At 41.0% G+C, this 57671-nt stretch carries 52 protein-coding genes and 1 pseudogene (2 of these 53 only partly in view); 28 read left to right on the plus strand and 25 right to left on the minus strand.

Annotated elements, in window-relative coordinates; all coding sequences use genetic code 11:
- Positions 1-22: pseudogene (locus B5G52_RS02285) on the minus strand (ATP-binding protein); it reaches 1903 nt to the left of the window's first position.
- 118 nt (positions 23-140) lie between these two features.
- Positions 141-629, minus strand: coding sequence for a GNAT family N-acetyltransferase (locus B5G52_RS02290; protein ID WP_087531081.1), 489 nt, complete (start codon positions 627-629; stop codon positions 141-143).
- A gap of 106 nt (positions 630-735) precedes the next feature.
- Here B5G52_RS02290 and B5G52_RS02295 point away from each other — a divergent pair, with 106 nt between their 5' ends.
- From B5G52_RS02295 to B5G52_RS02320, 6 genes are all read left to right on the plus strand, one after another.
- Positions 736-1311, plus strand: a complete 576-nt coding sequence (locus B5G52_RS02295; RefSeq protein WP_087531082.1) for a glutathione peroxidase — start codon at positions 736-738, stop codon at positions 1309-1311.
- Positions 1312-1397: 86 nt separating this feature from the next.
- Positions 1398-1679, plus strand: a complete 282-nt coding sequence (locus B5G52_RS02300) for a peptidylprolyl isomerase (RefSeq protein ID WP_087531083.1) — start codon at positions 1398-1400, stop codon at positions 1677-1679.
- Positions 1680-1746: 67 nt separating this feature from the next.
- A complete protein-coding gene (locus B5G52_RS02305; protein ID WP_087531084.1) occupies positions 1747-2325 on the plus strand; it encodes a glutathione S-transferase family protein in 579 nt (192 codons plus the stop codon).
- A 16-nt stretch (positions 2326-2341) separates the two neighbouring features.
- Entirely contained in the window at positions 2342-2692 is a 351-nt protein-coding gene (locus B5G52_RS02310; RefSeq protein ID WP_087531085.1) for a DUF2750 domain-containing protein, read from the plus strand.
- Positions 2693-2779: 87 nt separating this feature from the next.
- Complete coding sequence (locus B5G52_RS02315; RefSeq protein ID WP_087531086.1) at positions 2780-3460, plus strand: hypothetical protein; 681 nt, start codon at positions 2780-2782, stop codon at positions 3458-3460.
- A gap of 85 nt (positions 3461-3545) precedes the next feature.
- Entirely contained in the window at positions 3546-6116 is a 2571-nt protein-coding gene (locus tag B5G52_RS02320) for a M1 family metallopeptidase (RefSeq protein WP_087531087.1), read from the plus strand.
- A gap of 93 nt (positions 6117-6209) precedes the next feature.
- Here the strand turns inward: B5G52_RS02320 and B5G52_RS02325 are convergent, their stop codons facing one another.
- Together B5G52_RS02325 and B5G52_RS02330 are read right to left on the minus strand one after the other, a co-directional pair.
- Positions 6210-6575, minus strand: coding sequence for a hypothetical protein (locus B5G52_RS02325; RefSeq protein WP_087531088.1), 366 nt, complete (start codon positions 6573-6575; stop codon positions 6210-6212).
- Between the two features lie 59 nt (positions 6576-6634).
- On the minus strand, positions 6635-7498 hold the full coding sequence (locus B5G52_RS02330; RefSeq protein ID WP_087531089.1) for a hypothetical protein: 864 nt from the start codon (positions 7496-7498) through the stop codon (positions 6635-6637).
- Between the two features lie 142 nt (positions 7499-7640).
- On the opposite strand from B5G52_RS02330, the gene B5G52_RS02335 reads away from it, so the two are divergent.
- From B5G52_RS02335 to yjjG, 3 genes are read left to right on the plus strand one after another with little or no spacing between them, the layout of a single operon-like run.
- Entirely contained in the window at positions 7641-8540 is a 900-nt protein-coding gene (locus tag B5G52_RS02335) for a phosphoribulokinase (protein ID WP_087531090.1), read from the plus strand.
- Positions 8541-8598: 58 nt separating this feature from the next.
- Positions 8599-9153 (plus strand): inosine/xanthosine triphosphatase, encoded by a 555-nt coding sequence (gene yjjX / locus B5G52_RS02340; protein WP_087531091.1) that lies wholly within the window; start codon positions 8599-8601, stop codon positions 9151-9153.
- Entirely contained in the window at positions 9154-9828 is a 675-nt protein-coding gene (yjjG, locus tag B5G52_RS02345) for a pyrimidine 5'-nucleotidase (protein ID WP_087531092.1), read from the plus strand. It begins immediately after the preceding gene.
- Between the two features lie 97 nt (positions 9829-9925).
- On the opposite strand, the gene lpxC is transcribed toward yjjG, so the two are convergent.
- From lpxC to mraZ, 16 genes are all read right to left on the minus strand, one after another.
- Positions 9926-10837 carry a UDP-3-O-acyl-N-acetylglucosamine deacetylase gene (gene lpxC / locus B5G52_RS02350; RefSeq protein ID WP_087531093.1) on the minus strand — a complete coding sequence of 304 codons (912 nt, stop codon included), beginning with the start codon at positions 10835-10837 and terminating at the stop codon, positions 9926-9928.
- Positions 10838-10942: 105 nt separating this feature from the next.
- Positions 10943-12184, minus strand: coding sequence for a cell division protein FtsZ (ftsZ, locus tag B5G52_RS02355; RefSeq protein WP_087531094.1), 1242 nt, complete (start codon positions 12182-12184; stop codon positions 10943-10945).
- Positions 12185-12205: 21 nt separating this feature from the next.
- Complete coding sequence (ftsA, locus tag B5G52_RS02360) at positions 12206-13438, minus strand: cell division protein FtsA (protein WP_087531095.1); 1233 nt, start codon at positions 13436-13438, stop codon at positions 12206-12208.
- Positions 13435-14214: a cell division protein FtsQ/DivIB gene (locus tag B5G52_RS02365; RefSeq protein ID WP_087531096.1), complete on the minus strand. Its 780-nt coding sequence runs from the start codon at positions 14212-14214 to the stop codon at positions 13435-13437. Before B5G52_RS02365 ends, ftsA begins: the two co-directional genes overlap by 4 nt.
- 1 nt (position 14215) lies before the next feature.
- On the minus strand, positions 14216-15136 hold the full coding sequence (locus tag B5G52_RS02370) for a D-alanine--D-alanine ligase (RefSeq protein WP_087531097.1): 921 nt from the start codon (positions 15134-15136) through the stop codon (positions 14216-14218).
- Positions 15133-16542: a UDP-N-acetylmuramate--L-alanine ligase gene (gene murC, locus B5G52_RS02375; RefSeq protein ID WP_217896156.1), complete on the minus strand. Its 1410-nt coding sequence runs from the start codon at positions 16540-16542 to the stop codon at positions 15133-15135. The genes B5G52_RS02370 and murC overlap by 4 nt, the downstream gene beginning before the upstream one ends.
- Before the next feature lie 53 nt (positions 16543-16595).
- On the minus strand, positions 16596-17678 hold the full coding sequence (gene murG, locus B5G52_RS02380; RefSeq protein WP_087531099.1) for an undecaprenyldiphospho-muramoylpentapeptide beta-N-acetylglucosaminyltransferase: 1083 nt from the start codon (positions 17676-17678) through the stop codon (positions 16596-16598).
- Positions 17675-18850: a cell division protein FtsW gene (gene ftsW / locus B5G52_RS02385; protein ID WP_087531100.1), complete on the minus strand. Its 1176-nt coding sequence runs from the start codon at positions 18848-18850 to the stop codon at positions 17675-17677. Before ftsW ends, murG begins: the two co-directional genes overlap by 4 nt.
- Positions 18847-20172: a UDP-N-acetylmuramoyl-L-alanine--D-glutamate ligase gene (gene murD / locus B5G52_RS02390; protein ID WP_087531101.1), complete on the minus strand. Its 1326-nt coding sequence runs from the start codon at positions 20170-20172 to the stop codon at positions 18847-18849. The genes ftsW and murD overlap by 4 nt, the downstream gene beginning before the upstream one ends.
- Positions 20173-21255: a phospho-N-acetylmuramoyl-pentapeptide-transferase gene (mraY, locus tag B5G52_RS02395; protein WP_087531102.1), complete on the minus strand. Its 1083-nt coding sequence runs from the start codon at positions 21253-21255 to the stop codon at positions 20173-20175. It lies immediately after the preceding gene.
- Positions 21249-22637, minus strand: coding sequence for a UDP-N-acetylmuramoyl-tripeptide--D-alanyl-D-alanine ligase (murF, locus tag B5G52_RS02400; RefSeq protein ID WP_087531103.1), 1389 nt, complete (start codon positions 22635-22637; stop codon positions 21249-21251). The genes mraY and murF overlap by 7 nt, the downstream gene beginning before the upstream one ends.
- Positions 22634-24112 (minus strand): UDP-N-acetylmuramoyl-L-alanyl-D-glutamate--2,6-diaminopimelate ligase, encoded by a 1479-nt coding sequence (gene murE / locus B5G52_RS02405; RefSeq protein ID WP_176372486.1) that lies wholly within the window; start codon positions 24110-24112, stop codon positions 22634-22636. The genes murF and murE overlap by 4 nt, the downstream gene beginning before the upstream one ends.
- Positions 24105-25922: a penicillin-binding transpeptidase domain-containing protein gene (locus tag B5G52_RS02410; protein WP_087531105.1), complete on the minus strand. Its 1818-nt coding sequence runs from the start codon at positions 25920-25922 to the stop codon at positions 24105-24107. Before B5G52_RS02410 ends, murE begins: the two co-directional genes overlap by 8 nt.
- Positions 25919-26245 (minus strand): cell division protein FtsL, encoded by a 327-nt coding sequence (gene ftsL / locus B5G52_RS02415; RefSeq protein ID WP_087531106.1) that lies wholly within the window; start codon positions 26243-26245, stop codon positions 25919-25921. The genes B5G52_RS02410 and ftsL overlap by 4 nt, the downstream gene beginning before the upstream one ends.
- Positions 26242-27180 carry a 16S rRNA (cytosine(1402)-N(4))-methyltransferase RsmH gene (rsmH, locus tag B5G52_RS02420; RefSeq protein WP_087531107.1) on the minus strand — a complete coding sequence of 313 codons (939 nt, stop codon included), beginning with the start codon at positions 27178-27180 and terminating at the stop codon, positions 26242-26244. The genes ftsL and rsmH overlap by 4 nt, the downstream gene beginning before the upstream one ends.
- Positions 27181-27210: 30 nt before the next feature.
- Positions 27211-27669, minus strand: a complete 459-nt coding sequence (mraZ, locus tag B5G52_RS02425; RefSeq protein WP_087531108.1) for a division/cell wall cluster transcriptional repressor MraZ — start codon at positions 27667-27669, stop codon at positions 27211-27213.
- A 493-nt stretch (positions 27670-28162) separates the two neighbouring features.
- Here mraZ and B5G52_RS02430 point away from each other — a divergent pair, with 493 nt between their 5' ends.
- The 4 genes from B5G52_RS02430 (at position 28163) to B5G52_RS02445 (ending at position 32616) form a co-directional block, all read left to right on the plus strand.
- Entirely contained in the window at positions 28163-28498 is a 336-nt protein-coding gene (locus B5G52_RS02430) for a DUF883 domain-containing protein (protein WP_087531109.1), read from the plus strand.
- A gap of 7 nt (positions 28499-28505) precedes the next feature.
- Positions 28506-28952, plus strand: a complete 447-nt coding sequence (locus B5G52_RS02435) for a hypothetical protein (protein WP_087531110.1) — start codon at positions 28506-28508, stop codon at positions 28950-28952.
- Between the two features lie 21 nt (positions 28953-28973).
- Complete coding sequence (locus B5G52_RS02440; protein WP_087531111.1) at positions 28974-29231, plus strand: hypothetical protein; 258 nt, start codon at positions 28974-28976, stop codon at positions 29229-29231.
- A 295-nt stretch (positions 29232-29526) separates the two neighbouring features.
- Positions 29527-32616, plus strand: a complete 3090-nt coding sequence (locus tag B5G52_RS02445; protein ID WP_087531112.1) for an EAL domain-containing protein — start codon at positions 29527-29529, stop codon at positions 32614-32616.
- 10 nt (positions 32617-32626) lie between these two features.
- On the opposite strand, the gene B5G52_RS02450 is transcribed toward B5G52_RS02445, so the two are convergent.
- Complete coding sequence (locus tag B5G52_RS02450) at positions 32627-33601, minus strand: YihY/virulence factor BrkB family protein (RefSeq protein WP_087531113.1); 975 nt, start codon at positions 33599-33601, stop codon at positions 32627-32629.
- 125 nt (positions 33602-33726) lie between these two features.
- Between B5G52_RS02450 and B5G52_RS02455 the strand changes: the two genes are divergently transcribed.
- Entirely contained in the window at positions 33727-34839 is a 1113-nt protein-coding gene (locus B5G52_RS02455; RefSeq protein ID WP_087531114.1) for a mechanosensitive ion channel family protein, read from the plus strand.
- A 57-nt stretch (positions 34840-34896) separates the two neighbouring features.
- On the opposite strand, the gene B5G52_RS02460 is transcribed toward B5G52_RS02455, so the two are convergent.
- Entirely contained in the window at positions 34897-37326 is a 2430-nt protein-coding gene (locus B5G52_RS02460) for a zinc-dependent metalloprotease (protein ID WP_087531115.1), read from the minus strand.
- A 162-nt stretch (positions 37327-37488) separates the two neighbouring features.
- Between B5G52_RS02460 and B5G52_RS02465 the strand changes: the two genes are divergently transcribed.
- The 6 genes from B5G52_RS02465 to B5G52_RS02495 all read left to right on the plus strand — a co-directional run bounded on the left by B5G52_RS02465 (position 37489) and on the right by B5G52_RS02495 (position 44621).
- Positions 37489-38457 carry a class 1 fructose-bisphosphatase gene (locus B5G52_RS02465; protein WP_087531116.1) on the plus strand — a complete coding sequence of 323 codons (969 nt, stop codon included), beginning with the start codon at positions 37489-37491 and terminating at the stop codon, positions 38455-38457.
- Between the two features lie 520 nt (positions 38458-38977).
- Positions 38978-39598, plus strand: a complete 621-nt coding sequence (gene gmk, locus B5G52_RS02470) for a guanylate kinase (protein ID WP_087531117.1) — start codon at positions 38978-38980, stop codon at positions 39596-39598.
- A gap of 104 nt (positions 39599-39702) precedes the next feature.
- Positions 39703-39978 carry a DNA-directed RNA polymerase subunit omega gene (gene rpoZ, locus B5G52_RS02475; protein WP_058560306.1) on the plus strand — a complete coding sequence of 92 codons (276 nt, stop codon included), beginning with the start codon at positions 39703-39705 and terminating at the stop codon, positions 39976-39978.
- 128 nt (positions 39979-40106) lie between these two features.
- Positions 40107-42212 (plus strand): bifunctional GTP diphosphokinase/guanosine-3',5'-bis pyrophosphate 3'-pyrophosphohydrolase, encoded by a 2106-nt coding sequence (spoT, locus tag B5G52_RS02480; RefSeq protein ID WP_087531118.1) that lies wholly within the window; start codon positions 40107-40109, stop codon positions 42210-42212.
- Positions 42213-42222: 10 nt separating this feature from the next.
- Positions 42223-42615 (plus strand): RidA family protein, encoded by a 393-nt coding sequence (locus tag B5G52_RS02485; protein ID WP_087531119.1) that lies wholly within the window; start codon positions 42223-42225, stop codon positions 42613-42615.
- Between the two features lie 401 nt (positions 42616-43016).
- Positions 43017-44621: a DUF342 domain-containing protein gene (locus B5G52_RS02495; protein WP_087531121.1), complete on the plus strand. Its 1605-nt coding sequence runs from the start codon at positions 43017-43019 to the stop codon at positions 44619-44621.
- Positions 44622-44671: 50 nt separating this feature from the next.
- On the opposite strand, the gene asnA is transcribed toward B5G52_RS02495, so the two are convergent.
- A complete protein-coding gene (gene asnA / locus B5G52_RS02500) occupies positions 44672-45667 on the minus strand; it encodes an aspartate--ammonia ligase (RefSeq protein ID WP_087531122.1) in 996 nt (331 codons plus the stop codon).
- Between the two features lie 189 nt (positions 45668-45856).
- On the opposite strand from asnA, the gene asnC reads away from it, so the two are divergent.
- The 3 genes from asnC to recG are packed head-to-tail and all read left to right on the plus strand — an operon-like array spanning position 45857 to position 49186.
- Positions 45857-46315: a transcriptional regulator AsnC gene (gene asnC / locus B5G52_RS02505; RefSeq protein ID WP_087531123.1), complete on the plus strand. Its 459-nt coding sequence runs from the start codon at positions 45857-45859 to the stop codon at positions 46313-46315.
- A gap of 42 nt (positions 46316-46357) precedes the next feature.
- Entirely contained in the window at positions 46358-47044 is a 687-nt protein-coding gene (gene trmH / locus B5G52_RS02510; RefSeq protein WP_087531124.1) for a tRNA (guanosine(18)-2'-O)-methyltransferase TrmH, read from the plus strand.
- 60 nt (positions 47045-47104) lie between these two features.
- Positions 47105-49186 (plus strand): ATP-dependent DNA helicase RecG, encoded by a 2082-nt coding sequence (gene recG, locus B5G52_RS02515; protein ID WP_087531125.1) that lies wholly within the window; start codon positions 47105-47107, stop codon positions 49184-49186.
- A 94-nt stretch (positions 49187-49280) separates the two neighbouring features.
- Here recG and B5G52_RS02520 read toward each other — a convergent pair whose 3' ends face one another.
- Complete coding sequence (locus B5G52_RS02520) at positions 49281-50198, minus strand: porin (RefSeq protein WP_087531126.1); 918 nt, start codon at positions 50196-50198, stop codon at positions 49281-49283.
- A gap of 601 nt (positions 50199-50799) precedes the next feature.
- On the opposite strand from B5G52_RS02520, the gene B5G52_RS02525 reads away from it, so the two are divergent.
- The 4 genes from B5G52_RS02525 to B5G52_RS02540 are packed head-to-tail and all read left to right on the plus strand — an operon-like array spanning position 50800 to position 56500.
- A complete protein-coding gene (locus B5G52_RS02525; RefSeq protein ID WP_087531127.1) occupies positions 50800-52905 on the plus strand; it encodes a TonB-dependent siderophore receptor in 2106 nt (701 codons plus the stop codon).
- A gap of 9 nt (positions 52906-52914) precedes the next feature.
- The gene (locus B5G52_RS02530) at positions 52915-53634 is read left to right on the plus strand and encodes an ABC transporter ATP-binding protein (RefSeq protein WP_087531128.1); all 720 of its coding nucleotides are present in this window, start codon (positions 52915-52917) and stop codon (positions 53632-53634) included.
- The gene (locus tag B5G52_RS02535; protein WP_087531129.1) at positions 53634-55034 is read left to right on the plus strand and encodes a DUF3526 domain-containing protein; all 1401 of its coding nucleotides are present in this window, start codon (positions 53634-53636) and stop codon (positions 55032-55034) included. Before B5G52_RS02530 ends, B5G52_RS02535 begins: the two co-directional genes overlap by 1 nt.
- Positions 55031-56500: a DUF3526 domain-containing protein gene (locus B5G52_RS02540; RefSeq protein ID WP_087531130.1), complete on the plus strand. Its 1470-nt coding sequence runs from the start codon at positions 55031-55033 to the stop codon at positions 56498-56500. Before B5G52_RS02535 ends, B5G52_RS02540 begins: the two co-directional genes overlap by 4 nt.
- Positions 56501-56589: 89 nt before the next feature.
- Here B5G52_RS02540 and B5G52_RS02545 read toward each other — a convergent pair whose 3' ends face one another.
- Positions 56590-57447, minus strand: coding sequence for a LysR family transcriptional regulator (locus tag B5G52_RS02545; protein WP_087531131.1), 858 nt, complete (start codon positions 57445-57447; stop codon positions 56590-56592).
- A 91-nt stretch (positions 57448-57538) separates the two neighbouring features.
- Between B5G52_RS02545 and B5G52_RS02550 the strand changes: the two genes are divergently transcribed.
- Positions 57539-57671 carry the 5' end (the start) of a DUF413 domain-containing protein gene (locus B5G52_RS02550; RefSeq protein ID WP_087531132.1) on the plus strand. It continues 242 nt past the right edge of the window, so 133 of the gene's 375 nt are visible here — the first part of the coding sequence; the start codon lies at positions 57539-57541; its stop codon lies beyond the right edge, outside the window.

Genomic DNA, 57671 nt, shown 5'->3' on the forward strand with positions numbered 1-57671 from the left:
CAAGTAACACTTTGACTCGCATTGCTAATACACTACTGCTATCAACGATTAAAATTTTTCGCACAAGTTAACCACACTCTAAAAAATGACCTTAGCAAAGCGTAGTATAAATTTTCATAATTAGCACAAGTAAGGTATGTTTAATCTAAGTGTTTACCCAGTATAGTTAAGCTATAAAGGTTACCGTCCATAACAGCCACATTAGGAAGTTCGCCCCAGTGCGAAAAGGCAAACTTTTCAAATAACTTTATACTTGGTGTATTGTGGCTAAATATAAATGCTAGTAGCACCTTAATATCCAAACGTTTTGCTTGTTGCTCGGCAAACTTTAGTAGCTTTTTACCTAAACCTTGGCTTTGTGCAGTCGAGGTAATGTAAATGCTAATTTCAACTGTACCGTCGTATGCTGGGCGCCCATAAAAAGACTTATAACTTAGCCATGCAACAATCTTCTCATTTTGCTGATAAACATAGATCGGCCGTTTTTCTGTGTGACTATCAAACCAAGCTTGTTTATCAGCAACACTCACAGGCTGAGTATCAGCAGTGACCATACGCCCAGCAATAGTTTCGTTATAAATAGCAACAATGGCAGGTAAGTCGTTTTTATCGGCTAATCGAGTAATCATAAAGTTTTAGTAGTTGTTGATCAGTAAATTGCATAGTAACGTATCAATGAAAATGACACTACTGCAAATGGCACTAACTAGCCATACCATATAAAGGAATAGTCAGATGTTGAAAAAATTAATTCTGTGTGGCGCTATTTTAAGTAGCGGCTTTTCAGCCCATGCAGAACAGATAAATGAATCAAACAGCACAAGCGCACAAAGTTGTGATGACTTTACTAACGTTGCTATACGTAAGTTACGTTCAAAAGAGTCAATAAACCTATGTCAATTCAAAGGCAAACCTTTGCTTATCGTCAATACTGCCAGCAACTGCGGTTTCACTTCTCAGTTTGAAGGTTTAGAAGCGCTTTATCAAAAATACCAAGATCAAGGGTTAGTGATATTAGGTTTTCCCTCTGACGACTTTTTCCAAGAAGAAGACGATGAAAAAGAAACAGCAAAAGTTTGCTATGTAAATTATGGCGTGACTTTTCCCATGTTCGCAACCAGCGAGGTACGTGGCAGTGATGCAAACCCTATTTTTAAACACTTAAACGAGCAAACCAGCTCACCAAATTGGAATTTTTATAAGTATATCGTCTCAGCAGATCGCAGCACTGTACAACGCTTTAATAGTAAAACTAAGCCTAACTCTGAAAAGCTAACTAAAGCGATAGAGCAAGCAATTTCAAAGATTTAAATTTATACTGGTACTATCGGTCTTAATTAGACTAGAATAGAAATAAATTTGATTAAAAAAACACCACAATGTAAACGGGAGATTTTATGACAGTGGCAAGCGCACGACACATCTTAGTAGACAGCGAAGCTGAATGTTTAGATTTAAAAGCAAAAATAGAACAAGGAGAGGAATTTGCTGAACTCGCTAAAGCACATTCAAATTGTCCATCAGGTCAAGACGGCGGCGCACTTGGCGAGTTTGGTCCTGGTATGATGGTTCCTGAGTTTGATAAGGTTGTTTTCTCTGCGCCTATCAACCAAGTACAAGGCCCTGTGCAAACCCAGTTTGGTTACCATTTATTAGAAGTAACCAGCCGTACAGAATAACGTTAGCTTTATAGCTAAACAAAAGAAAGCCGCCTCTGCGGCTTTCTTTTTACCCTAAGGAAAGCACATGAAACTATTAGGCTCAACAACCTCGCCCTTTGTTCGTCGCATTCGTATTTGGGCACTGTTAAATCAATGCAGTCTTGAGTTTATCAACTTAGATATTTTTTCAGACACTGATCGTCAGCTAATGATACAAAATAATCCAGCCCGAAAAATTCCAGTGTTAATCACTAAGCAGCAAACGTTGGCGGATTCAAATAACATCATCCGCTTTTTACTCGAACAACACAGTCAAACTCGTCTGAATTGGCAACAAGAGCACCTATTAACAATCATTAATGCATGCAATGATTCACTGATTGAGCTATTACTTTGTCAGCGTTCAGGATTCGATACGCAGGATGATAAATTATTTTTTAATCTACAATATGAACGCATTGCTGAAACATTAAGCTATTTAAATAACCATTTTGCCGATGCAGAATTTAAAAGCTGTGAATACCTGTGCATCAGTTTATACTGCTTACTTGATTGGATTTGCTTCCGCGAGTTAACAGATCTCACAGGACATACTGAGTTAATGAAGTTTTATCATTCATTTGCTCAGCAACAAGCAGTACAACAAACCGATCCTCGAATTTAATATTAAGGGTACACACATGAGCGAAATAGAAATTGAATCGGAACTAGTTAGTTTTGTAGAAAAAGTACGTCAAAGTGAGCAAGTTTGGGCGCTTGGTGCGCAAGACGGTGGCTTTGTTGTTTGCGAATCGAACCAGTTTGAAAGCACGGATGTATTACTTCTGTGGGAAAGTGAAGCTGCTGCAAAAGCCCAGTGTAAAGAAGAGTGGGCTGATTATGCTCCTGCAGAAATAAACCTTGATGAGTTTTTAGATGAATGGATTGAAGATCTAAAAGAAGACGATGCCTTGATTGGACTAAACTGGAATGACGATCAAGTGTGTGTTGAAATCGAACCTGTAGGCCTTGCTCGCGCTTTAAGTGAGTAAATTTAAGTACATACTGAAAACGCTAGTTTATTTGCTTTGTAAAATTTGCTATAAACTAGCGTAAATCTATAGTCTCAAGGTATTACGTTGAAATCCCATCTAGGTCGACGCCCATTTTCAGCGATGGAATTACATACACTCTCCCATGGCTATATTTATGGCGATCAACGCTTACCCCGAGAACAAGCCAAACACTGGCACTTTTGGTTACCATTAATTGCATATTATTCTGGTGCTTATAGCGACGAAATTGGTCATTTAGAGCTAAATAACATTGTTACTTACAATGGTATTGCCTGCTTTGACTTTCATACTCATGGAAAAATAAAACCCCGCTTAATCCCTATTCATCAGGCATTATTTGATGCTGGCTTGAATGAATACATTGCTTTACTTAAACAGCAAAACCACACCCGTCTACTGTTTGACTTACCTTCAAAGTCAGGCCGCTACAGTGAAAAAGTACGCATTTGGTTTTCAGGCGAAGGTGAACGCGCTGGGTATTTACAAAAGTGCGATATTCCTAATGTTGATCAATTAGGAATGAAAACCGCAATCAGCAGTTTACGACTCAACTTTGAGCAACAAATCCGTATTTTTGCAATTCAAGCAAACTCTAAAGATGCCTTTAATTATTTAATGGGCTTTATTGAGTACCCTGAACAAGCATTTACAGATACCGCACTACTTAACCAAGTTATTCAACAGATACGTAATATCAACCCGCACATACATTGGCAGCGATTTACAGCTCGCCACAGCGCCTGACAAACTTTGTTACCAACCGGCTCATTACTCAGCCCTTAAAAACTGCTAGGATGTAAATTCTAACAAGAACAGTTCAGGGACTCTTATGTTTATAAAAAGCTTACTCACTCTTAGTGTGGCTATCGCTGTAAATTCAGCTCATGCCAATGAATACGTCATCGAAAAAATCGCCAAACCAAGTTCTCAGCAGGTTTCATTGACCCTAGATCCTGCCCAAGATTCCTTCAGTGGTGAAACAGAAATAGCACTAGAAGTACTTAAACCAACTAAATACATTGAACTCAATGGCGTTGATTATGCAGCGCAAATGGCACAACTTTTAGGCGCAGAGAATTGTGACTTAAGTACACAAATGCTAAAGACAGGCAAGGTGAAGTTCGTATGTGCAGAGCAAATTCAACCGGGTAAATACACCCTAAAAATTGATTTTACCGCACCATATAACCGAAACAGCGTAGGCTTATACAAAACCATAGATCAAGGCACTCCCTATTTATTTACTCAATTTGAAATGAGTGATGCACGTCGCGCATTTCCGGTATTTGATGAGCCTAGTTATAAAATTCCATTTCAGCTGACCATTACAGCACCGAGTTCACAAAAAGTGTATGCCAATACGCCTGAACTAAAAACCACTATAAATGGCGATATGACGACGCATTTTTTTGATAAAACACCGCCAATTCCATCATACCTTGTTGCTATGGCTGTAGGACCATTTGAAGAGCGTGAAGTCAAAGGCATGCCAATTCCTGGGCGCATTATTACCCCGCAAGGTAAAATTCATTTAGGCGAGTATGCCGAGCAAAATATGCCACGCGTCTTAGCTGCACTTGAAGAGTATTTTGGTAGTCCGTACGTTTATAAGAAATTGGATTCAGTTGCAGTCCCTGAATTCCCGTTTGGAGCAATGGAAAACTCAGGTCTTGTTACTTACCGTGAAGACATTTTATTAGTAGATCTCGCAACTGCAACGCGCAGTAAAAAGCAGCGCAACATATCTATTATAGCTCACGAGCTTGCGCACCAATGGTATGGTAACCTAGTGACCATGAAATGGTGGAATGACTTATGGTTAAATGAAGCATTTGCAAGTTGGATGGCGGCTAAAATCACTGCACAGTTAAACCCTGAATTTGAATCTCATCTAGATTTACCACAAAACCAAGTAATGGCCCTAGATGCCCGGTTAAGCACTAAACCAATTCGTAAACCAATCAAAACTGAAGCCGATATTATGGACGGCTTAGGCCTTGCATACAGTAAAGGCAGCTCCGTACTTGCGATGGTTGAAAACTGGATTGGCGAAAAAGCTTTTCAACAAGGCATTCAGGCTTACTTAAAAAAGTTCTCTTATAAAAATGCTGAAGCAGCCGATTTATGGCAAGCCTTAGGTGAAGCGTCTAACAAAGATGTTGCAAGTGTATTAAAGTCATTCATTGAGCAATCATCGTTTCCACTTATTAAAGTAAGTCAGCAAGGTAAAACGGTTACTATCAAGCAAAGCCGATTTACTAATGCAGGCGTTGATGCACCAGCACAATTATGGAATGTACCTGTTGCAATCAAATATGGCGCAGGTGATAAAGTAAAGACTGCCAGTGTATTGCTCAGCAAAGATACCCAAAAGATCGAACTAGACTTTACCCCTGAATGGATTTATCCAGATCAAGGTGCACTGGGTTATTACCGCTGGGTGATGGATGACAAGCAGTTTGCATCATTAATCGACAATGCGGCCGAGCAACTCACCGTGCGTGAGCGCTTAGCGCTATTATCAGCAGCTGATGCACTATTAGATGCAGGTGTGATTTCAGCAGGCCAGTTAATGCAAACGCTTGAAACATTTGTAAGTGACAAACACCCTCGGGTTGCAAGTACCGCACTGGGCTATTTAGCAGCTCAAAAACGCACTTTTGACGATGTGAGCAACCAAGATCTATGGCCTGCGTTTATTCGTAAAAGTATCACTCCTGCTGCTAAGCAATATGGGCTAACAGCGCAAATGGATGAAGACGCTGCAATTGCTCAACTACGCTCTCAAGTTGTTTCACGCCTTGGTTTTGATGGTGACGATCAAAATGTTATAAACACAGCGAAAGCACAAACACAATTATATTTAAACAATCCTGAAAAAGTAGATCCTTACTTAGCTTCAACCTATTTAAACTTGGCGGCATTTCATGGTGATAAAAACCTTTTAGATGCGTACATCAACACGTTTAAAACCACAAAAGACCCACAAGTACGAACTAAAATGCTTGCTGCGATGAGCTATTTTGGTACCCCTGAGCTGCAAACTAAAGTGCTTAATTACAGCTTAACTGACGACGTAACAGCATCAGACATGCGTACGATTATGTCGGGGCAAATGTATACAAAACCACGTGAAGCTTTATTTATTGATTGGGTTTATGCAAATTACGACGAAGTAGCAGCTAACCTGCCTCCTTTCTTTGTACCAAACCTACCTTACTTTACCACCTCAGGCTGCAGTGCAACTAGCTTAGCGAAGACCCAAGCTTTCTTTAACGATAAGATTGCGGATGTACCAGGTTATGCGCGAACATTAAGTAAGTTAGAAGAAAGCGTCACTAACTGTATTTCACTTAAAGAGCGTGAACTTGAATCAGTTAATAGCTTTTTAAAGCGTTAATTCATATAGATTTAAGTTAACTAAAACGGCAAGCCAATGGCTTGCCGTTTTTATATTGCTCTGAGTAAAAAATTATTTAATACAGATTTTAAATTAGCCATTTATAATTTTCACTAGTAGAGTAATAAACTCTTTTGCTGCTTCTTCTGTCGTTATTTTAAAACCAATACCGTAGTGAATAGGGTTTGCACTTTTATAAATACGCGTCGGAAAGCGAGTCATTTCACTGCTATGGAAAAAGCCTGAAATTCGACTAACGCCATCAAAAGCATTGAAGTCATCACTAAATACTTCAAGCGCTGGACGTAATACCAACTTTGCTTGCCCACCTTCAATATGCAAATAAATCGCTTCTTTTGATTTTGGCAGCATATATTCAGAAATATTTTTAATTTTAAAGTTACTGCGACAATCTAGTGCGACGAGTTGTTCGTTGATTTGTTCTGGTGTTGCTACCATAAGGTTACTTTGCTCTTATTAGGTTGTTAGCTGTAATTCAATTACAGTAAATAAATTTGCTATTTACGACAAACAAATGCCAATTGTTCATTGTTGTAACTTAGTCTTGTAATTTGTGCGCTGCAATAAGGTGTTAAATCAAGCCATTGAGATACATTCTCAGGTGCACTTAAACTGCGTTGGTAAATACGGTTGTTTAGTGCGTAAATAACCGTATTATCGTTTTTAAAGGTGTAATCTTGGACACCATCCGGTAAGCGAAACAAATCCGTGACCATTTGCGAATTAGGCGCATAGCTTGCCAACCAATTTTCTGCATTTTTAGTATAGGTGAACGTAAACGCAGCCAGTGAAGCATTAAAGGTTAAAGTACGGCCTATATTTTGCGCAACAACCTGTCCTTTAGCTGCTGCAACTTTAGTGTATTGTAATGTATGCGGCTCACCTAAAATAAACATCACAAGGTCATTATCAATTCCCCAAGCGTGGTAGCCTACAGGTTCAATCCATTCGAATATACGACTCGGCGGCAACTCAGTATTTAATGGGTATTGCCATAACTTTTGTTTACCATCGGCCTCAACCACAATCGCAGAAAGTGCATCGCCTTTAGGCGTTAAAGTCGCGGAGTATTCACTAACAGGGCTATTTGTGAGGTTATATGTTTGCTGATCATCAAAACTATAAAATGCTAAATCAGTCTGGCTGTGCCCTAATGTCTGTACTTCTTGGGTAAAATAAATACCTTTATTTGTTAGCTGGGGCTGATTATTATAACTATCGTCCGATGTAATGCGGCTTACTTGTAAGCCATATTCTGTATTTGGTTTCGCTAATAGTATTTCACTCTTTGGCATAGCACTGTGCGCTATAAACGGCAATAATAATGCTGTGCAGGCAATTCCATGTCGATATAAAGTCAATTTAAACAATCTCTTTAATTATTTTTATCGCTACATAATAGCGCTATTTGAAGAGGATTCACAAACTTGTTAATGATCTGCCCCTTGACCTACCCCCATGCTTGCCCTTATAACTAGTGTGCTACTTAAAACGAGAGTAACTATGTCAGCTAAACATCCAATTATTGCAATTACTGGTTCATCTGGTGCAGGTACCACCACCACGACGAACGCAGTAAAACATATTTTCCGCAGTTTAAATATTGAAGCGGCCTTTATCGAAGGCGATAGCTTTCATCGCTATACCCGCCCTGAAATGGATAAAAAAGTGCGTGAAGCGCAGCAAGAGGGTAAACATATTAGCTACTTTGGTCGTGAAGCAAATGACTTTGGCGCATTAGAAGAACTGTTTAGTACCTATGGCGAAACCGGCACAGGAAAGCTACGCCGCTATTTACATACCTTTGATGAAGCCGTGCCATATAATCAATTACCTGGCACATTCACTCCTTGGCAAGAACTAAAAAGCAGCACTGACATTCTGTTTTATGAAGGACTCCACGGTGGCGCTGTCGATCAAGATCACGATGTAGCAAAACATGTCGATTTACTGATTGGCATGGTGCCCATTATTAATCTTGAGTGGATCCAAAAGTTGATTAGAGACACCTCTGAGCGCGGCCACTCTCGCGAAGCTGTCATGGGCTCTATTGTGCGTAGTATGGATGACTATATAAATCATATTACGCCACAGTTCTCTCGTACGCATATTAACTTTCAGCGCGTGCCTACCGTTGATACCTCCAACCCATTTAGCGCTAAAGATATTCCATCATTAGATGAAAGCTTTGTGGTGATCCGCTTTAGGGGAATTGATGATGTGGACTTCCCTTATTATTTACAAATGATTGAAGGTAGCTTTATGTCGCGAATAAACACCCTTGTAGTGCCTGGTGGCAAGATGGGCTTAGCCATGGAGTTGGTATTAACACCACTTATCAAAGACATCATTTTAAAGAAACGCGCCCTTGCGGATCTATCACCTGTAGATATCCCTATTTAAAATATACTTTTAATACAAATAACGTACACTACGACTTTGCGATGTAAAGGAGTAGTGTATGAAGTCTCATACTCAGATACTAAACATTCTTGTTGGCTCAAAGAACCCTGTTAAAATCAATGCAGCGGCGTATGTTTTCACTGCGTTTTTCCCACAACACGAAATAAAGTGTGTAGGTATACATGCCCCCTCAGAAGTCCCTGATCAACCGATTGGTGAAGAACAAACCCGAGTTGGCGCAGAAAATCGCGTAACGTATGCAAAACAGCATCATCATGCAGATTTTTATGTTGCGATGGAAGGTGGAGCTGCGCAGTTTAGCTATGGGCCAGCCACTTTTGCTTATGTTGTGATAGCCAATACAGCACAACAAAGTATAGGCCGCAGCAGCAATTTGCCTTTGCCTCAAATTTTATATAATGCCGTCTTAAATGGTGAAGAACTTGGCGATGTAATGGACAATGCATTTAATACCCACAATATTAAGCAGCAAGGGGGCGCTATTGGCTTATTAACTAATAACCAAGCCACACGTCAAAGTACATATACTCAAGCACTCACACTCGCTATGGCGCCTTTTTTACATCCCGAACTTTATGCTAAGGAAGTTTAAATGAAGTATACCCATGTTCTATTTGATGCTGACGAAACATTATTTAGCTTTAATGCCTACGCTGGCCTAAAGCGCATGTTCGCCACTTACGATATAGATTTCACCCCGGCTGATTACGATCATTACCAACTAACAAATAAGTCTCTATGGCTCGCTTATCAAGATAATAAAATATCGGCGACTCACCTTCAGGTTACGCGCTTTAGTGAATGGGCCACTAAACTCAAAGTGCCAGCACAGCAGCTTAATGATGACTTTTTAACTGCAATGGCAGAAATTTGTCAGCCGCTACCCGGTGCAGTGGAGCTTTTAACTAAACTTAAGCCCAATGCAAAACTGGGCATTATCACCAATGGTTTTACGCAATTACAAGCACGTCGCTTAGAACACACTGGTTTAAAAGATATGTTTGATTGGCTGGTTATCTCTGAGCAAGTGGGTATTGCTAAGCCTGCTGTAGAAATTTTTGACCATACATTTGAGCTTATGGGCAACCCTGCGAAAGAGCAGATTTTAATGGTGGGTGATACTGCTAACAGCGATATTCTCGGTGGTATGAATGCAGGTATAGACACATGTTGGTTACAGCACCCGGGCTTTGAACTACCATCAGGAATAACGCCAACTTATAAGATTACTGAACTGGTGCAATTACAACAGCTTTTGGGGTTGTAGGAAGGTTCAAGGTTCACAATTAAAAGCTAGGGTATAATATTTAAGCAAAAAAATGACGCTAAAAGCGTCATTTTTTATAACTGTTTAGAGTAAGCAATTAAGCTGTAGCTACTTCAAGCCCTGGTGCTGGCATTGTAACTGGGGTATCAAATGTAGCCCATTCCCATGCTGACTCAGTTGCCATAATTTTACGAAGTAATTTATTGTTTAAGTCATGACCTGATTTATAGGCAGTGATTTTACCTAAAATATTGTGGCCAGTCATAAACATATCACCCACACAGTCTAGTATTTTATGCTTTACAAATTCATCGCTGTAGCGCAAGCCATTTGGATTGAGTACTTTAAATTCATCCAATACAACTGCGTTATCCATGCTACCACCAAGTGCTAGGTTATTAGCATGCATGTATTCAATGTCTTTCATAAAACCAAAAGTACGAGCACGGCTGATCTCTTCAGTGAAGCTTTGCGCCGTAATATCTAAACCAATACGCTGGCGGCTTTCATTGATTGCTGGGTGATCAAAAGCAATCTCAAAGTCGATATGAAAACCATCGTACGGTTCAATCTCGGCCCATTTATCGCCTTCTTCAATGCGTACTTTTTCTTTAATACGAATAAAGCGTTTAGCAACTTTTTGCTCTTCAATTCCGCCTTTTTGTAACAAGTATATGAATGGTAATGCACTACCATCCATAATAGGCACTTCTGAGCTATCTAATTCAACGATTAGATTATCGATGCCCATTGCCGCTACCGCCGCAATAAGGTGCTCAGTTGTAGATAAGCGAACGCCATCTTTATTGGTCAAACAGGTACATAATTGTGTGTCACCAACGGCTTCAGGTGTTGTTTCAAAATCAACAACCGGATCAAGGTCGACACGACGAAATACAATCCCAGTATTTGCGCTCGCAGGTCGGAGAGTTATTGTGACCTTCTCACCTTTATGAAGTCCAATTCCTATGGCTTTGACTACTTTTGCAATCGTACGCTGTTTAATCATAGGTTCGCTCACTTATAGTTACAGTTAGACGGAGGATTGTATCATAAATACTATCAGCTGCCAAATTTGTTTGCTTTTCACACAGAAACATTATTATTTTTGTGCTTAATCAGCCTGCTTTCTCAAAAATGCAGGGATGTCGAAATAATCGCCACCTTCTGATTTATCAGATTTACCACTGCTTTGCTCTGTTTTCGCATTGCTGCTTTGCGTGGTCATGCTTGACTCTTGCTTTTCAGTTGTAGGCGCTGCATCCGTTTCTTGACTGCTATTACCTTGACTTGCAAAGCTTGGTACATACATGCTGCTTGTTTGATTAGTAGAGCTTGTCACATCAGAGCCTGATGCTTTTTTAAAGCCATTATCTACAATACCAAACTGTGGACGACGATCGCCACCAAGACCAGTTGCAACAACCGTAACACGTAACTCGTCACTCATTTCTGGATCAATTACGGCACCAACAACAACCGTTGCGTTTTCTGATGCAAGCGCTTTAACGTGGTTACCAACAATTTCAAACTCTTCAATTGCGATATCCATACCCGCGGTGATATTAACCAAGATACCTTTGGCACCAGTTAAATCTACATCTTCTAATAATGGGCTAGAAATAGCGGCTTCAGCGGCTTCTTGTGCACGATCAGGACCTGATGCAGACGCTGTGCCCATCATCGCTGTGCCCATCGCTGACATTACAGTACGTACGTCGGCGAAATCCACGTTGATTAGACCTGAACGGGTAATCAATTCTGCAATACCTTGTACCGCACCAAACAATACATCGTTTGCTTTAGCGAAGGCATCTAGAAGTGTAGTCCCTTTTCCTAAAACTTTAAGCAATTTATTGTTAGGAATTGTAATAAGTGAATCTACAATTTCTGATAATTCATTGATACCTTGTTCAGCAGCAGCTGCACGCTTTTTGCCTTCAAAGTCAAACGGGCGCGTTACCACCGCAACGGTTAAGATACCCAAATCTTTAGCAATCTTAGCAACAACAGGGGCTGCACCAGTACCTGTACCACCGCCCATACCAGCGGCGATAAATACCATGTCAGCGCCTTCAAGGCTGTTGCGAATCGTCTCAGCGTCTTCTTCAGCTGAATTACGCCCTACTTCAGGGTTTGCACCCGCACCTAGCCCAGATGTGATCTGAGTACCTAGTTGCACGGTAATATCCGCAGATGAGTTACGTAATGCCTGAGCATCTGTATTCGCTGCGATAAAACGCACACCTTCGATTTGTTGTTTCACCATGTGCTCAACAGCGTTACCGCCGCCACCGCCCACGCCGATTACTTTTATGACAGCTTCTTCGCTGTGTTGTTCCATCATATCAAACATGTTTACTCTCCGACTTGAGTATTAAAACTCGCCTTGGAACCACTTCGTTATACGGTTCCACCAATTGTTATCACCTTCAGGTTTCGACTTTTGTGCATTCATCGATTGCATTGTACGGCCGTACTTTAATAAGCCCACCGCCGTTGCATATGAAGGATCATCTACATAATCTGTCAAACCAACCATCCCGATTGGTTTGCCTACTCTTACTGGCATTTGGAAGATATCTTCTGCTACTTCCATTGCACCGGCCATTTTAGCACTGCCGCCTGTTATGACGAGCCCTGCTGCAATTTGGTCTTCTAAACCTGAACGACGAATTTCTTCCATCGCCAGTTCAAATAATTCTCTAAAACGTGGCTCAACGACTTCTGATAAAGTATGACGCGACATTAACCGTGCCGGTCGCCCACCTACGCTTGGTACTTCAATCGTGTCTTCGCTACTGGCCATTTGGCTGCTCGCACATGCGTATTGTACCTTGAGAGATTCAGCATGTGATATCGGCGTGCGAAATATTTTTGCAATGTCACCGGTTACTTGGTTACCTGCAACGGGGATCACTGCCGAATGACGTAGCGCGCCGTTAATATAAATAGTGATATCCATTGTACCACCACCAATATCGAGCACGGCAACACCGAGTTCTTTTTCATCATCAGTTAATACTGAATAGCATGACGCTAAGGCGGTAAATATAAGTTGGTCAACTTCTAAGCCACAACGCTCAACACACTTTTCAATATTTTTTGCCATATCGTTTGAGCAAGTAATGATGTGAGCGCGGGCTTCCATTCGTACACCACTCATACCTAATGGGTTTTTAATCCCCTCTTGCATATCTATGCTGTACTCTTGTGGTAAAGCATGCAACATTTTGCGTTCAGCAGAAATCGGTACCGAGCGCGCAATGTGAATGACATTCTCAATATCTTCATCAGTGACTTCGGTATTATTAATTGCCACCACACCGTTTTCGTTTTGACATTGAATGTGCTTACCCGAAATACCCAAGTAAACTGAGCTAATACGACAATCAGCCATTAGCTCTGCTTCATCAATTGCTCGACGAATAGACTCTGATACCAAATTAAGGTCGTTCACACCACCTTTATCCATACCATGGGATACTTGGCTACCAACTCCAACAATGCTGAGTTTATTATCTGCGGTGATTTCACCAACCGTGGCCACCACTTTTGAGGTACCAACGTCCAATCCAATCACTAGGTTTCTTTCTGCTGACTTAGTCATGCCTTACTCTTATTTTGTAATTGTGCTTCTTCCAGGAGCTTCCAGCTCACCGCAAGGCCGGTATCATACCGTAAATCCACTACATCTACTTGTGCATCTGCACGTTTTTCCATTCTCGGGTACACATCTATAAACCGCTGCACCCGCTTTGCTTTTTCTTTTCGGCCCAAATTAAGCTTAATACCATTTGCAAGCCACAACTGCCATGAAAAGCGCTCCGACAACGCCAAGCTAGTGAGTTGTAAGTTGTTCAAACTAAGCATGTCATTAAACTGTTTAAATGCAGTCCAAGCCTCTATTTCACTGCCTTCAGGACCGTATAACTGAGGTAGTTCATCAACTAGCTGCTCACTACTGGCCTGAAACACCTCGCCGCTTTGGTTAAGCAATAAATCACTATTCCAAATAGCAACAGCTTGATGTTCAACAACATAAACCTGTAGTGTGTCTGGCCACTGTTTACGTACTGATGCTGTAGCTACCCAAGGTAAATCCTGCACTAAATTTTGTACATGGATGACATCTAGATCAAAAAAACTTGATAAATCAGCTTGTTTAATCGCTTTAATAATGGCTGTTTCATCAGTGTATTTTGGCTCACCTAGCACTGCTAAATGTTTTATTTGAGCATCTTTATTCTCTACTAGCCATTGTCTAACACCACTGGTGACTTGCACTAAACTAAATATCACCACCAAAAAAAAGCTAACACCAAAAATCAGCGACCAATTTAATCGCTGTTTTAACTGCTGCGCTTTTTCCAAAAGGGGATGCATATTAAAGTGTTTGCTCCAAAATGCGAACAACTAATTGCTCAAAGCTTGCACCATTTGCTTTTGCAGCCATTGGCACTAAAGATTTTTCAGTCATTCCGGGTACAGTATTAACTTCTAATAAATAGAAGTTACCATGCCCATCCTGCATAGCATCTACTCGTCCCCACCCACTGGCACCAACTAAGTCAAATGCTTGTAGTGCCATATCTTGCAGTAGTTGTGTATCTTGTGCTGGTAGATCTGCAGGGCAATGGTACTGCGTTGTGCTTGATTGATATTTAGCTTGATAGTCATAAAAACCATTCGGCGTGGTCATTTCAATCACAGGTTGTACATCATCACCAAGTACCGTGATAGTAAATTCACGGCCAGATATCCATTGCTCAACCAATACTTGGCTGTCAAATTTAAACGCTTCATTGAGCGCTGCGGTTAATTCATCAGCATTATTAGCCTGTGCCATACCAATGCTTGACCCTTCATGAGAAGGCTTAACCATTACTTTTTTCAGCTCAGTCATTATCGTTTGAGCATCAAAGCCACGTTTGTTATCAACCACAGCATAAGGTGCCGTACTCAAACCTGCCGATTTAAATAAATGCTTACAACGAATTTTATCCATTGCCAGTGCCGACCCTAGTACATTACTACCCGTATAAGGTATGCCCATAAATTCAAGCGCACCTTGAATAGTACCATCTTCACCACCGCGACCATGTAGGGCGATAAATACGCGCTCTACAGCAAGCTCTTTAAGCTGCCATAAAGGCTGCTCTTTCGGGTCAAAAGCAATGGCATCAACACCCGCATTTTGCAATGCATTAAGCACTGCTTGGCCTGATTTTAGCGATACTTCACGTTCAGCTGAATGGCCGCCTAATAATACTGCAACCTTGCCAAATTGTGTGCTTAAATGAGTCATACTTCTACCTGCTTAAGTTGTTCTATTGACAACTCGGTTGCTGCTAACTTTTTAACTAATTGACCTATATTACCAGCCCCTTGCGTTAAAACTAAGTCATTGTCTTGTAATATATTTGCCAACACCCCAGCCAATTCTGAATTACTTGCTATATGCAACGGCTCTTTGCCACGCTGACGCAGGCTACGACACAGACTTTTACTATCAGCACCTATAATTGGATCCTCGCCTGCACTGTATACATCAAGCAATAAAAGTTGATCAACATCAGCGAGAACTTTAACAAAGTCTTCATATAAATCACGGGTTCGAGTAAACCTATGCGGCTGATAAATCATAACTAAGCGCTTATCAGGCCAACCTTCTCGCACTGCTGCGATTGTAGCCGCTACTTCTGATGGGTGATGACCATAATCATCTACTAACATCACATCACCACACTCGGTGGCAAAATTACCATAATGCTGAAAACGACGGCCCACGCCTTCAAACTTTTGTAAGGCCTGTAAAATTGCTTGATCAGAAATATTCTGATCTTTGGCAACAGCAATCGCAGCCGTTGCGTTAAGTGCATTGTGTATACCTGGCATATTCAGTTGAATATTTAGCTCATTGCCTTGCTTTGTTCGTACTGTAAAGTCACACGTATTACCTTGTTGGCTAAAGTTCAGCATGCGGTAATCTGCATCTGCAGATTCACCATACGTGATCACTGGGCGACCAAAGCGTGGGATAAGTTCAGCGGCCACCTCTGAATCGATACACACCACGGCTAAGCCATAAAATGGTAAGTTATGAATGAAATCCACATAGGTGTCTTTCATTTTCTCTAAACTACCACCATAGGTTTCCATGTGATCTTCTTCGATATTAGTGATCACTGAGACCATGGGTTGTAAATGCAGAAACGACGCATCACTTTCATCCGCTTCAGCAATTAAAAAATCACTCTTCCCAACCTTTGCATTGCTGCCGGCACTATTAAGTAAACCACCAATAATAAAGGTTGGATCAAGCCCTGCTTGGGCATAAATACTAGCAATTAGGCTTGTTGTAGTGGTTTTACCATGAGTACCTGCAATCGCAATACCGTGGCGAAAACGCATTAGCTCAGCTAACATTTCAGCACGGCGAACAACGGGAATACGCGCCGCCTTTGCTGCAATAATTTCTGGGTTTGTTTCATCGATCGCACTTGAAACCACAACTACATTGGCATCTTTTACGTTACTTTGATGATGACCAATAAATACTTCTGCACCTGCTTGAATTAAACGCTCTGTCATGGCGCTATGAGCAATATCAGAACCTGTGATTCGATACCCCTCAAAGGCAAGCACTTCTGCAATACCGCCCATGCCAGCACCACCAATTCCTATAAAGTGAATGGTGTCGATTCGTCTCATCGCTGGGCGTGTTGATCTTTGTTGCTCAACATTTATTTGTTTATTTAATTCGTTCACACGGCTCTCTTTTTATCTATTACTTGCTCACAATGCTGTGCAACATGCGCTGTGGCATCCAGTATAGCGAGTGCTTTAGCACGTTTCGCCATCTGATCAATTAATTCAGGTTTTGCTAAAAATGGGCGTAACATGTCAACAATGGCGTCTTGTTGAAATTGTCCCTGTGGCATTAATAAAGCAGCGTCAGCGTTTACCAAAAATTGAGCATTAGCAGTCTGATGATCGTCAACAGCATGAGGAAACGGCACAAATAGCGCCATTTTTCCTGCCGCTGCTATTTCACTCACAGTTAACGCCCCTGCGCGGCAAATAACAATATCTGCCCAGCCATAAGCGGTGTCCATGTCATCAATAAATTCAGCCGCTCTTATTTGCTCAGTATTAAAATTTTGCTCTGTGTAAGCCTCTGTAACCGCACCTAAATGCCCTTTACCCGTTTGATGCCAAATATTTAGCTCGCATATATAAGATAATTGCTTAAAGGTTGTAGGTAGTGTGCTATTTAGTACCTGAGCTCCTAATGAACCACCTACAACTAAAATATTAATAGGGCTGGTAGCATTGCGAACAGCTACCTGCGTTACACTTTGGCGAACAGGGTTACCGACAACCTCACTCTGACCACTCGCAAATGCACTGGGAAATGCAGCCAGTACTTTATTAGCAAATTTTGCCAACCACTTATTACTCATCCCAGCGACCGCATTTTGCTCATGGATAACCAAAGGTATACCTAAGCTTTTTGCTGCAATACCAGTTGGCCCTGTGACATACCCCCCCATCGCAAGTACCACATCGGGGCGCTGTTGTTTTAATACTTTACGAGCTTGTAAAATGGCATTAATTACCATAAAAGGTGCTTTAACTAAGCGTTTTAAGCCATTACCACGCACCCCTTTGACATTAATGAAATCAATCTCAATATTATGCTTAGGTACAACCTGCGCTTCCATTCTATCAGCGGTACCAATCCAGCTTACTTGCCAACCTTGTTGTGTTAAATGTTGTGCTACAGCTATACCAGGAAAGATATGCCCGCCCGTACCACCGGCAACGACGACTAATTTTTTGCTCATCGCTTACCTCCTCGGGATGTTGCTTGTTTGGTTGCCATTTTTGTTTCAAAATCAACGCGGAATAAAATCCCTGCGGCAATGGTCATAATCAATAAACTGGAACCACCATAAGAGACAAATGGCAAGGTAAGCCCTTTGGTTGGTAAAATACCGGCACTGGCGCCTACATTAACCATCGTTTGAAAGGCAAACCAAATACCTATCGCTAATGAAAAGTACCCTTCATATTCTTTGCCACATTTAAGCGCTTGTTGCCCAATTAAAAGAGCACGAAAAACTAAAATGCAGAACACCATTAAAATACTTAATACGCCGATAAAGCCAAGCTCTTCGCCTATTACAGCAAAAATGAAATCGTTGTGTGCTTCTGGCAGGTATTGTAATTTTTGTACGCTATTGCCAAGCCCTTGACCAAACCAACCACCTTGACCATAAGCCATTAATGATTGTACCAGCTGGTAACCTTTACCAAATGGGTCATCCCATGGCTCTAAAAAGCCAACTACACGTGCCATGCGATAAGGCTCAACAATAATGAGTAATACCACTAAACCTATACCCGTTAAGATCAATGCAAAAAACTGCCAAAGTTTAGCGCCCGCTAAAAATAACAGACCAACGGTGGTCACAAACATAACCACCACAGTCCCTAAATCCGGCTGGAGTAAAATTAACAGTGCGTATACTGCAAATACTGCTATAGGTTTGGCAAAGCCTTTGATGTTCTCTTGCACTTCAGCACGCTTGCGCACCAGGTAACCGGCAATATAACTAAAGAAGAACAGCTTTGCGGCTTCTGCTACTTGAAAACCAATAGGGCCTATGGGGATCCAACGTTTAGCACCGTTCACTTCGCGGCCAACAATTAATACTATAATTAACAGCACCATTCCCAATAATAATAAATATGGGTTGGAGCGCTTCCACCAATCCATTGGCATACTGCAAGCTATCCAAAATAACGCAAAGCTCATGGCTAAAAACATACTATGGCGAATAGTGATATGGTAAGGATTATCAAATAAACGCTCAGCGGTAGGCATTGAGGCGCTGGTTACCATGACAAAACCAACACCAATAAGCATGATCACACAATAAAGCAAAGGCACATCATAAAGCTGAGCCGACTGCTTAGGTGTAAGCGCTTCTCGAATATCTGTCAGTGCTATCATTGCTCACCCGCCCTAACGCACTCGCTAAAATGATCGCCACGTTGCATGTAGTTGTTATACATGTCGATACTGGCACACGCTGGTGCTAGCAGCACATAATCACCGGTTTCAGCCAATGTTTTAGCCAGATTTACCGCCTGTGGCATGTTTTCTGTCAAACGGCCTTTATCACTCAGTGCCACAAGTGCATTCGCATCTTTACCAAAACAAATCAGTGCTTTAACTTTATCTTGCAAATAAGGTTTTAGCGCATCTAAATCCGCACCTTTGGCATCTCCGCCAGCAATAACAATAAGTTGCTTTGCTTGCTCTGAAAGACTATCTATTGCGGCAATTGTAGCCCCTACATTCGTTGCTTTTGAGTCATTAAAGTATTTAACTCCATCTTGCTCAGCAACAAACTGACAACGATGAGCAAGTCCTTTAAATGCAGAAAATGCCTTAGCAAATTGCTCAACTGGCACCTCAAAAGGTTGCAATAACGCCATAACTGATAATGCATTCAGTTGATTATGACTGCCCACAACACCTAGCTTGCTCACAGGTAAAACGGCTTTACCATAAGCTGTAAAATACGGCTCGCCATTGTATGTTGATATACAATAATCTGCGTTTGATAAACCAAAGCTCACTTGCGGATTAATATCGCAATGTGTCGCCACATCACTTTTGTTAACTACAGCTAAAGCAGCATGGCTATAAATTGTTTGTTTTGAGTCTATATAAGCTTGGTAATTAGCATAACGATCAAGGTGATCTTCGGATACATTTAAGACCGTGGCGCTAATAGGTTTTAAGCTTTTAGTGGTGTCTAATTGAAAACTCGAAAGCTCCAGCACAAACACATCAAAATCGTCTGCAAGTAAATCAAGTACCGCTGTGCCAATATTGCCACCTAAACCCACTTTGAACCCAGCCGTTTTGAGCACATCAAAGGCAAGTGTCACCACGGTTGATTTACCATTTGAGCCTGTAACCGCAATCACTGGTTTATCGTTAAGTCGGGCAAATAATTCAATATCACCTATTACTTCAACACCCGCAGCAATTGCCTCAGCCACAACGGGTGTCGATAAGCTAAGCCCTGGACTGATAATAATAATATCTTGAGTGTTGAGTTCAGCATTATTTAAATCACCAAACTGAGTACTAAGCTGTGAGGCATGCTGGTTTAACCAATCTATACCCGGTGGAGATTGGCGACTATCAGCAATGGTTGGCGTAATATTATGAGACAATAGAAAACGCACAATGCCCAGACCGGTTACACCGAGTCCGAGCACTGTTATACGTTTGTTTTGTATCTCGTTTAAATAGCTCATTTACCTGATCTTTAATGTTACTAAGCCTGCCAACACAAGTACGATTGATATAATCCAAAAACGTACAATTACTCTAGGCTCAGGCCAACCTTTTAATTCGTAATGATGGTGAATAGGTGCCATTCTAAAGATTCGCTGACCGCGAAGTTTGTATGAGCCCACTTGTAAGATTACTGACAAAGCTTCCATTACGAACACGCCGCCCATAATCACCAATACCAACTCTTGACGAACCAATACGGCAATAATACCCAGAGCGCCACCAAGTGCAAGGGAACCTACATCCCCCATAAATACTTGCGCTGGATAAGTGTTAAACCATAAAAATCCAAGCCCAGCACCAACTATCGCAGTACACACAACAACTAACTCACTGGCCAGCGGTAAATGCGGAATATGTAAATAAGCTGAGAAATTAACGTTACCGGTTAAATACGCAATAATTGCCAAGGCCGCCGCCACTAAAATGGTTGGTACAATTGCCAAGCCATCAAGACCATCGGTTAAATTCACCGCGTTCGATGTACCTACAACCACAAAGTAAGTCATTACAATATAAAACAAACCTAATTGCGGTAATACATCTTTAAAAAATGGTACTACAAGCGAGGTTTCATTAGCGTGATTGGCAGTGAAAAACAATGCACAGGCAACAACTAACGCGATAACTGATTGCCAAAAGTACTTCCATTTAGCTATCAGGCCTTTAGGGTCTTTTCGAATTACTTTTCGATAATCATCCACAAAGCCAACAATACCCAACGAACCAATTACAAATAAAGTTGCCCATACATATTTATTTGCTAAATCTGCCCACAACAATGTACTGGTAAATATTGACGCTAAAATAAGTAAGCCCCCCATCGTTGGGGTGCCTTTTTTCGATAGGTGGGATTCTGGTCCGTCATTGCGTACTACTTGGCCAATTTGCATTTTTTGCAAGCCACGTATTAGCTTAGGGCCAAAATATAACGAAATTAATAACGCCGTTAAAATACCAAATACGGCGCGAACCGTTAGGTATGAAAATACATTAAATGCACTGTAATATTGAGTTAAATATTCTGCCAGCCAAACTAACATCTAGGTACTCCATTGCTGCCAACTTGCTGGCTGTTAACTAAATCTTGTACGAGTAATTCCATTCGAGAACTGCGCGATCCTTTCACGACTATGGTGGTTTTTTGTGATTTGTCAGTTAACCCAGCTTCTAATTGCTGTAGCAATTGGTCACGACTAGAGAAATGTCTATTTGGTTTTTCAAATTCATCACTGGCATACTTACTCAGCACACCTAAGGTGTAAAGTTCATCAATGTCTTTATTTTTTGCGTATTCACCTACTTGCTGATGGTACATACGAGCTTCTTCACCAAGCTCCCCCATGTCACCAAATGCTAATATGCGCTGTCCTTCAATATCACTCAGTAAGTCAATGGCTGCTTTTACAGATTCAACATTTGCATTATAAGTGTCATCAATTACAGTCAACGTGTCGCTCACGTTGATTATATTAACGCGCCCTTGCACTGCGCTCATAGTAGCAAGTGCGACAGCTGCGTTTTCAATACTGACACCAAACTCGCTGGTTAATGCAACGGCAATTAATGCGTTCATCACATTATGACGCCCAGGTAAAGCCAGCTTAACGGGCACTCGGTGAGCTTTATTACAAATATAAAATGATGCGTGAGCATGTGCATCAAGGGAAATGTCTTCAGCCCATACATCTAGCTGCTGCGAGCTGGATATACGTTTAACATTATTTTGCGCTAGTTTATCTAACCATTGTTGGCTAAATTCACTATCACAATTAACAATAGCGACACCATTTGGCTTTAAACCATCGTATATTTCGCCTTTAGCAGTAGCGACACCTTCGAGTGAGCCAAACCCTTCTATATGTGCAGCTGCAACATTGCATACCACAGCAACATCAGGTTTTGTCATCGCTGCAGTATAAGCTATTTCACCGAGGTGGTTTGCACCTAACTCGATAACTGCATATTGGTGTTGTGGCTCTAACCTAAGTAAAGTTAATGGCACACCTATATCGTTATTAAAATTACCTTTAGTGGCAAGTACTTCACCGTGCGATGAAAGAATGGCCGCGCACATTTCTTTCACTGTGGTTTTACCGACACTACCGGTAATAGCGATGGTCTTAGGAGCAACAGTTGCCATTACTGCCGCACCTACTTCACCTAAAGCTAAACGAGTATCTGCCACTAAAAATTGAGGAATATCTACATCAACTTTACGGTGGACAATCGCCGCGATTGCGCCTTTACTTTTTGCTTGTTCGACGAATTTGTGGCCATCAAAATTAGGCCCTTGTAGCGCTAAGAACACCTCACCGCCGCACAACGTACGGGTGTCGGTGTTTATGTTTTTTATTATTTGATTGCCACGTGGGCTATCAGTTGCCAGCACACTCGCTAGCCAATCAAAATCCATAGGGATCATAACTGCGATCCTCTTATTTGTTCTTTTAAGTAGTGTTGTACAAATTTGCGGTCACAAAAATCAATTTTTTGCGACCCTATAATTTGATAATCTTCATGCCCTTTGCCAGCGATTAAAACCACTTCATTATCTTTAGCATTATCAATAGCAAATGCGATTGCTGCGCCACGATCCGATTCTAAGTGTGCTGCTTGCGGTTTATCTAAGCCTGCCGCGACGTCTGACATGATCTGTTCAGGGTCTTCACTACGTGGATTATCGCTTGTTACAATCACTTTATTCGCATACTGCTCAGCAGCCTTAGCCATCATCGGGCGCTTACCCTTATCACGGTCACCACCACAACCAAATACACAACTTACACCACCTGGCACATGTTGTTGTAATGCTTGTAATGCCAGTGCTAAGGCATCTGGGGTGTGTGCATAGTCAACAATACATGTTGGTTTATTTGCTGCACTAAAAGCCTGCATACGCCCAGCGACAGGTTGCAAACTTGCACAGCCTGCTGCCAAGTTTTGTAGTGGAAAACCAAGCCCCAATAAGGTGGCAAACGCAGCAGTTAAATTATATAAATTAAACTCACCAAACAATGGGCATTCTATAGCGATATCGCCCCAACTTGTCGTTAACTGTGCCGAAATACCTGATTTGTGATAGTTTACATCGGTAAAGTACACAAACCTAGCGCCTTTGGGCACTAAATTTTTGCGGCCATAGCATATTAAGTTATTAAAATCGTATTGCTCTAACCACTGCTGCACTTGATTATCATCTTGATTTAAGATGACTAATTCGGCCTCAAAGTCTCGCATTAGCATTAACTTAGCATCAGCATAACTTGCCATATCACCGTGATAATCTAAATGATCACGAGATAAGTTAGTAAATACAGCTGCTTTGAATTGGCTACCAGTAACACGGTGTTGCACTAGTCCATGAGATGATACTTCCATAGCCACGAGCTGTTTTTGCTCTGTCACTAATTCAGATAAAATACGTTGTAAATCAACACACGAAGGCGTGGTATTGATAAGTGGTGTTAGCTGCTCAGGTGCGCCGTACCCTAAGGTGCCAATAATCGCTGCGGGCTTTGCACAGTAATTTGCTAAATGAGCAATCATCGCTGTGGTTGTGGATTTACCATTCGTGCCGGTAACACCAATTAAATCGAGCTGTTTACTAGGCTTTTGGTAAAAATGATTAGCAAGTACAGGAAGTTTTTTATCTAAATCCGAAGATAGATATAATTGCTCAAAGTCGCTCTCAAATTCACACAATCGATCTGCAATAACTGCCACCGCGCCATTGTCAATTGCTTGCTTTATAAAATGACCGCCATCCAACTGATGACCTTTAATGGCAACAAATACATCACCGGGTTTTACCTCACGACTATCAAGTCGCAACTCATTAACCACTAGGCTGGTTGCATCAATCTCAATATGTTTTAGTATCGCTTTTAAATCACGCACCATCGTCTTCGCCCTTTACGTATGCCATTGCATCTTTATCTGGCGCTACGTTTAAAATTCTTAGTGAGTTAGAGATTATCTCGGCAAATGCAGGTCCTGCTGTTGCACCGCCATAATAAACATCTCCACCGGGCTCATTGATCAATACCACCACTGCTAAACGTGGATTACTTGCTGGCGCCAAGCCTGCAAAATAGCCAACATATTCATCGCCATAACCACCCACAGCGGCTTTTTTAGAGGTACCTGTTTTACCTGCAGCACGATAACCATCAACCTTTACGCGCCTAGCTGTACCACCTTCATCAAATACGCTTTCCATCATATGAACCACAGCTTCAACATCTTGCTGCTGAAAGATTCGTTCACCTTCAGGAATGCCATCTTGTTTTAAGATCGTGAGTGGGCGATTCACACCACCAGCACCTAACATCGCATAAAACCGCGCCATTTGAGCAGTACTTACGGCAAGATTATAGCCAAACGATAGTGCTGCAATTTCATGATCAGACCAGCGACGGTTTGGATAAAATAGCCCACTACTCTCGCCAACCATACCTGTACCACTGTCACTACCAAAGCCTACTTTTTGATATAAACCTACAAAGTAATCTTTAGGGACTGTTTGGCTTATTTTGGTCACGCCCATATTGCTTGAGTATTTTAAAATCTCACGCAGAGTCATTTCACCATGGTTACGCGTATCTTGTACTAAGCTGCCACCTAAACGCATCCAGCCTGGGTAAGTATCGACCTTGTCATCCGGTTGGATTGTGCCGTAGTCTAATCCAGCCAAAATGGCTAGAGGCTTAACGGTTGAGCCCGGTTCAAACAAATCGGTTATTGCGCGGTTGCGACGTTTATGTGGGGCAGCATCATTTAAGTTGTTCGGATTAAATGAAGGGCTATTGACCATTGCTAGTACTTCGCCAGTTTTAACATCAATCACCATGGCAGAGCCCGAAGTGGCTTTATAAGTTAACACCGCTGATTTAACAGCTTTATAAGCAATAGCTTGAATACGTTGATCTATACTTAATTGGATATTTTCAGGCTCTACACGTTCACGTTCGTCAAGCACTTCTACTTCACGGCCTCTAGCATCTTTACGAATAGTGCGCCGGCCTTCTTCGCCTGTAAGCGCATTTTCGTACAGTTTTTCGATACCTTCTATTCCTTTACCATCAATATTGGTAAAGCCAAGAACATGAGCTGTTACTTCGCCAGCTGGGTAGTAACGTTTTGACTCATCCAGTAAGTGAATACCAGGTAGACGTAAGTCCCCTATGTAATTAGCTACGGCAGGTGTAACTTGACGCTTTAAATAGACAAAGCGACGGCTGGCATCATTACGTAAACGGCTGTCGATTTTGTTCGGCTCAATCCGTAGCACATCAGCGAGTTCTCGCCAACGAAGATCGTTTTGATAGTATTGTGCCACTCGTTGTTCAAGTAAAGGGGTGTTCTGTGCTAATGCTTTATGATCTTCGCCATTTCTACGAGCTTGTTTTAATACTTTAGATACCAAAGATTTATGTAGTGCTTTTGGATCAGCATACACGCTTACAACTGGAACACTTACAGCAAGTTCTTTACCGTGACGGTCAAATATCATTCCGCGTTGAACATGTAGTTTTTCAACTCGTACTGTCCGCTTGTTACTTTCTGAGCGCGCTTTATCTGGCTCAATAACTTGTAAATAAGCTGCCCGCGCTACCAAAGTAACAAAGACAAGCAGCACAACAGAACACACCAGCATAAAGCGCCACGTGATCAAGCTATTGACTGGTCTCTTACCTTTACTTCTCATGGCAGTATTATCACCTGTTCATCTTGGCTAGTAGGCCGTTTCATCTCAAGTTGCATAGTGGCAATTTCTTCAATGCGCGCATGCTGTGAATAAAATTCTTCTTCTACGAGTAAATAACGCCATTCAAGATCAAGCTCATCCCGCTCTTGCAGCAGTTGATCTTGCTCAATTAACTTTTGGCGAGCTAAATGGGTAATTTGCACAACGCTCAAACTTGATGCGAATATCACAACCAATAAGGCCGAGGTTAGCTTATTTGCTCCTAGGCCTTTGATAATCTCTAAAAATAAATTGGGCTGACGATGATTCGCTTTTGCCTTCATCCCAGCCTCTGCGCAACCCTAAGTACTGAACTACGCGAACGTGGATTACGTTCAATTTCACCTTTGCTTGGCTTAATAGCTTTACCCACTGCTTTTAACGTTAGGTCTTTATTTATTTGTGCTTCAGTTAAAGGCAGACCTCTGGGTAATGCTGCTCCCTTACTCTGTTTTTTAATGAACTGTTTAACAATGCGATCTTCAAGCGAGTGAAATGAAATAACAACGAGTCGCCCGCCTGGTTTTAATACATTGATCGCTGCTTGCAATGCGGTTTGAATCTCTTCAAGTTCACTATTGATATAGATACGAATAGCTTGGAATGTTCGAGTCGCAGGGTGCTTAAACTTATCTTTTACTGGCACCGCTTCATCAACTAAATCAGCTAACTGCTTAGTCGTAGTGATGGGTGTATGCTCACGAACCTCTAATACCTTGTGTGCTATACGACGGCCAAACTTCTCTTCGCCGTAGGTTTTTATCACATGAGTAATATCTTCAAGCTCAGCTTCTGCGAGCCATTGCGCGGCACTTCTACCACTAGTCGGGTCCATACGCATATCGAGAGGTCCGTCTTTCATAAAACTAAAGCCTCGCTCAGCGTCATCTAGCTGTGGTGAAGACACCCCAATATCTAGCAGGATACCATCGACTTTACCTAACAGATCGTTTTGCTGTGCGACATCGTATATATTTGAAAAACGCGTATGAGCAATGGCAAAACGGTGGTCGTTCGCAAATTTTTCAGCAGCTTTAATTGCTTGGGGATCCTGATCAATTGCCTGTAAACGGCCTGTATCTCCTAAGCGCGCTAAAATTTGCCCAGAGTGTCCGCCACGACCAAACGTACCATCCATGTAAATACCGTCAGGCTTAATAGCAAGGGCATCGATGGTTTCGTCCATTAGCACGGATATGTGTTCAAATTGCGCTGTCATTAGTTAGTTTTTGCCTTTTTATTTCGCTGATCAGAGTGAGAAATTATCTAAGTCAGGGCTAGATTCAAAGTCACCAAGTCTTTCTATTTCGGTGTCTTGGCGCATTTGTTCATGCCAACGCTCTTCATCCCAAATCTCAAATTTATTCATTAAACCGACCAACATTATTTTTTTACCTAAATCTGCGTGCGCACGAAGTGACGGTGCAAGTAAGATTCGGCCATTTTTGTCTAGTTGGTATTCTGTCGCGTTACCTAACAGCATGCGTTGCATGCGTCGGGCGCGTGGGTTCATATTAGAAACTTTAGCTAAGCGCTCTTCAATATCTTGCCATTGCGCAAGTGGATACAACCACAGACAAGGCTCATTAAGAGCTATTGTGCATATCACTGTGCCGAAGTCTTCAGACAATAGAGTATCTCGGTACTTAGTCGGTACCGCAAAACGTCCTTTGTCATCCATACTAAGTGAACTCGCACCGCGAAACATAAAAGCCTATTTTAAATTAGTTGTTAATCCATTTAGATTAAGTTTGATCCAATTTGATCCACTAAAAACCACTTTTTACCACAGTGCTCCAGTTTAGGGCTTGACAAGCTATTTTGTCAAGTCGGCAAAATCTTATAATCCCCTGTTCAAGCCAGAAAATATAAGGGCTCACGCAAAGCTACTGAATTACGTGGGAAAAAGGGGGGAAACATAAAAAAATATTTTTTTATGGTTTTTTAGCATGCTAGGTGGTTTAAACCGCTTAATGAATGAACAATGAATAGTAACAAAATAGAAGACATGTAAAACGGCTGGATTTGCTCGTTGTAAAATTTACTCAATCAGTCTGAAATTGTTACGCCAGAATTTTAAATGAGAAAATATTTCTTTTAAATTAAAAGTCAAAACATTGATTTTTAATAGTTTTTAAGGGTGGCATAAAGGCTGCATAGTTGAATAGACACCGAGTTTAATTATTTAAGGAAGGAATACTATGGCTACTACAACGACGAATACGACCACATCAGCAAATAGCAAGACTGATCCAAAAACGCCACATGCTGAAGCTCCATTAACTGATAAAGCAACTTCTGCTGCTCACAACGCGGTTGACGCCTTATCTACTCGCGCTGCAACAGCAGAGCAAAACATCCGTGAAGGTGCTAATAGCTCAGCTGAAACATTGTCAGAAAAACAGCAAATTGCGCGTGAGAAACTAAACCAATACAGTGGTAAAACCCGAAAATTTGCCGCTGAAAACCCATTAGCAACAGCGGGAATAGCTTTTGCTGCGGGTATGTTAGTTTCAGCACTAGTTCGTAATAAGTAATCTGACTATGGAACATCCTACCAACTCAGGCAATAATGATCATTCAGCCACTGAGACTGCATCGCAAGGTGCAGATCAGTGGCAAGATCATCTAGCTAAACTTGCTCAGTATGGTGAACAGATTTATCAAGATTATCGCCAGCAAGCAGGTATCTGTAAGCAGGTTGCCGCTGCCGAATGGCGCTTATCTACCCGTTCACTTGTTCTTACGATCATATTACTGGTTAGTTTTGCAGGCGGACTCGTTTTACTATGGGCCGGCCTTTTAGCAACTATTGGCTTAGCTATTTTTTCTGCAAGTCATTCCATTTGGTTAGCTGCGTTGTCATTGATAGTGATGCAACTGCTGTGCTTAGCTTGGTTATGGAAAAATATTGGTCATATAAGTCGTAAAATCGGCTTTGATAAGACTTCTCGCAGCGTCAAGCAATTATTCAATATTAACGAAGAGTAAATCTGTGTATTAAGGATAGCCATGTTCATTGATTATTTTATTCATAAACCCCAAAGCAAGGTCGACCAACTCAGTACCGAAATGGATACCTTAGATGAATTAAAACGCCAACATCAACAAGCATTTAAATACAGGTTAAAACGCTTTACCGTCTCTAAGGCAGGTTTAGCCAGTGCCTTCACGGCAGGCGCAGGTTACCAAGCTTTAAAATCGAATGAGAACTCAACTGGTGTTATCAGTACTGTGGGTAAATTCACTTGGCTTTTGCGCTTACTGTAATAATTAAAGCCCCAATAGAGCAAAACTGATTACGACATGATAAATCAAAGAAGTCTTTAACCCATAAATCCGAGTGCACGATCAACTTATGCTTATCTATAAATGCATAGCTTTCCAACGGATATATTGTTACTAATATTCTCTTATAGTTAAATAAAAATGCCTCATACTTTAATCACACTCTTTAAAAAGCCCTGTGGATAAAACAGTTTATTACATTCGGTTACACCAAAAGTGCTATAACCTTATTAAAAGCATGGTTTTTTAGTGAGTTATTGACTACAATTTGGTCCAAATGTTAAGAGTAAAGAGTGTCGTCATTTTATCATCATCATTACAAGAGCGTCTTTATCGTTTATTCGTCTTATTAAGCTTACCCGGCGTTGTAGTAATTCTATTTAGTCTTTGGCATGCAAAAGAAAATGTGCTCAAAGAAAGCCGTTTGCAAGCATTAGCTATTGCAGAACAGTTAGCGGCGCAACAAACAAGCTTACTCGATGAGATTGAACATTTTACTGTAGAGCTTGCACAACTAGACGCTTTTACGGCTCCGTTACAGTCTGGTTGTCCGCCTTACCTCGAAAAAATACAGTCTCTTAATCCTGAAATTGCAAATATCGGTATTATTAACCTTAAGGGTCAACCGCAATGTTTACTAAGCGGAATGAATAAAGATATCAATATCTCAGATCGCCAGTACTACATCAACGCACTCGAAACTCAAAGTTTTGCTATAGGTTTTTTTCAAAAAGATCGAAGTTTAGGTACACATACAGTCAATTTCGCATACCCGCTGCTCGACACTCAACAGACCCCATATGGCGCAGTCGTTACTGTAATCACTTTAGATTGGTGGAGTAAAAAGCTAGCCAACTTTCGCTTACCTGATGGAGCTATAGCCGTTATCACCGATAACCACAACCGTATTGTTGCTAATTCAAATCATGATAGTGACATGTTTGGTCAAAGCATAAACCAGTATGGATTTAGCGATAGCACTTCAGGTGTGAGTAACATTGTTGATTTTAAAAACAAAAGCTATGTAATTCATAGTCAGCAAATGTATAGGGATAACGTTAATAATTCACTTAATGTTTATGTTGCTATTCCTTTTAACGCGCCAATAGGTAAAGCGAATCAATTATTTTTTAATACTCTGCTCGCTTTTATCCTGATGATAGTTCTACTTTGCATTTTTGCCCGTATACAATTAAAACAAGTCGTATTAACCCCCTTAGCACGCTTAACTACAGCAATACAAGACCTTGCAAAAGGTGATTTACCCAAACAATTTAGCCTTAAAAGTGAAGAGCTTAATAATTTATATAAACATTTTGAATATATGGCTCAAACTCGTTTAGCTTCTGAAGCACACATAAAACGGCAGCACGACGAGCTTAACGCCTTATTAAGTGCTCTACCCGATATTTATATTCGTATCAATATCCATGGTAATGTACTTAATTTAGGAGGCCAATCCTCCAAGCTAAATAGCCCTTTGAAAGTGCGAGAAAAATTGCATTTACGAGATCTGCTTGATGAAGAAGCTAGTAAGCAAATACTAAAAAAATTACCCACACAAAATGATACTGCACAATTTGAGGTAGTTCAAAGTACCCCTAGTACTAAGCATATATACGAAGTCAGGATCAGCGCTAAACAAACCAGTAATGAATACACTATTGTATTACAAGATATCAGCCAGAGAAAAAAAGCCGAACATGCCTCAAATTTAGCCTCTTTAGTTTACGCTAATAGTAGTGAGGGCATGGTTATTACCGATCCTAATGCAATTATATTAGATGTTAATCCCGCATTTTGTGATTTAACCCAGTATCGTAAAGATGAAGTATTAGGGAAGCCAATATCAATTCTTAGTTCAGGCAATCACAAAAAAGTCTTTTATAAAAAAATGTGGCAAGCAATAGAAGAAACAGGCCGCTGGCAAGGAGAAGTCATCAACCGACGTAAAAATGGCGAGCTATTTACCGAATGGTTAACCATAGACACTGTTTATGATGAACATTACCAACCTCATCGTAGGGTTGCTATTTTTACTGATATTACAGAGAAAAAAGAAGCCGATGAACTTATTTGGCATCAAACCCACTTTGATCATTTAACGAACTTGCCCAACAGAATTGAATTAAAAGAGCGTTTAAATCAACGTTTAGCTAGCAACGTTAGCGTAAATGAACCTCTGGTGGTCATGTTACTTGATCTTGATCACTTTAAAGATATTAATGACACTCTAGGACATTTTTATGGTGATAAGCTTTTAAAATTAATCGCTCAAAGGTTACTCGATAGCATCAGCGATATTGAGTTTATTGCCCGTATTGGTGGTGATGAGTTTGTTATAGTACATTCCAAATTGATCAGCGAAGAGCACATTAAAAAAGTTGCCCAAGATGTACTTGATGCCATGTCAGCATCCTTTAAATTAGAAGGTGAAGAAGTTTATATTGCAGCAAGTATCGGTATTGCTATTGCTCCTAATGATGGAGATAGCTGTGAACAATTACTTAAAGCAGCCGATCAAGCAATGTTTCAAGCTAAACAAAATGGCCGTAATTGTTATAAGTTTTTCAATGTAGATTTACGAGAGCAAGCGCAAGCTAGAATGGCTCTATTAAAGGATATGCGCCACGGCATAGAACGACAAGAGTTTGACTTGTATTACCAGCCAATTGTAAGTCTTGATACCGGTAAAACACATAAAGCCGAAGCCCTTATACGCTGGCAACACCCAAGTAAGGGCCTAATAAGCCCCGTGCAATTCATACCTTTAGCTGAAGAGTCTCGATACATAAATCCATTGGGTCAATTTGTTTTTACTACCGCAATAGACACGCTAAAAACGTTGAGATCACAAATCGATAAGGATTTTCAATTAAGTATTAACGTATCACCCGTGCAATTTAGTTGTTTAGATAGCGGCATTGATGAATGGCCTGAACTATTAAAGAGTGCTGATTTACCACTTAGTGCCATAGTGGCTGAAATAACTGAAGGATTAATGATCACACCTGAGCCGCTTACTCAAAAACGTCTTAAAACGTTAGAACGCTCAGGAATGGAGCTTGCACTTGATGACTTTGGCACGGGTTATTCATCCCTTGCTTACTTACAGCAAATGGATGCTGACTATCTAAAAATTGATAAATGCTTTGTTGATAACATAAAAGTAGGTAATCAAGAGCTTGCCCTATGCAAAGCAATTATTACAATGGCTCATCAATTTAACTTAAAAGTTATTGCAGAGGGTATCGAAACCCAAGAGCAACACCACTTATTACTCAAACTTGGGTGCGACTACGGCCAAGGTTACTTATTTTCTAAGCCACTTCCAAAAGCTGAGTTCTTAACACTGCTAAATAACTAACTTGCTAACTTTAGTGATCTTCATCGTCTATTTGTTGCTGCTTACTCGTTAGTTCGTCAGCAACAAAAGCACCACGCTCACCGCGTTTTTTTGCTTTACCTTTGGTACTATCTTGCATGGTTTGTTGCTCAATACTGGCATTTAATGCAGCACCAAAAATGATGATGTATGCACTTAAATACAACCACATGAGCATAATTACCACCCCACCTATTGAACCATACGTTTCATTATATGAAGCGAATGTAGCAACATAAAATGAGAAACCAAGTGACGCAACAATCCATAATATAGTTGCCAATAATGAACCTGGTGTCACCCATCGCCATTTAGCTGCTCGCCTGTGAGGCGCGTAACGATATAGGCAAGCCAACGCAAAATTAAAAATAAATGCGAGCAGCGGCCAAGATATCAATTGAATAATGAGATCAATACTTTGAGTAAAGCCAACTAAATTAAGTACAATCGGCAAAATACCAATAATAAGTAACGCTGCAACAGCAACTGTAACTGCACCGACTGAAAAAATAAATCGAAAGAGTAGAGCTATAAAAAACTGACGCTTATTATCTTCATGATAAGTAATGTTACATGCAGTGATCAGCGCTTGACTACCTTTACTGCTACTCCAAACCGCTAATAATACAGTACTTAAAGCACTAAAACTCAATGATGCTTGTGACTTTTGACTCACCGCAGTGACTTGCTCAAGTACTATTTCACTGGTGCTTGGTGGTAACAAGGTGATGAATTTACTCAATAGAGCCGATATATCAGCTGGTGACGCAAAATAAGCATAAACAGAAACTAAAGCTGCAATTGCCGGAAAAATAGCAAGTAATGCATAAAATGCCACACCCGCGGCAACAAAAGATAAATTATCTTGCGCAAGGCTTGTATAAACGCGCTTACAAATACTCCACCAACCCCGCAATGGGATTTCATTTGGCTTGTTAGCTTGATAACCATATTGACTTTGTGGCATTTGAGAACTCTGAATTATCGTTATGTAATCTTTTAGATATAGCAATCAGCTTGCCAATACAGTATGGCCTTCGACTTGCATTAAGAAACTGAGATGGAGAGTGTAGAACGCATCAGGAAAAATCCATGTATAATTTTTTTAGCAATATAAATCAATACGCTAGCACTTTATCTAGTAATGAAAAAATACTACCAAACGAGCAAACATGGCAGTTAACTCTTGCAAGTGTTAACTCTCAAGTCATGCAGTTTTTACATGCTGCTGGGCAAATGCTACCCGCATTAATATTAGGTGTACTCGCGATTATCGGTTGCTATTTTCTTGCCCGACCACTCTCTTACTTACTCATAAAACCATTAGGGTATGTTAGTGAAAGTCGCTTATTACACGTGGTAACGAGACGCTTTATAAGCATATTAATCATATTATTTGGCGTATATTTATTTCTTCGCTTAGCGGGGATGACTCAGTTTGCTGTGGCCGTAATGAGTGGCACAGGTTTACTAGGCTTAATACTCGGCTTTGCATTTAGAGATATCGCCGAAAACTTTATTTCAAGCATGCTCTTGAGCGTGCAAAGACCTTTCAAAATAGATGATGTTATTGAAGTAAACGGGCACCTAGGTGTAGTTAAGAAAGTCACGGCTCGTGCAACCACCCTCGTTGATTTTGATGGTAACCATATTCAAATACCGAATGCGAATGTATATAAAAATGTTATTAAAAACTTAACCGCTAATCCGAAAATGCGTGGTCATTTCACCTTAGGTATTGGTTATGATAATGATATTAAAGCGGCTCAACGCCTTGCATTAAATATTCTGATCAAACAAGCGCCGGTTTTGAGAGAACCAGCCCCACAAGTACTTATTAACAACTTGGGCTCAGCCACGGTCAACTTCACTATTTATTTTTGGGTTAACAGTGAACAGCACAGCGTATTAAAAGTTGCATCACAACTAATGCGAGAGTTGGTCAATAACTTCACTGAACAAGGTATTAGCATGCCCGACGATGCGCGTGAGCGTGTACTCGTAAATAGCCAAGGCGATGATATTTATCCTACGCTCGATAATAATGAAAAGTCAGCTATTAAAGCCAAAAAAGCTAACAGAGTCGATACTCCAACTCACCAAGATGACGACACAAATATTGATGATATCAGTAGTGATACCGATGAAATTAGAGAGCAAGCAGAAGAGTCTCGTGACCCCGAGCAAGGCAATAATATAATTTAGCGTAAATCTAAGGGAGCATTTATTCGCTCCCTTAAAAAATGAGTGTAATAACCCACTTTAAATAGGCGAACCCGGTGGTATTGGCAACGCTTTAAAGTTATCTGGCCACTGTCCAGATGATAAGAACAGCTTAACTTGCTCCGCTAAGTATTGCTTAAAGGCACTTTCACCAATGCTGACACTGCTAAGCAGTGAACCTTGTTGGAAATCTTTACTGAGCTTAACTAAATAATAACGAAGCTGTGCTTGCACCTCCGGAGCAACACTATCACTGGCTGCCAAGTCAGCAAATTGCTTGGCCGTTAATAGTTGTACGCGCTGGTTAATTTTAGCAGCCATTGGCGTTTCATCACCCGTTGTAAATACTTGCTCATATACTTGTGCAAGCATTTCATCAAGACTGAAAAACGCATTACTACGCGCTTGCTGTTGAGCTAACCGATTTAACCGTTGGCTATTTAGCATAAGCGATAAACTATGCTGTGCGGCGACTTCAGGTAATGCCATGGCATCCAGTGTTAAACCAGTGCGACCAACAATGCTCTCACGATTTTTAGACTCACCGTAAGCCTTAGGTGGGATCAAGGCTAGGATGCTTTCAGGCAAAGCTAAGTTGTCTGCCTTTAATGTGTTCAGCATTGCAGTGAGCGCATGTTGTTGCACTTCTTTACTTACAACTTGCGCGCCTTTAACGGTGGCTTCACTGCGTATTTCATAGTCATAATCAACACCTGCAATCAGCTTAACCGCAGATTCTACTTGGTAACGATGAAATAAATACAGCGGCACCAGCATTTCCTCAAGCTGCGACAGTGCAGTACCTGTTTTAATATTGTTAATACCAAAATTAGCTAATGCATGTTTGCGCACCTCAAGCACTCGGGTTAGCTCATCACTGGGTGAAGTGCCATTATCCCAAAGGTGAGCCGTTGGGTGTGCACCACCTTTTGCTCGTGCATCGCTGTCAGAGATAAACTCCAGCCCTTTGCTTTTGTTCTCGGCTAAAATAGCAACCAGCTCTGTATCTTCGTCAAAACCAGTAAAATCGCTGTAGCCATATTTAATAACTTGAGTATCCCACTGCCCCATACCGTGCGCATAGCCACGGCTCACATCAAGCTCACCTTTATCATTAAAGCTTAATAATGGGTGAGGATAATCCATTACAGATGCTCTATCGGCCACTGATGCAGCAAAGTTGTGTGCAATCCCTAATGTATGGCCAATCTCATGCGCACTCAATTGACGGATACGGTCTAGCGCCATCGCTTGCAAGGTTTTAGTAACCTCATTCCCTTCAACATAAGGCGCAGCAAGAGCTTCAGCAATTAAAATATCTTGGCGTACACGTAGTGATCCCAAGGTAACGTGACCTTTTAAAATTTCACCTGTACGAGGGTCAATCACTGAACTGCCATAAGACCAACCACGCGTAGCACGATGCACCCATTGAATTACGTTATAACGGATATCCATAGGATCTGCGCTATCAGGCAATACTTTTACGATAAAGGCATTTTTGTAACCTGCCGCTGCAAATGCATCATTCCACCACTTGCCGCCTTCTAATAAGGCTGTTTTTACTGGCTCTGGTACACCTGGATCTAAATAATAGATTATTGGTTCAACAGGCTCACTAATCGGCAATGACGGATCTTTTTTAGTAAGACGATGACGCGGAATATAACGCACTAACATAGAGTCACTTAATGAAGCTGCGTAATCTTTATGTTCAACACTCCAGTAACCAGATTGCGGATGAAACGCACGTGGTGTGTAGTTATCATCAGGTAGTTCAATTAACGAGTGATGCATATGTACAGTTAAAGCATATGGGTCAGCACTGACTTGGCGAATATATTTACCCGGCTTACTACCTTTAAAGGTAAGCACAGCTTCAAGCTCAGTATTCTTCATAAACGCTTTAGAGCGTGGCATAAATACCGCACTACGATTTTCATCTAAACTAAAGCTACCTTGTTTACGAGCTGCAAGCGTGCGACTAACACCGTGAACGTCACTTAATAAATAAGGCGTGTAATCAATTAATACCGCTTGCGGGCTTTGCGCCACGACCTTAAAGCCAGCTAAAATACTTGAAGCAAAAGCCTCCTTAATACTTTTTTGTTCTGCTTTATTACTGGTATTTGCACGATAATATGCATTAATAGCTCTGAGCATTACTTTGTCGCCAAAGCGCTCAAACTGCACCAAGTGCGTATTGCCTAATTGGCCACGATCAAGGCCTATATCATTAGAGCCAACACCATAAGGTAAGCTTTGCTGTAATAAAAACTGTTGCTCTAATTTATCTACCTTCAAATACACTTTGCCATTTTCGGTATCGTAAAAGAATGAAAAATAGCCAGGAAAATGATTCATTTGTGAAGTAAAATCATTAATAGACTTAATTGCTGCGTGCGCTTGGGTTATCATAGTTAGCAACACAGTAAAGAGTATGTAACGTATCAGTGGTATTTTTTGCATAATCTTATCTTTGTTATTCGCGTTTTAAATAAGTTTAAAGGTGATGCCAGTATAATGTATCCACTTTAAAATACATCTATTTAAGACGAAATTCAGCGCTAGCTTTGATAATCCCTCTCACCCTATGATTATCATGGCCTTTAACGTTATCAGGAAAATAGAATGCGTAGACTACCCCCAGTATTACTTGAAGACGGTTGCCCTAGAGATTTAATTTCGTTGATCAGGACTGTTTTAGCGGCATGTAAAGAGATTTCATTCCGTGTCGGTCAAGGTGCATTATCTGGCGTACTTGGTTCAACCCTCGACGAAAATATTCAAGGTGAAACACAAAAGAAACTTGATGTATTAACCAACCAGCTACTAAAAGACATATTACTGGAGTCAGGTTACGTTAAAGCTATCGCATCAGAAGAAGAAGACTATACCGTTGCCGGCACCCCTAATGCAGATTATATCGTAGCGTTTGATCCACTCGATGGCTCGTCAAATACTGATATCAACTCATTAGTGGGCACTATTTTTTCAATAATGAAAGCACCTGAAGGCTCTGATCCTGCCGATCAAAGCATTTTTATGCAACCAGGTAAAAATCAAGTTGCAGCGGGCTACGTACTTTACGGCCCATCAACGATTTTAGCTCTAACGACAGGTAAAGGCACTCGCTTTTTCACTTTAGACAAGACTCACGGCACATTCTTATTAACTGAAGATTTCGCTAAAGTGCCTGAAGATACCAATGAATACGCTATTAACGCATCAAACCAGCGTCACTGGCAGCCTGCAATGCAAAACTATATTAATGATTTAATTGCAGGTGACACCGGCCCTCGTGCACGTAACTTCAACATGCGCTGGATTGCCGCCATGGTAGGTGACGTACATCGTGTGTTATGCCGAGGTGGTATTTTTACTTACCCTACCGACACGAAAGATCCTAACAAACCAAATAAGCTACGCCTACTGTACGAAGCAAACCCAATGGCCATGTTAATCGAACAAGCCGGCGGCATCGCATCAACCGGCACAGAGCGCATCATGGACATTCAGCCAGATGCAATCCACCAGCGCGTTGCGGTGATTTTAGGTTCGAAAAACGAAGTAGAAACCTGTTTGGGATATCATAAGTAACTCTCAGCCTATCTCTTGATCACAAGTCGAGTTCTTTCATAAAAGTACAGAACTCGACTAGAATACCAATTTCACCTAGCCATCTCAGATGGCTTTTGTGCCGACTCGGCCTATTCGTTTGCTGTCATGCCAGCCCCCTGCTTTGCTATCACATAGAACAAACAAAAAGTGGCCAAGCTATGTTGACGGAAATCGTGCTCGATAAAGCCCTTCAAAACTGCTACGTTTTAACCTCAACAGCAGCGTTAAACAGCACTGTTTTTCCATTGTTAACCACTAAAATTTAGTAAAAGCCATAGGCAGTTTGGTGGGGAAATAAGCATTTTTGAACGCTTTATTTTCGGTAAGCTATTGAGTTTTTTAAGGTCTAGGCCGCTACTCAATAAGCAAATTCAGAATATTGTATAAGTGTTTATTCGCTCAACTTGAGTACAATTACTTAAATAAAGTACAATAGAACTATTAAAGGCTTGAGTTACTTGTAACTCGAGCCTATTTATTTTTAGTAGAGAACCAAATCATGGCGCAAACTCGCGGAAATTTATTTATATTATCAGCTCCTTCTGGGGCTGGTAAATCAAGCTTAATCAATGCACTACTAGCTAAGCATAGCGATATGAAAGTATCGGTATCGCACACGACTCGCTCGCCGCGCCCAGGAGAAGAAAATGCTGTTCACTATCATTTTGTAACAGTCGATGAGTTTAAGCGCTTGATTGAACAAAATGACTTTTTTGAATGGGCGCAAGTATTCGATAACTATTACGGCACTTCTAAGCAAGCGATTGAAGAGCAACTTGCTGCTGGCATCGATGTGTTTTTAGATATTGACTGGCAAGGCGCGCAACAGATGCGTAAATTAGTTGATAACGTTGAAACTATTTTTATTCTGCCCCCATCCAAACAAGAATTAGAATCACGCTTAAATAGCCGAGGTCAAGATTCAGCCGAAGTAATTGCTGGACGTATGGCACAGGCACAATCTGAAAGCTCTCACTATGATGAGTATGACTATTTAGTTGTGAATGATGATTTTAATACTGCACTGGCACAAATTGAAACAATAGTGCTTGCAAAACGCTTGTCATTGCAGTGTCAGTCAGTTCGTCATAAAGACCTAATTGCTGACTTAATAAAATAACTATTGATATATTTATAGATAAAAATTAACCACTAGCTATTGGCGAATCTTGCTGGGTGCAGTAAACTACGTCTTTGCTTAAAAATTTATTTGGAGTGCTGAAGATGGCTCGCGTAACTGTTGAAGATGCAGTAGATGCAATTGGTAATCGTTTTGACTTAATTTTAGTTGCGGCTCGTCGTGCCCGCCAAATCGCAGTGGGCGGTAAAAACCCATTGGTTGACCCAGAAAACGATAAGCCAACAGTCGTTGCTTTACGTGAAATTGAACTTGGTTTAGTTGATAGTTCATCAATGGATGTTATTGATCGTGAAGAGCAACAACACCAAGAAGCGGCTGAAATGGCTGCCGTTGCTGCTATCGTAGGTGGCAACCAATAATCTGACTTCCCGGTCTGATTTAGCCAACGGTGTAGTATTTCTACTCTAGCCGTTGGCAATCCCTTCTTTTCATCGTATATTCTTAACATACCGTTACCTATTTGCTTCACGAGAACATTGGAGTGTGAATGTATCTTTTTGAAGGTTTAAAAAAGAAAATATCAGAATACTTGCCACCGGCAGATGTAGAACTGGTACAAAAAGCCTATGTAGTTGCTCGAGAAGCGCACGAAGGTCAAACTCGCTCAAGTGGCGAACCTTATATAACTCACCCAGTTGAAGTGAGCCAAATTCTTGCGGGCATGCACTTAGACCATGAAACTCTCATGGCTGCCTTGATGCACGATGTAATCGAAGATACCGACTTCAGCCAACAAGACTTAGCCGAAATTTTTGGCGACACAGTTGCAGAGCTCGTTGAAGGCGTGAGCAAGCTCGATAAACTCAGCTTTAAAGATAAAAAAGAATTTCAAGCTGAAAACTATCGTAAAATGATTATGGCGATGACGCAGGATATCCGCGTTATTTTAATTAAGCTTGCCGATCGTACTCATAACATGCGAACTTTGGGAGCGCTTCGCCCTGATAAGCGACGCCGAATTGCAAGAGAAACTCTTGAAATTTATGCGCCAATCGCAAACCGGTTAGGTATTCATGATATTAAAAATGAACTAGAGGATTTAGGCTTTCAAGCCCTCTACCCTATGCGCCACAGAGCGCTAAAATCGGAAGTTGCTAAAGCTCGCGGAAACCGCAAAGAAGTTATCTCAAATATTCAAACAGAAATAACAGCGCGCCTTGAAGAAGCAGGTATTACTGCGACTGTATCTGGACGTGAAAAACACTTATATAGCATTTATAAAAAGATGCTAAATAAAGAGCTATTATTTAATGAAGTCATGGATATTTACGCCTTTAGAATTGCCGTAGAATCTATGGATACCTGCTACAGAGTGTTAGGTGTTGCCCATAACTTATATAAGCCTATAGAAACGCGCTTTAAAGATTACATTGCCGTACCAAAAACCAATGGTTATCAATCTCTACACACTTCACTTGTCGGCCCTCATGGCATTCCAGTTGAGATACAAATCCGTACTCACGATATGGATCATATGGCTGATAAAGGGGTCGCAGCACATTGGATGTACAAAAAAGCGGGCGATGGCGCAGGCCATACCGCGCAACAACGTGCTCGTCAATGGATGCAAAGCTTATTAGAGCTGCAGCAAAGTGCAGGTTCATCATTTGAATTCGTTGAAAACGTTAAAACCGAATTATTCCCTGAAGAAATTTACGTGTTTACTCCCGATGGTCGCATTGTCGAGCTACCTATGGGTGCAACGGCTGTTGATTTTGCTTACGCTGTTCATACAGATGTAGGCAATACCTGTGTTGGGGCTAGGGTTAACCGCAAGCCTCACCCACTGAGTCAAGCATTAGATACAGGCCAAACAGTCGAAGTCATAACCAGCTCTGGTGCACACCCAAATGCAACTTGGCTTAACTTTATTGTTACCGGTAAAGCACGCTTAGGGATTCGTAATTACTTAAAGAATCAACATCAGGAAGAAGCACTGCAATTAGGGAGGCGCTTACTTGATTCAGCATTAGGTGAAACAAAATTCAGTGACTTACCTGATGAAAATATAACACGAGTATTGGACGAGCATAATTTAAACACTGTATTAGAGTTACTGGTTGAAATTGGCTCTGGCAATCTAATGAGTATGTTAATCGCTCGGCGCTTGCTGCAAAACGATGATGAAGATTTAAGCGATATAGCGAAGAATGCCAAAGCAACTATCATCGGCACCGAAGGCATGCTGGTTAACTATTCAAAATGTTGCCGCCCAGTGCCAGGTGATGCTATCACTGCCCATATAAGCCAAGGTAAAGGCGTTACCGTACACCGCCAAGAATGTAAAAACATTCGAGGCTGGGAGTCTGAGCGCTCTAAATACCTGGTCGTAAAGTGGGATGATAACCCAGAAAAAGAATATATCGCTGCCCTGCGCGTTGAAATAATCAACCATCAAGGCGCGCTGGCAAAATTAACCAATGTCGTGGCAACTACACAAGCAAATATAGTTGAAATAACGACTGACGAAAAAGAAAGTAATCTCTATGTGATAGACCTTGGGATCACCGTTAAAAATCGTGTTCACGTTGCTAACATCATGCGCCGTATTCGCGTAATGCCTGATGTGCAAAAAGTCTATCGTAAAAAATAATAGGAAAATCATGAATAAAGCATTTATTTCTACCGAACAAGCCCCTGCAGCTATTGGTACATACAGCCAAGCAGTTAAAGTCGGCACTGCCGTTTACCTATCAGGGCAAATACCACTTGTGCCTGAAACAATGGAAGTGATTTCAGAAGATTTTGCTGAGCAAACACATCAAGTGTTTAAAAACGTCAGCGCAGTTTGTAAAGAAGCCGGTGGGACTATTCAGGATTTAGTGAAAGTGAATATCTACCTAACCGATCTATCAAACTTTGCTACTGTTAACGAAGTAATGAGCCAATACTTCAAAGCTCCTTATCCTGCCCGTGCAGCAATAGGCGTTCGCGCTTTACCTAAAAACGTACAAGTTGAAATAGATGGCATCATGGAATTGCCTTCAACCAACTAAACCTATCAGGCATCCAAACTATTTGGATGCCACTCCCCTCTAATAGCCACCCTAATTTCTTGACAGTTATTAATTTCTCTAGCACTCTATACCCAAGCCACCTCAAGGTGCGAGTTTCAGTTGGAATTAAAAGCGATTTAGGCAAGGCATTGATTGCAAGTAATAGTGGTTCTATTGTTAAAATCAATAACGCAGTATAAATCGCTTTTAAACCAACCCTTTGGGCGTTTCACAGAGACTTACTCTCATCGTTGTTACTTCTTAAAAGGGATGGCCATTCTTGCAAAGTAACGCCTTGATATTAAGCCCCTGTGAAACGCTGAATTCTGCATATTGAGGTGGTTTGGGTATATAATAATAAAAATAAAACCTTTAACTTTAGTAGTGCAAAAGGATAATGTGTGTTTAAGCTAGCCCATAATGGTAACGTATTACTGGATGTAATAGAGCATTCACCTCCCAGCGCCGCTTTTGTAATCGAAGCGCTTGAGCGATCTAAATTTTGTGAATGTCGTGTTGAGCAAGAGTCCATTAAAGCTTATTTTGATGCGCCTAATAATGAGCGTACTATTGTCGTTGCCAGTAAACATGATGCTACTCTCGTTGTAGCTATCAGTGACGATAAAATGCTTGCAACCGGTGAACTAACATTAGCGCAAGGTGGTAAAGTTCTCGACTTGGATACAGCCAAACAACAATTAATAAAAGCAGGTATCGCAAGAGGGTATAAGCAAGCCTTTTTAGAGCTGCTATTACAACAACAATTTGAACTACCCGCGGGACATACAGCGAAAGGAATATTAGCCAAAGGCCGCCTCCCGGTAGATGGATTATCGTCACGATTAATCCCGCAAGTACAAACTTTAAAAGAACGTTTAAATGCCCCCAAACTGCGTGAAGATGGCACCGTAGATATGCGTGACTTCGGCAAGCTCGCAAGTGTTGAGCCTGGTGTACTACTGATTCAACAACAACCTGCAACTCCCGGCAAAGAAGGCTTTACGGTGACTGGTGATTCGCTTCCAGCAAAACCAGGCGAAAGCTTCTCTTTAGTCGCAGGTGAAGGCACTGAAATATCAAAAACAAACCCTTTAGAACTGGTCTCGACTATTTCCGGAGTGCCTGTTGAAATAACCAATGGTATGCGCGTTGATGACATTTATACCGTTAAAGACGTAAACGTTAAAAGCGGCCATGTTAACTTTGATGGCAGTGTTATCGTTACCCAAAATATTGAACCTGGTATGAAGGTCACTGCAAAAGGTGATATTACTGTCATGGGTACCGTTGAGTCTGGCGAACTCACCGCTCAAGGCAATATTACTATCAAGCAAGGAGTTATCGGCCACCAGCTAGATGATAAGTCCTTATCTTGCAAAATTATCAGTGCTGGTGATATCCACCTTTCTCACGCTCAATATAGCTTCATCAGCGGCAACAATATTTTTATTGAGCGCCAAGCGAGCCACTGTATGATGAAAGCTACGCGTTTATTACAAGTCGGTCAAAAAGATAACCCTCAAGGCAAAATATTTGGTGGTGAAGTGCTTGATGCCGGTATGGTCATCGCAGGCGAAATAGGCAATGAATCTGGCGCCAAAATGTTAATTAATATGGCAACTTCTGGTAAAGAGATCACTGAAGAAACGGACAACTGTTTTAAAGAGTTAGCTAAAACAGATGAGCAACTCGACACCTTGCAAGCAGCCTTAGAAAAAGCTGATTTAGTTAAAGATGCAGATAAGAAAAAGCAACTTATCGCAAAAATAGGTGCCACCCAACAGCATTACTGCCAGCAGGCGGAGCAACTTGAACAACGCCTTTCAAAATTAGAGCATCATTTACATGACTTACTTAATGACGCAAACTTAGCAGTGAACAAGGTGCTTCACTCCGGTGTTGAAATTCATATTTTTGATAAAGTTTTAAAAACCAACCGTAACTACCCTCCTTGCAATGTAAAATTACAAGAAGGTAAAATTGAAGTAGAGTTTAAAACTAGTTAACTTCAAAGTTAAACATTCAGAGGCCTTACGCCTCTGGTTCTGAACTTATTTTAGAGTATTCCTGCTACTTCTTGCTTTAGCTCTTCGCTCCAAACACCAACCTGAACTTGACCAATATGTGGCTTTTGTAACAGCAACATTGCTAGTCGAGACTGCCCGATACCACCACCAATGGTTTGTGGAAATTCATTTGCCAGTAGCTGTTTATGCCAATCGAATTCTAAACGCGCTTGATCTGCAGTAATTTCAAGCTGCTTCATTAATGCATCTGGACTTACTCGAATGCCCATTGATGATATTTCAAAAGCATCTTCTAGTACTGGATTCCAGACAAGAATATCACCGTTTAAGCCACTGTATTGTTCACACGTTTGGGTAGACCAATCATCATAATCCGGTGCACGCACATCATGTATTTTACCATCACCTAGTTGACCACCAATACCAATTAAAAACACAGCGCCATACTCTTGTGCAATCGCTTTTTCGCGCTGCTTTGCGGTAAAATCAGGATACATTTGGCGAAGTTGCTCAGAGTGTACAAAGGTAATTTCCTCAGGTAAAAAACCTGCAATACCAAATTCATCTGCAACAAACTGCTCTGTAGCTTTTAAACCTTGATAGAGTGATTTTACAGTCTCTTTTAGTTTTTCAAGTGAGCGCTCTGATGTGGCACAAATAACCTTTTCCCAATCCCATTGATCAACATAAACAGAATGTATTGGGCTCAAAGAGTCTTCATCTGGGCGCAATGCTTTCATGTGAGTGTATAGCCCTTCGCCTACCGCAAAGCCATGTTGTGCCAAGGTTTTACGCTTCCACTTAGCGAGCGAGTGTACAACTTCGAATTGACTACCTGGGAGCGTTTTTACCGATACACTTACCGCGTTTTCAGTGCCACTTAAGTTATCTTGAATGCCATCACCCACTTTAGCCAAAATGGGTGCCTGTACTTCAATTAGCCCTAATTTCTGCTCAAGCTGCTGTGAAAAAAACTGCTTAACTTTACTTATTTGCTGCTGTTGCTGCACATAGTGTGAACTCATAATAATTGGCCTCATTCCCAGTTATTGTTACTTGCTTATTTTGTCGCTGCGACAAACTTCAATAAAGCAATCCTTAAACATTTAGCAACAAAATTCAATAACCCACAACAAAAATAGCCTTATCATATAATTTCAATTAAAATAGTGGTATAAAAAACAAAGATTCAATAATTATAGAACCAAAATTATATGGAAAATTATCAAATCGATAATCTCGATAAACAGATACTTCACGCCCTAATGGATAATGCCCGCACAGCTTATGCCGAATTAGCTAAACGCTTTGCTGTAAGTGCTGGCACAATTCACGTGCGTGTAGAAAAAATGAAGCAAGCTGGCATTATTACTGGCACGCAAGTAAAAATTGATGCAAAACAGCTTGGTTATGATGTGTGCTGCTTTATTGGCATTAACTTAAATAACGCACGAGATTACCCACAAACCTTGATACTGCTTAAGGAACTTGAAGAAGTTGTTGAGGCGTATTACACCACCGGTAACTACAGCATATTTATAAAGGTAATGACCCGTTCAATTGACCACCTACAAGATGTATTAATCAATAAAATACAGGCCATAGAAGCAATACAATCGACAGAAACGCTGATCTCACTGCAAAACCCCATTAGCCGCAGTGTTATGCCTTAAGGTATAATCACTCTAATTACGAGAGCAAAGAGAAAATAAAGAATGGAAAACACACGTTTTCATCGAGTTAAAAGTGTATTGGATCGCCGCCAAACAGATTTAACTGTATGCTTAGAAGATGTGCATAAGCACCATAACTTATCAGCCATAGTAAGAAGCGCTGATGCAGTGGGCTGCCACCATGTGCATGCAGTGTGGCCTGAGAATCAAAAATGGCTTACCAATAATACCTCTGGAGGAAGTAAAAACTGGATTGATACACACCTTCATAAAAATATAGATGATGCAGTTAGTACTATGCGTAGCCACAACCCAGACGTACAAATACTTGCAACACACTTGAGCCCAGATGCAATTGATTATCGTGATATTGATTACACAAAGCCCACCGCAATTATTGTAGGCCAAGAAAAAACCGGGATTTCGCCAACCGCACTGGCCCACGCCGATAAAAATATCATTATTCCAATGCAAGGAATGGCACAATCATTAAATGTATCTGTGGCTGCCGCACTGATTTTATTCGAAGCACAACACCAGCGCTTAAAGGCGGGCTTATACAACCGTGATATGCTGCAAAGTAGCATAAAGCATACGATGCTATTTGAAGGCTGCCATCCAATTATTGCACAAAAGTGCAAAGAAAAATCTTTACCTTACCCTGCACTGGATGACAATGGCGAGATCATCGCGGATGAAGCTTTTTGGCATACACTAAAACATGCTTGATGCCTTGCTAGTTCGCACGTAAACTCAAAAATATCTAAAAATGAAAGTGTTGAGCCTATTTTGTCAAAACCTGATTTAAGCTATTACCCAATTACCGAGCTCAAAGGTGTTGGGCCAAAAATGGCTGAGCGCCTAAAGAAGTTAGGTATTATTACAGTACAAGATATGCTCTTTCATTTGCCGTTACGATATGAAGATCGCACTCGAATTCATGCCATCAATGAGCTACAACCTCACAGCCATGTCAGTATTGAAGCCACCATCGAAACCAGTCAAATAACCTTTGGTAAGCGACGAATGCTGGTGTGCCAAGTAAACGATGGCACTGGTAGATTAACACTGCGATTTTTTAATTTTAGTGCTGCGCAAAAAAATGCCATGAGCGGGGGAAAAATCATTCGTTGTTTTGGGGAAATTCGCCGCGGGCGTGTTGGCTTTGAGATGACCCATCCTGAGTACAGTATTAGCGACACACCTTCTGAGCAACCTACAGCAACAACATTAACACCTGTGTACTCAACCACCGAAGGTTTAAAACAACTCTCTATTCGCGCTTTGAGTGATCAAGCCATTACATTATTAGAGAAATATCACATTGAAGAGTTATTACCCGAGCAGTTTCAACATGCAGGGATAGGACTGACACAGGCTTTATATCTACTTCACCGCCCTAGCAATGATGTAGATGTTACCGCGTTAGAGCTTGGCACTCACCCTGCTCAACAAAGGCTGGTATTCGAAGAGCTATTGGCACAAAACCTAAGCTTATTAAAGTTACGCCAACAAGGTCAGCAAGTAAAAGCCGTCGCGCTTAGTGCTAGCCAGCAACTTGAAAATAACTTTCTTGCTCAACTCCCCTTTGCTCCGACTAACGCGCAAAATCGCGTGGTGAACGAGATTAAAGCCGACTTACAACATGCTTATCCAATGATGCGTTTGGTTCAAGGTGATGTAGGCTCTGGTAAAACCTTGGTAGCAGCATTAAGTGCGCTTACAGCAATTGCACAAGGCTATCAGGTTGCATTAATGGCCCCTACTGAAATCCTCTCAGAACAACATGGTATTACCTTTACTCAGTGGTTTACAGATTTAGGCATAACAACTGCTTGGCTTGGCGGTAAAACTAAAGGCAAAGAGCGTAGTACAACACTAGAAAAAATCGCATCAGGTGAAGCGCAGATGATTGTAGGGACGCATGCGTTATTTCAAGAACAAGTTACATTTAATAACCTGGTACTAATTATAATTGATGAGCAACACAGATTTGGTGTCCATCAACGATTATCACTACGTGAAAAAGGTCGCTTTGGTGACTGTTACCCGCATCAACTAGTAATGACAGCAACACCCATCCCTCGAACACTTGCGATGACAGCCTACGCCGACCTAGAAACATCAATAATAGATGAATTACCACCTGGGCGCACACCAATCACCACAGTTGCAATACCCGATACGCGCCGTGATGAAATCATTAATCGTGTGAAAACAGCGTGCAATGAGCAAGGTAGGCAAGTGTATTGGGTGTGCACCTTAATTGATGAATCCGAAGTACTGCAATGCCAAGCGGCTGAAGACTCTGCATTACAATTAACCCAAGCACTCCCAGAGTTAAAAGTGGGCCTTGTACATGGACGAATGAAACCCGCAGAAAAACAAGCCATCATGAGTGATTTTAAAGCAGGCAATATTCACGTATTGGTGGCAACAACAGTCATTGAGGTGGGCGTAGATGTACCAAATGCCAGTTTAATCATTATTGAAAATCCTGAGCGACTGGGACTTGCACAGTTACACCAATTACGCGGACGAGTAGGCCGTGGTGCTGTTGCTTCTCACTGTGTGCTGCTTTATCACGCCCCTTTATCTGCAACAGCACAAAAACGCTTAGGAGTATTAAGAGATAGTAATGATGGCTTTGTTATTGCTGAGCGTGATTTAGAAATACGCGGGCCAGGTGAGGTGCTTGGTACTAAGCAAACAGGATTAGCTGAGTTTAAAATCGCTGATTTAAACCGTGATAAACAAACACTCAATCAAGTTAGGCCTATCGCAATGCAAATGCTTAACCAATACCCTGCGCAAGTAGAAAAGCTCATCCAGCGCTGGCTTGCTGGTAAGTCAGCTTATGCACAGGCTTAAAGCATTAAATATTGTGCAAACAAAGGTTAAACATACAAAGAAGCTACAAGGCCCCAAGCAATAGTAACAGGGCCTTAAAAATTAATATAGAATCCTAAAACTTATATTCCATACCTAACGCGATATAGTCTTGATCCACATCACTCTCTAAATCATAGGTTGAATAAAAGCCAAACAACTTAATATTTTTTGTAAACTTATGATCAACACCTACTGAGATCGCAGAGTTGTTATCACCATCTTTAAAATCAATCGTTTGATACTGTAATTTGAACGTATTGCTATTCAAAGTATATGCCGCATTAACTAAATAGCCATCAGCTTCACCAGTCCCATCAACCTTTTCTTGCTTTTGATACATAGCGCCTAATTTAATATCAGCCACTTTACCTTGAAGACTTGCGCGGATGACATCATACCCATTTACTTCGCTATCAGCTGCAATAGATGCATAAAGTTTGCTTTTTTTAAGACCCGAATCTCCGTATGTAAGAGCTAATGAATAACCATTCTCTCCTTCACTGTCTTTTTCGGCAACATAAGTTGCAAGCACTTTTAAACCATTAAAGTCATTCGAAGAATAGGTAACCGTATCGCTTAAGCGGTTATCACCTTTAAATAGATTTTTTATATCACCTTCAAGGTCGTTAAATAAGTCCAACTTCCCTTGAGATTGCTTTAAAGCTGTATCATTGCGACCAATAACGAGTTGCCCAAAGCTGCCTTGCAAACCAACATATTGATTTCGAGAAGTAAAAGTATCTTTTGAGTCATCTGATACATTGACCTGAAATTCAAATTTGTAAACAGCTTCCAAGCCTTCACGCAGCTTTTCTGAGCCTTGGAACCCGATACGAGAAGCATTACTCTTAACTTCTGTAAACGACTCATCGTCTTCATCAGAGGACTGCACTGTTACATTTGCTTTACCATATAGATCTACATCAGCTAATGCAGAAAAAGATAAACCACCAAATAAAGCTAGGAATAAGCTAGACTTTGCAAATTTCATGTCGTTTCCTCAATAATCGCAACGAAAAACACATACTCGTGTTTGATTGAGCGCAGTGTGCCAATAAAAAATGACAGAAAGATGACAACTGAAATAAAAACGTCAATTTACATTCATAAAAAGTAATTGTTTTTGTAATTAAAATATATTTTTAAGAACATGCGTTGGTTATAAAGTTAGACAGTCTGTAGCATATGTTGGACTTTTTTAAAACTGTACTGCATCACAACTTATAAACACAAGATCAATTCATTATAGAAGCAATACGATTAGTTTAAACAAAAATAAATATTTTGCTATATTACAACTTCATTTACATTTGTTTACATTAACTTTATACCGAAAAGCGTAATAATATAACAACATATAAAATAACTAATAATATGCTTTGTTCACTTAATACTTGCTAGTAAAGGTGATCTCCGCCAGCCATAATAAGCGCTCATTTTTTATTATCCCCATTCTCAAAATAAAAAAATAAACACAATAAAATGATAACTATTATCACTTCCAATTAAAATTCAAACATGCCAAGCTTGATACGTTATAACATTTGAAAACCAATAATTACTTACACTACTTAAATTCAGGTTGGAAAAAAATGAAAAGGTCAGCTCTAACAGTAAGTGTTCTTACTGGTTTATTTTCAATGCAATCATTTGCAACTCAATCTATTGAAAAACTTGAAGTTCAAGGTACGCGTACACCACTTTATAGTACCCGAGATGTAAATGCCTCGGCACTAGGGATCAAAGATCCTCAGTTTTTACCTATTTCTATTCAATCTTTTTCTGAAGAGTTAATAACGAATCAAAGAGTAAAAACTTTGAGCGAAGTGCTTGCTAATGATGCATCTGTACAAAATACGGCTATCGGCACAGTCTTTGATTTTGTCAGCCTAAGGGGCTTTCAACTCGATTGGACAAATGGTCTAAGACGAGATGGGCTCGCTCTTGCTCCTTATCAGGATGTTCCACTGGAGAATATTCAACGAATCGATATTATTAAAGGCCCATCAAGTTTGGCCTCAGGTTTTAATAATCCTGGCGGTACGATTAACTATGTAACGAAGCGCCCAACGATGGACTCCTTTTTAGATATCACGACAGAATTTCGTAGTCGTGCGGGCCGTTATATTCATGTAGATTTTGGTGGCCCCTTAGATAGTGAGCAAACTTTTGGCTATCGTATCAATGCCGCAGCAGAAAAAAATGGCGACTTTACCGGTGGTGACGATCTAGAAAGGCACTTTTTCAGCGCAGCTCTAGACTGGCAACTTTCTGACCGTATTTTTATTCGCTTAGATGGCGACTATCAAGACAAAAGCACTGTATCACAACCACTTATTGGTTTAGCGCGTGACCCAAATGATGATAGCCATTCCGTGCTCCCTCCTTATGTAGACACGAGTGAAATATTACTTGGCCAACCTTGGGCAAAATATAAAACCGAGTCCTTCAATATAGCGGCGCGAGTGGATTTTTGGCTCAATGATAATTGGCAGTGGGTTAACCAAGTCGCACTTTCTGGGAATGACCGGTTCACTATTTTTCCTGATATATATTCAGTTGATTTAGAAGGAAATGTTCTATCAGCAAGTATTCAAGTCACGCCAGATGAAACCTATGATACGGTTTCTGCCCACAGCTTCTTTACAGGGCAACTTGTTACTGCAGGTATTGAACATGAACTAGTTATTGGCGCAAGTATTCGTGACTACCAATCTAAAGATGGTCGCTGGTTTGAGTTAGACAATCCTGTTGGTAATATATTTAGCCCTACACATGTAAGTAAACCTGAATTCCCCGAATACCCCGATCCAACAACAACAGACACAATCGAAAGCTCATTTTTCATTACCGATACCCTGCATTTTAATGATGTATTTTATGCGACTCTAGGGCTGCGTCATATTCAATATAAAAAAGATCAAACCGCACCAAATCAAGCTAAATCAACATTAGATGATCGCACCTTCAACACACCTATCATTGGCTTAAATTATAACCCGAATGATCAACTTGCTTTTTATGCCAGTTACTCTGAAGGTGCTGGAGAAGGTGGCGTAGCAGTAATTGGCAGTGGAGCAATTAATGAGGGCGAATCGTTAGGGCCACAAGAAAGTGAACAAATAGAAGCCGGTATAAAATACCAAACTGACTCAATGAACTATTCCGTTGCAGTATTCGAAATTGAAAAAATGCTGGAATACCATAACCACATCACCAATTACTTTGTACAAGATGGGACTCAATCTCATAAAGGTATCGAACTTAATGCCAGCGGCTCGTTTATTAAAGGCCTATCGACTGTTGCTTCGATAACATTTATGGACCCTAGTTTGGATGAACTTGATGGTGAACCCGCACTCAATGGTAACCGTCCTGCAAATGTACCTAAATTCCAAGCAAATTTATTTTTAGATTATCAACTACCTTTCTTAGAAAACCTAAGTGTAAATGCTGGCATGTTTCATGTGGGTGAACGGGAACAAAATGTTAATAACAATTTGAACCTTCCGGCTTATACACGCTTTGATTTAGGTGCCAAATATCACTTTAGTGATTTTAACACCACACTGCGAATTAAGGCCGAAAACCTATTTGATAAAGAATACTGGCTGTCTGGCGGTGCTAAAGGCATAGATTGGGGCATAGCGCCAGGTCGCGGCCGGACACTTATTGCATCATTAAGCGTCAGCTTTTAAGGATAAATCATGACCACACCCATTATTCAAATTAATAACTTACAAAAGCGCTTTGGAGAATATCAAGCCCTTCAAGGTTTAAGCTTGGCCGTACATCAAGGAGAGATTTTAGCGCTGCTTGGTCCTAATGGCGCAGGAAAAACAACCACCATTAATTGCCTGTTAGGTTTTTTACAACCTGATGCAGGTGAAATCAGCATTGCAGGGGTAAACCCACAACTCGATGTCGTAACAGCAAGGCAGCATTTAGCGTATATTCCCGAGCAAGTGGCTCTCTACCCTCGCCTTACTGGACTTGAGAATCTCGCCTATTTCAGCAAAGTGGCGAGCATCGAAAAAACCGATGACGAATTTCGTGCCCTACTCGCAGAAGTAAAACTACCAAGCCATGCTGTAGATAAGTCCGTTGCAACCTATTCAAAGGGAATGAGACAAAAAGTAGGGATCGCTATAGCACTTGCAAAAGAAGCTAAAGCATTGATTTTAGATGAACCAACTTCAGGCCTTGATCCATCAGCCAGCCATGAGTTTAGTCAACTCATACAATCACTAGCGAAGCAAGGTGTCGCAATTTTAATGGCGACCCACGACTTATACCGTGCTCAAGAGGATGCGCATCGCGTTGCAATTATTAATCAAGGGCAATTAGTCGACACGTTACTTTTCGAACAATTAAAAGAAGTCCAACTTGAATCTGTATACCTTAAACATATCAAGGTGGACGCCTAATGTTACAAAGTACTTTTAAAAAAGAATGGATCGATACTAAGCGGCAAGGTCAAGCACTCTGGCTAAGTGGCATTGCTGTTTTGTTATTATTACTGGCTTGTGTGACTGGTTTTAAGAGCCATCAAACCTATCAGCAAGCCGTAAACGAGGTATCTCAATCAGAGCAATTACGCTGGCTGAACCAAGGTGAGAAAGGCCCCCACTCTGCAGCTCATTACGGCATTTATGTCGTTAAGCCTACCACGCCACTGGCAGCACTCGATGATGGATTACAAGCTTACCAAGGAAATGTATTGAGGTTAGAGGCGCACATTCGTAACGATAGCTTATTTAGAAGCGCACAAGATAACTTGCCATTGTCGCGCTTTGGGAGCTTATCACCCGCCTTCGTGTTGCAAGTATTATTACCCTTATTGATCATTTTAATTGGCTACCCATTACTTGCACGGGAGCGTGAGCAAGGCACTTTAAAACAACTACTTGCAGCAGGTGCAAGCCCTGCAAAGTTGTTTTTTGCTAAATGTGCTTTGCTTTTCACACTTTCATGCCTGTTCTTGCTACCCGTTGCACTTTTTTTACTTTATAGCCAAACTGCAAACGAGGCGCCTTATACGCTAAGAAGTGCTCTATTTTTACTCTCTTATTTAATTTATCTATTACTTTGGTCATTGATCACTACGACACTCTCTAGCCTACTCCCTACGGCACGACGCACATTAATTACATTACTTACTATTTGGGCATTCACAACATTATTACTGCCAAAACTTGCAATGAATATTGCAACCACCTTGCATCCACAAGGGTCTGGTCAAACGTTTCAGGCAAAACTTGAAAGCGAGGTTTATACCGATGCACGCCTCGATGCGATTGAAAAATTTAAGCAGCAAACACTCGCCCAATATGGCGTTAGCCAAGTAGCAGACTTACCCTTCGATTATGCCGGAGCACAACTCCAATTTGGTGAACAATACGCCGACAAAATCTTTGATCGCTTATTTGAAGCCCGTTTAGAACAGCTTGAAGCACAGTCACAAAGCTACCAGTTGGCAGGGTTGTTAACACCCTTTATCGCAGTACAAACACTCTCGATGGCGACCGCAGCCACTGATTTTAGCCACCAGCAATCTTTTGAAAATGCAGCAGAGCAACATCGTCGTCTAATGCAAGAAGTCCTTAACTTTAATCAAAGAGATCATGGTCATAAGGCTGAAGGACATTACACCGCTGGAAAAGAGCTATGGCAGCAGATCCCTGAGTTTTCATATCAATATCCACGTTTTGCTCACTACCTGCCTCACTACGTTATTAGCATTATATGCCTTGGCTTTTGGCTGATTGTACTGGTGCTACTTAGTTTATTTGCAATTAAAAAGCTACGTTTAGAGGAACAAAGATGAAGCGCCTAATACTAGCCACTGAGCTTAAAAACCTATGGCGAGAGAAACTCGTACTCACACTTTTTCTTACCACCAGCGTGCTTGCACTCGTGGCATTCCTTAATGCCCATTATTTTGCTAATAAGCAGCGCGACGTAGTACTTGCTGCTCAACAAATGCAGCAACAAACAATTCAAAATGCTAAAGCAGGATTGCCCGAGAGGCTCGCAAGTACCGAAAATCATAAATGGTGGGAAGACCCGTACGACCTGCGCGGACAAGCTTTTTACTTGATGCAAAATTACGCTATTAAAACTCCGCTCGCAACGGCTCCTATCGCAACAGGACAAGCTGATGTATTACCGTATTATTTTAAAATGCTGATTAAAGAAAAGCAGCATATTGTTCATCAATATGATTATGTCCACCCGCTTTCACTGTTACTTGGTCAGTTCGACTTAAGCTTTGTAGTTATTTATTTACTGCCATTGCTCATTATTAGCATTTGTTTTAATGCTTTAGCGAGTGAACGCCAAGGCGGACAGTTAAGGTTACTAATGCTTCAAGGTGGCAGTGCCACGCATCTACTCACCTACCAATTACTACTACGAAGTGCGTTGATCGTAATGCCATTTTTACTCATAAGTAGCCTGCTTTTGGTTATCATAAGAGACCAGATAGGTGTTACTGAACTACTTAGCTATAACTTCATTGTACTGTGTTATTCTGGGTTTTGGATTGCTATAACAGCTTGGGTTAATAGCCGGGCCAAAAGTGCCGCAAACAATGCTGCGACTCTCGTTACCTGCTGGCTCGGCTTGGTGATTGTGGTTCCAGCTTTAGTCAATACAAGCATTGCTTTACTCGACCCAACGCCTTCACGTATTCACTATATAGATAGTCTTCGAGCAGCCAGCGATGACGCTCAAAAAGCGAGTGAAAAAACCTTAGCTCAGTATTTTCAAGACCACCCAGAGCTTGCAAAAAATGGCAGTGGCGCCAGTGATTACGCCACTAAAAAAATTGCAACAATAAACTCTGTTGAACGCGCAATGGAAGTTCAAGATGCACGCTTTTTAAACGCGCAGCAAGCACAACAACAAAGCGCCCAAAAACTACAGTATCTTTCCCCTGCGCTTATTGTCCAAACACTATTGGTTGATTTAGCTGGAAACGGTTTGACGCGTCATCACGCTTTTATGAGCGAAGTTGAAGCTCATCATCAAGCACTACAACGTTTCTTTGCCAATGAGATTGCCAAAGCCAATCAAAGAGGAGACTTTGCACCATGTGATGGTTGTAGCGCAAAGCCAACGCTCACGAATCTTGAGGATATACCTCAATTTAGCAGCGAATTTGCTACACCTGTGTACAGCTACACGCCATTAACCTGGTTGCTGCTACTAGCCGTTGGCCTTCTCCTTATAGCAAAACGTCGCGTCAACAAACTAGACAGTGCGAGTAACAAAGAGGTGCTAGTAGTATGAATTATCTATTTTTTAGATGACGAAGGGATTTGTATAGCCAGTTACCAAATAGTAACTGGCTATAAGGACACTTTTATATTCAACAGGAACTATTTATAACTTATTTTTAGCTCCATCAGGAGGTTGACCAATTTTTCCAGTAGTGGGGTTTGTTCATTGTCTCTATGATATGCAACAAACACATCCCGGGATGTGTGGGCCACATCTTCAACATGATAAAGCTCACCTGCCTTTAATTGCTCCCCAACAAGCAACTGAGGAATAAACGCACTGCCGCCGCATTTTAAAATTAAATCGAGTGCTATACGCCCTGTACTGGTTCTAAAATAAGGAGGTGCGTGGCCATTAAACTCACGTGCATGCCATAACGAAAAGGACGTTCCCCAATCAACATACACATACTGATTATCGAAAAAGTTTTCACTATTTGCAGCTTCAAAAGCACTAACAGGAATGATTGGTAATTCACATATTCGCTTAACAACAAGTTCATCAACCTTCGGAGGGTCGAACAGCACAGCAAGATCTAATGTACGCTCTAGTAATAAACGAGTGCTTTCTTGCTGAGCCTTAACTTCAGCCACAAGTGACACACCCGGCATCGCAGAGACAATATTAGTAATACCAAACTGCAAAAATGCATCCCAAACATTTGGGGTGCCTGCTAGGCTAATTTGCTTGTGCATATTATCTGCAAGCGCAACATCAACTTTAGCTCTTTGCATCCCGGTTATAATCATTTGTGCATGGGGTAATAAACGCTCGCCCGGAGCTGTTAATTGAATATTGTTACGCTGGCGAATAAACAGATTAACTCCAAGCCCTTGCTCTAATTGTCGGATCCTAAAACTCACCGCAGACTGAGTTATATATAAGTTTTCAGCCGCTTTACCAAAATGACGAGTACGCACTACTTCAACGAACGTTTTTAATAAATCTATATCCAATTATTTATCCTCACGATAAAAATTTTTTGTTTAATAAATTGCGCAACTTGATCCATACTCCTGCATGAAAATAGGGCATGAGGAAACAGCCATGAGCAATGATATTTCACTACTTCGCCAAGCGTTCGTTAGTCAGCGCCAGTTCTATGATGATCAAAACTTTCCGCGAGGTTTTGGCCGCAGCGGTAACTTTACTTTACTCGAAGCCAGTATTCTTGAACAAC

It is taken from the genome of Pseudoalteromonas sp. A601 (assembly GCF_002165575.1).
Lineage (GTDB): Bacteria > Pseudomonadota > Gammaproteobacteria > Enterobacterales > Alteromonadaceae > Pseudoalteromonas.

Excerpts from the sequence above, each read along its gene's own strand:
- B5G52_RS02290 (WP_087531081.1), bottom strand. The coding sequence starts at position 629 with ATGATTACTCGATTAGCCGATAAAAACGACTTACCTGCCATTGTTGCT.
- B5G52_RS02295 (WP_087531082.1), top strand. The coding sequence starts at position 736 with ATGTTGAAAAAATTAATTCTGTGTGGCGCTATTTTAAGTAGCGGCTTT.
- B5G52_RS02300 (WP_087531083.1), top strand. The coding sequence starts at position 1,398 with ATGACAGTGGCAAGCGCACGACACATCTTAGTAGACAGCGAAGCTGAA.
- B5G52_RS02305 (WP_087531084.1), top strand. The coding sequence starts at position 1,747 with ATGAAACTATTAGGCTCAACAACCTCGCCCTTTGTTCGTCGCATTCGT.
- B5G52_RS02310 (WP_087531085.1), top strand. The coding sequence starts at position 2,342 with ATGAGCGAAATAGAAATTGAATCGGAACTAGTTAGTTTTGTAGAAAAA.
- B5G52_RS02320 (WP_087531087.1), top strand. The coding sequence starts at position 3,546 with ATGTTTATAAAAAGCTTACTCACTCTTAGTGTGGCTATCGCTGTAAAT.
- B5G52_RS02325 (WP_087531088.1), bottom strand. The coding sequence starts at position 6,575 with ATGGTAGCAACACCAGAACAAATCAACGAACAACTCGTCGCACTAGAT.
- B5G52_RS02335 (WP_087531090.1), top strand. The coding sequence starts at position 7,641 with ATGTCAGCTAAACATCCAATTATTGCAATTACTGGTTCATCTGGTGCA.
- yjjX (WP_087531091.1), top strand. The coding sequence starts at position 8,599 with ATGAAGTCTCATACTCAGATACTAAACATTCTTGTTGGCTCAAAGAAC.
- yjjG (WP_087531092.1), top strand. The coding sequence starts at position 9,154 with ATGAAGTATACCCATGTTCTATTTGATGCTGACGAAACATTATTTAGC.
- lpxC (WP_087531093.1), bottom strand. The coding sequence starts at position 10,837 with ATGATTAAACAGCGTACGATTGCAAAAGTAGTCAAAGCCATAGGAATT.
- ftsZ (WP_087531094.1), bottom strand. The coding sequence starts at position 12,184 with ATGTTTGATATGATGGAACAACACAGCGAAGAAGCTGTCATAAAAGTA.
- ftsA (WP_087531095.1), bottom strand. The coding sequence starts at position 13,438 with ATGACTAAGTCAGCAGAAAGAAACCTAGTGATTGGATTGGACGTTGGT.
- B5G52_RS02365 (WP_087531096.1), bottom strand. The coding sequence starts at position 14,214 with ATGCATCCCCTTTTGGAAAAAGCGCAGCAGTTAAAACAGCGATTAAAT.
- B5G52_RS02370 (WP_087531097.1), bottom strand. The coding sequence starts at position 15,136 with ATGACTCATTTAAGCACACAATTTGGCAAGGTTGCAGTATTATTAGGC.
- murC (WP_217896156.1), bottom strand. The coding sequence starts at position 16,542 with ATGAGACGAATCGACACCATTCACTTTATAGGAATTGGTGGTGCTGGC.
- murG (WP_087531099.1), bottom strand. The coding sequence starts at position 17,678 with ATGAGCAAAAAATTAGTCGTCGTTGCCGGTGGTACGGGCGGGCATATC.
- ftsW (WP_087531100.1), bottom strand. The coding sequence starts at position 18,850 with ATGATAGCACTGACAGATATTCGAGAAGCGCTTACACCTAAGCAGTCG.
- murD (WP_087531101.1), bottom strand. The coding sequence starts at position 20,172 with ATGAGCTATTTAAACGAGATACAAAACAAACGTATAACAGTGCTCGGA.
- mraY (WP_087531102.1), bottom strand. The coding sequence starts at position 21,255 with ATGTTAGTTTGGCTGGCAGAATATTTAACTCAATATTACAGTGCATTT.
- murF (WP_087531103.1), bottom strand. The coding sequence starts at position 22,637 with ATGATCCCTATGGATTTTGATTGGCTAGCGAGTGTGCTGGCAACTGAT.
- B5G52_RS02410 (WP_087531105.1), bottom strand. The coding sequence starts at position 25,922 with ATGAGAAGTAAAGGTAAGAGACCAGTCAATAGCTTGATCACGTGGCGC.
- ftsL (WP_087531106.1), bottom strand. The coding sequence starts at position 26,245 with ATGAAGGCAAAAGCGAATCATCGTCAGCCCAATTTATTTTTAGAGATT.
- rsmH (WP_087531107.1), bottom strand. The coding sequence starts at position 27,180 with ATGACAGCGCAATTTGAACACATATCCGTGCTAATGGACGAAACCATC.
- mraZ (WP_087531108.1), bottom strand. The coding sequence starts at position 27,669 with ATGTTTCGCGGTGCGAGTTCACTTAGTATGGATGACAAAGGACGTTTT.
- B5G52_RS02430 (WP_087531109.1), top strand. The coding sequence starts at position 28,163 with ATGGCTACTACAACGACGAATACGACCACATCAGCAAATAGCAAGACT.
- B5G52_RS02435 (WP_087531110.1), top strand. The coding sequence starts at position 28,506 with ATGGAACATCCTACCAACTCAGGCAATAATGATCATTCAGCCACTGAG.
- B5G52_RS02440 (WP_087531111.1), top strand. The coding sequence starts at position 28,974 with ATGTTCATTGATTATTTTATTCATAAACCCCAAAGCAAGGTCGACCAA.
- B5G52_RS02445 (WP_087531112.1), top strand. The coding sequence starts at position 29,527 with ATGTTAAGAGTAAAGAGTGTCGTCATTTTATCATCATCATTACAAGAG.
- B5G52_RS02450 (WP_087531113.1), bottom strand. The coding sequence starts at position 33,601 with ATGCCACAAAGTCAATATGGTTATCAAGCTAACAAGCCAAATGAAATC.
- B5G52_RS02455 (WP_087531114.1), top strand. The coding sequence starts at position 33,727 with ATGTATAATTTTTTTAGCAATATAAATCAATACGCTAGCACTTTATCT.
- B5G52_RS02460 (WP_087531115.1), bottom strand. The coding sequence starts at position 37,326 with ATGCAAAAAATACCACTGATACGTTACATACTCTTTACTGTGTTGCTA.
- B5G52_RS02465 (WP_087531116.1), top strand. The coding sequence starts at position 37,489 with ATGCGTAGACTACCCCCAGTATTACTTGAAGACGGTTGCCCTAGAGAT.
- gmk (WP_087531117.1), top strand. The coding sequence starts at position 38,978 with ATGGCGCAAACTCGCGGAAATTTATTTATATTATCAGCTCCTTCTGGG.
- rpoZ (WP_058560306.1), top strand. The coding sequence starts at position 39,703 with ATGGCTCGCGTAACTGTTGAAGATGCAGTAGATGCAATTGGTAATCGT.
- spoT (WP_087531118.1), top strand. The coding sequence starts at position 40,107 with ATGTATCTTTTTGAAGGTTTAAAAAAGAAAATATCAGAATACTTGCCA.
- B5G52_RS02485 (WP_087531119.1), top strand. The coding sequence starts at position 42,223 with ATGAATAAAGCATTTATTTCTACCGAACAAGCCCCTGCAGCTATTGGT.
- asnA (WP_087531122.1), bottom strand. The coding sequence starts at position 45,667 with ATGAGTTCACACTATGTGCAGCAACAGCAGCAAATAAGTAAAGTTAAG.
- asnC (WP_087531123.1), top strand. The coding sequence starts at position 45,857 with ATGGAAAATTATCAAATCGATAATCTCGATAAACAGATACTTCACGCC.
- trmH (WP_087531124.1), top strand. The coding sequence starts at position 46,358 with ATGGAAAACACACGTTTTCATCGAGTTAAAAGTGTATTGGATCGCCGC.
- B5G52_RS02520 (WP_087531126.1), bottom strand. The coding sequence starts at position 50,198 with ATGAAATTTGCAAAGTCTAGCTTATTCCTAGCTTTATTTGGTGGTTTA.
- B5G52_RS02525 (WP_087531127.1), top strand. The coding sequence starts at position 50,800 with ATGAAAAGGTCAGCTCTAACAGTAAGTGTTCTTACTGGTTTATTTTCA.
- B5G52_RS02530 (WP_087531128.1), top strand. The coding sequence starts at position 52,915 with ATGACCACACCCATTATTCAAATTAATAACTTACAAAAGCGCTTTGGA.
- B5G52_RS02535 (WP_087531129.1), top strand. The coding sequence starts at position 53,634 with ATGTTACAAAGTACTTTTAAAAAAGAATGGATCGATACTAAGCGGCAA.
- B5G52_RS02540 (WP_087531130.1), top strand. The coding sequence starts at position 55,031 with ATGAAGCGCCTAATACTAGCCACTGAGCTTAAAAACCTATGGCGAGAG.